Genomic DNA, 57,671 nt, shown 5'->3' on the forward strand with positions numbered 1-57,671 from the left:
GGTGACTGTCGTAGAGCCGGCAGATCGCCGAGAGCCCCTCGGGTGCGCTGCCGTCGGTCCTGATCAGCGCGTCCAGGCTCGTCAGCCCGAGGTGCACCTCGCCGGCCAGCAGCATCCGGATGTTGTCGGTGGACGCCCCGCTCGGCACGGTGGTCACCGTGACCCCGGGCACCTGCTCGGCGATGTGGTCGGCCAGCGCACCACCGATGCGCCGGTAGACCGCCCCCGCCGGCCCGGTGGCCAGTCGCAGGTGGACCTCGTCGACGTCGGGCCGCCGGGAGCACCCGGCGAGCAGCCCTCCGGCGGCCACCAGCACCACCCGCCGGCTGAACCGGACCTCCAGGTTCAGCGCCATGCCGAGATGATACGGACGGGGGTCGATCGAGGCCGCCGCGCGCCTCAGGCGGCGTAGCGGGCAGCCAGGTCCACCGTCCGCCGGGCGGCGGCCACCATCGCGCGGTCGGCGAACCGGCCGTCCGGCAGCACCACCGTTCCCGAGTCCCGGGTCTGCGCCTCGGCCACGGCGGCCAGCAGTTCCTCGGCCCGGGCCACGTCCCGCTCGGCGGGGCGGAACGCCTCGGCGATCACCGGCAGTTGGCGGGGATGGATGGCGGCCCGGCCCAGGAGGCCGAGGCGCCGGCCGACCGCGCAGGAGGCGGCCAGTCCGTCGGTGTCCGCCACGTTCGCGTACACCGACATGGCCGGCGGGGCGAGGGCGGCCGCGCGGGCGGCGACCACCACCCGCGAGCGCGCCCAGGCCAACCCGGCCTCGTCGTCGACACGCAGGTCCGACCGGAGGTCGGCCTCACCGAGCCCGACCGAGGCGACCGCCGGGTGGGCGGTGGCGATGGCGTACGCCGCCTCCAGGCCGAGCGCCGACTCGATCAGCGGGTGCAGCGGGGTGTTCACCCGGGCGGCCAGCGCGGCCACGCTCGCCGGTGACTCGACCTTCGGCAGCCGCAACCCGGCCAGCCCGGGGCGGCCGGCGACCGCGGCCAGGTCGGCGTCGAGCTCCGGGCCGGTCAGTTCGTTGACCCGTACCTGCACCGGCAGCGGGTGCGGCTCGGCGAGGAACTCGGCGACCGCGTCCCGGGCGTACGACTTGCGGCCGGCGGCCACCGCGTCCTCCAGGTCGAGGATGACCGCGTCGGCGCCGGCGGCGACCGCCTTGGCGAACCGGTCCGGCCGGTCGCCGGGAACGTAGAGCCAGGTGAGCAGCACTCAGATCACCCCCTGGTCACGCAACGCGGCCAGCTCGGCGTCGTCGAGGCCGAGGGCCCGGAACACGGCGTCGGTGTCCCGGCCGTGCCGGCGCCCGGCGTGCCGGATCGCTCCGGGGGTGTCGGCGAGCCGGAACGGCACGTTCTGCATCCGCACCTCGCCCAGCTCCTCGTCCGGCACGGTGCGGACGGTGCCGAGCGCGGCGTACTGCGGGTCGGCGAGGACGTCCCGCACGTCGTAGACCGGCGCGACCGCCGCCTCGGCGGCCTCGAACGCGGCCACCACCTCGTCCCGGCCGCGCCGGGCGACCCAGGCGCTCACCGCGGCGTCCAGTTCGTCGGCGTGCGCGGCGCGACCGCTGCCGGTGGCGAACCACGGCTCGTCGACCAGTTCGGGGCGGCCGACCAGCCGCATCACCCGCTCGGCGATGCTCTGCGCGCTGGTCGACACGGCCACCCACCGCCCGTCCGCGCACCGGTAGGTGTTGCGCGGGGCGTTGTTGTTGGACCGGTTGCCCAGCCGTGGCTGGAGGTAGCCGAGCTGGTCGTACCAGGTGATCTGCGGACCGAGCATCGCCATGATCGGCTCGATGATGGCGAGGTCCACCACCTGCCCGGCACCGGTGAGGTCGCGGGCCCGCAGCGCCAGCATGGCCGCGTACGCGGCGGCCAGCGCGGTCACCGAATCGGCCAGCCCGAACGGGGGCAGGGTCGGCGGGCCGTCGGGTTCCCCGGTGGCGGCGGCGAAACCGCTCATCGCCTCGGCCAGGGTGCCGAAGCCGGGCCGCCGGGCGTACGGGCCGACCTGCCCGAAACCGCTGATCCGGACGATCACCAGCCGGGGGTTGACCGCGTGCAGCTCGGCCGGGCCGAGCCCCCACCGCTCCAGCGTGCCGGGGCGGAAGTTCTCCACCAGCACGTCGGCCTCGGCGAGCAGCCGGCGCAGCAGGTCGGCACCGGCCGGGTCGGACAGGTTGCAGGTGACGGTGCGCTTGTTGCGCCCGAGCACCTTCCACCAGAGGCCGACGCCGTCCTTGGCCGGTCCGTGCCCGCGCGACGGATCCGGCTTGGCCGGGTGCTCCACCTTGACCACGTCGGCGCCGAAGTCGCCGAGGAACGCCGCGGCGAGCGGCCCGGCGAACAGGGTGGCCAGGTCGACCACCGTCACCCCGTCCAGCGGCGCGGTCACCGGGTCGCCTCCGTCGCGTCCCCGCCGCCCGGCACCGCAGCAACCAGGTCGGCCGCGCAGCGGAAGCCGACCTGGTCGGAGCGGGTCATCCCGGCGCCGAGCAGCAGCAGCTTCACCGAGACGTCCGGCGGCTGGGGGCCGCCGTCGACGTACCAGTCGGACCCCTCGGCCCGGTACGCGGCACCGCCCTTCACGATGGCGAACCGGGTCCGGCCGTCGGAGTGCTCGCTCTCGGTGAGGTTCCACACCAGCGGCTCCCCACGAACCAGCAGTCCCGCCTCGGCGGCCACCTGCCACTCGTCCTCGGTCGGCAGCCGCAGCCCGGCCCACGCCGCGTACGCGCGGGCGTCGGCCAGTTCCACGCCGGTGACCGGGGCGTCGCCCGGCCCCTGACCGGCGGTGAACCGCTCCGGGCGCACCGGCCGGTAGCCGGTGGCGCGCAGGAACTCGGCGTACTGACCGTGGGTCACCTCGTGGGTGGCGATGGCGAACCGGCCGAGGTGGACGCTGCGACGCAGCGTCCCGGTGTGGTGCAGCCGGGGCGGCAGCGGCTTCCACTCGTCCAGGTAGGGGGTCTCGCCGTAGAGCCCGGTCTCCCGGACCCGGTGGCGGACCACCAGCTCGCGCCGGCCGCCGTCGACGGCGACCATGCCCGTCGGCACCCCGGTGCGCGGCGCCCACGGGGTCCGGACCCGCACCGCGGCGCGGGCCGGGAACGACGGGTCACCGACCGGGGCGGCGTGCGCCGGACCGGCGTCGTCGGCGGTGGCGACCACGGCGGCGATCGCCCCGGCCGGCAGCGGCCCGCCCACCGCCACCCGACCGTCGGCGGTCGGGGTGGCGGCCAGCTCCACGCCGGTGACCAGGTCGACGTAGCGTCGGCCGGGGCGCGGCTCGGTGACCAGCCAGGGGCCGTCGTGGTCGCCGCCGGTGTTCGCCACCGTCCACAGCGGCTCGCCGTCGTGCGTCCAGCGGGACGCGTACACCCGACCGGTGCCGGGGTGGTCGGCGAGCGGGACCCAGTCCTCGGCGCGCAACCACGCGGCGTGGCTGGCCTGCACGCGGCGCATCGCCCGCAGCACCGCCCGGTCCCGGTCGTTCCAGCCGACCCAGACCCCGAAGACGCTCTCCCAGACCAGCACCCCGACACCGTTGAGCCAGGCCGAGTGCAGCTCGTCGAGGTGGCTGCGGTGCCAGCGGCGGGTGTGGTGCAGCACGTGCCGGCGTTCGAACCACTTGGCCCGCAGCACGCCCGGCACCTCGGAGTCGGCGAACCACTGCGCCCAGCTCATCGCGTGGTCGGCGACGCGGGCCAGCGGCACCCGGCTCTCCCCCTCCAGCACCAGGCCGGGGCGGACGGCGTCCAGCTCGCGACGCAGCTCGCCGGCGCCCTCCTTGAGGGTGTCCAGGAAGACGCCGTCCACGCCGAGCGTGCCGGCCAGCGCGGCGACCTCCCGGGCGTCGGTGCCGGCCTCGCGTCGGGTGCCGGTGTCCCACGGGTTGTAGTCGACGAACACCCGCACCCCGCGCCGCTGGAAGGCGCGCACCACCTCGGGCAGCTCCGGCACGTCCCGGTAGAAGTCGAACTGGTTGCGGTCGTCCAGGCCGATCACCGGGTACGCGTGCCAGAGCACCACCCCGTCGAAGCCGCCGAAGTCGCGCTCGGCGGTGTCGAGGAACTCGTCGACGGTGAAGACACCGCGCTCGTGGTCGTAGAGCGTCTCGTCCCACAGCCAGGCGAGGCAGACGCTGAAGCAGTCGCCGGGGATCTCGGCGTAGTGGGAGCCGGTGTACCCGATCCGCGCCCGGGCGTCGGCCCGCCAGCGGGTGAGCTGCTCCCGCCAGGCCGGCCAGTCCGCCGGGTCGGCCGGGGCGGCGAAGATCTTCGCCTCGTCCAGCGTGCTGAGGTCGGCGTCCGCGCCGAGCGGCACCTCCGTGGGCCGGTCGATCGGGCGGGGCACGTACGGGTTGAAGCTCACTCGGTACCTCGGTAGGTCGCGGTGTACAGGGCGTCGATGGCGGCCCGCTCGGGCAGCGCGGTCGACGCGCCGGGGCGCTGCGCGCAGGCGGCGCCGGCGGCGCACGCCCAGCGCACGACGTCGGTGACGGCGTCGGCGTCCGGCGCGCCGCCGCGCTCGGCCCAGCCGACCGCGAGCGCGCCGGTGAACGCGTCACCGGCGGCGGTGGTGTCCACGGCGTCGATCAGCGGGGCCGGGACGGTGCGGCGCGCCCCGTGGCGGTCGGCGTAGGCGGCACCGCGCGCGCCGAGGGTGAGCACCACCCGGGGCACCAGCGTCAGCAGCGCGTCGAGCAGCACCGCCGGGTCGTCGGAGAACACCCCGGCGACGACGGCCGCCTCGTGCTCGTTGACCACCAGCACGTCGACCAGGTCGAGCAGCTCCGCCGGCAGCGGGACGGCCGGGGCGGCGTTGACCACCACGACGGTGCCCGCGGCGCGGGCGAGGTCGGCGGCGCGGACGACGGTGGGCAGCGGCACCTCCAACTGGAGCAGCAGCACGTCGGCCGCGCCGATCACCGCCGCGTCGTCGGCGTCGAGTTCGGTCAGCGCGGCGTTGGCGCCGGGGGCGACCACGATGAAGTTCTCCGCCGCCTGGTCGACGGCGATCAGCGCGACCCCGGACGGGCCGGGCACGGTCCGCAGGCCGCGCAGGCCGACCCCGGCGCCGGCGAGACTGTCGCGTAGCTGCCGGCCGAACGCGTCGTCGCCGACCGCGCCGACGAACTCGCAGCCGGCGCCCGCGCGGGCGGCGGCGACCGCCTGGTTGGCGCCCTTGCCGCCGGGAACGGTGCGGAAGTCGCCGCCGAGCACCGTCTCACCGGGGCGGGGCAGCTGCGGCGTGCTGACCACCAGGTCCAGGTTGGCGCTGCCGACCACGACCACCCGCGCGCTCATCGCGTGCCCGCCGGGGTGCTTGCGGCCGGCGCGCCGGTCCCGGCCAGAGCGGCGGTACGGGCCGCCAACTCGTCGAAGCCGATCCCGTCGAAGCCGGCGATGCTGCTGGCCAGCCGGTTGTGCAGCGGCGCGACCCAGCGGTCCGGCAGCCCGGAGGCGCCGGTCAGGGCCCCGGTGACCGCCCCGACGGTGGCGCCGGTGGAGTCGGTGTCCCATCCCCCGCTGACCACCGCGCAGATCGACCGTTCCAGGTCGCCCCGCCCGTACGCGAGCGCGGCGGCGATCAACGCGGCGTTGTTGCGCACGTGCACCCAGTGCAGGTGGCCGTGCCGGGCGTACAGCTCGTCCACGACGGCCTCCCAGTCGTCGGTGCCGGACCCGAGGGCGCGCGCCTCGCGGACGGTGGCGGCGAACCGGCTGCGCGGCGGCAGCACCGCCTCGCCCGCGTCGAGCACCTCGTCCACGTCGCCGGCGACGGTGGCGGCCGCGGCCATCGCCGCCACCCAGATCGCCCCGTACGCCCCCGCGCGGACGTGGCTCACGCTGGCGTCCCGCCAGGCCAGCTCGGCGGCCCGGTCCGGGCGGCCCGGGTTGACCCAGCCGTGGACATCGGTGCGGATCTGGGCGCCGATCCACTCCCGGAACGGGTTGTGCCGCCGCGCGGTGGCCGGCGGGGCCAGCCCGAGCAGCAGGTTGCGGTAGGCCACCCGCTCGGCGGTGAAGACCCGCCCGCCGGGCAGCCAGTCCAGCCACGCCTGGGCCACGTCGGCGCTGGTGAAGCCCGGCCCGTGCGTCTCCAGCACGCGCAGCGCCAGGAGCGCGAAGTTGAGGTCGTCGTCCTCGGGCATCCCGGCGATGTTCTCGGCCAGGCTGGTCGGGGCGCTGCGCCGGTTCCACGGCCAGCGGGCCGCCACGTCGGCGGGCAGCCCGCGCGCGGTGAACCAGTCCCGCAGCGGCCAGCGACCGGTCGCGACGAGAATCTCCCGGATGCCCTGCCGGGGGATCTTCTCCACCGGCTTGCCGAGCAGGCAGCCGACCGCCCGGCCGAGCCAGGCCCCGTGCAGCCGGTCGTCCACCGCCGGGCCGGCCGGCAGCGACCAGGTCGCCGGCCAGGTGGCCCGGACGGCGTCCAGGTCCTCCGGTTCGTCGGCGGACGCGGCGGCCGGCAGCGCGTCGGCCGCGTCGAGCAGCTCGGTGGCGAGGGACCGCAGCTCCGGCGTGGCCGCGCTCACCGAGGCCCCGCTGACCGGCGGGGTCAGCTCCCCACCGGCGGCGGCCCACCGCCGGGCGATCGCCTCCACGTCGCGACCCTCGTCCCGGCTGGCCGCGATCTCGTGCGGCAGCAGGTCCTCCGGCTGCACCCAGGTGATCCTCACGCCGACTCCCCCACCTGCCCGTCGCCGAGGCCGGCGAAGCGCTCGGCGCGGCGGGCGAAGCGGGCCCGGTCGCGGTCGAAGACCTCGGTGGCCACCGCGGCGAGGGTGCGGGCCGGCTCCACCAGGTCGGTACGCGAGGCGGTGGCGACCGCCTCGGACCACTCGGCGGGCACCGCCGACGCGCCGCCCAGCGCCCCGGCGATCGCCCCGGCCATGGTGGCGGTGGAGTCGGCGTCCCGGCCGTAGTTGACCGCGCCGAGCACCGCCGCGCGGTAGTCGCCCCGGGCTACGACGAGCATGCCGATGGCGACCGGCAGTTCCTCGATGGCGTGCAGCCGGCTGGGTCGCCGGGCCCCGAGGCCGGGGTTGCGGTACTCCTCGCCCACCGTGTCGTAGCGGGACACCGCGGCGCGCAGCGGCGCGATGGCGGCCCGCCAGTCGTCGTACGCCCGAGCCTCCTTGACCACCGCGTCGATGGCCGCCCGGGTGCCGTCGCGGGCCAGGTCCAGGGTGGCGGCGACGACGTCCTCGACGCCCGCGCCGGGGGCCGCGGCGGCGGCGACCGCGGCGGCGAAGACCGCCGCGGCCTCCCGCCCGTAGCTGTGCTGGTGCGCCCCGGCGACCTCCACCGCCTCGGCGTACGCCCCGGCCGGGTCGCCAGCGTTGACGATGCCGACCGGGGCCATGTACATGGCCGCGCCACAGTTGACGATGTTGCCCACGCCCGCCTCGCGGGGGTCGACGTGCGCGTGGTGCAGGCGGGTGACCAGCCACCGCTCGGCGGCCGCGAGCCGGTGGAAGGTCACCCCCTCGCGCTCCAGGTCCGGGATGTACACCACCCGCTCGATCAGGTCGGGGACCAGCAGCTCCACCACGTCGTACGCGTCCAGGTGGTCACGCTTGGCCGCGTACGCCCGCACCAGCGCGTGGGTCATCAACGTGTCGTCGGTGATGTGCCCGTCGCCCTTGTGGTACGGCGCGAGTGGCCGCGCGGTGGCCCACTCGGCGTGGAACGGGGGCACGATGCCCTCCACCCAGCCGCCGAAGCGGTGCCGGATCTGCTCCGGGAGTGCCGTCTCCGTGGCCCCGCCGAGGGCATCGCCCACGGCGGCGCCGACGAGACATCCGACCGACTTGTCGAGCAAGAGTGACATCGTTACCTCAGAACCTGCTTGCCACCGTCGACCAGCTGCGTGCCGAGCTGGTCCAGGGTGATCTTGTTGGCGAAGTACTGCTGCAGGGCCGGAGTGGCGTACTTGGTCTTCCACTCCGGGTACCCGTCGGCGAGCTGGAACGGCGCGACGGTCAGGTCGGCCGCGCTGTCCGCGGCGACGTCCCAGCCCTGCTTGCCGCCGGTCAGCTTGACCAGTTCCTCGTTGGCCTGCTTGCCGGTGGGCACCAGCCAGTCACCCTTGGCGAGCGCGGCCATGTTGGCCGGGTTGAGGAAGTACTCCAGGAACTGCGCGGCCTGCTTCTTGCTCTTGGAGTCCTCGGCGATGGACAGCGTCTGCGGGTTCGCCGCCTGCTTGCTGGACAGCCCCTTGACCGGGGGCAGCGTCACCCACTCGAAGCCGGCCGGCGCCTGCTCGACCATCTGCTGGCGCAGCGACACCGAGCCGGGCAGCATGGCGTACTTGCCGCCGAAGAAGCCGGGCAGGGTGTCCGCGCCGCTCATCCCGAGCGCCTCCGGGGACGCCGACTTCGTCGTGTAGATCATGTCGTGGATGCGCCGCGGGACCTCCTTCTCCGGGTCGCCGACCTTCACCTCGGTCCGGCCACCGTCGGTGTAGAAGAACTTTCCGTCGAAGTTGAGCGCCAGGTTGAGCACCCGGTTGGTCGGCGACTTCAGCGCCCAGGCCACGCCGTACTGGCCGGGCTTGGTGAGCTTCTGCGCGTTGGCCTGGAACTCGTCCCAGGTCCAGCCGCCGTCGGCCGGCGGCACCGCGACGCCGGCGGCGTCGAGCAGCTTCTTGTTGGCGATGACGACCTGCGACTCCAGGAGGAACGGCACGCCGGTGACCTTGCCGTCGTAGGTGACCGTGTCCCAGACGCCCTGGTCGATCTGGCCCTTCAGGTCGCCGGGCACCAGGCCGGACAGGTCGGCCAGGTAACCCTGCTTGCTGAACTCCCCGATCGCGGACGCCTCGTAGTGGACGATGTCCGGTGCGTCGCCGCCCTCGAACGAGGTGACCAACTGGTCGTGGATCGAGTTCCAGTCACCCTGGACGTACTCGACCCGGATGTCCGGGTGCTCGGCGTTCCACTTGGTGACCAGGTCCTTGTTGGCCTGGAGCGACTCCTTCTGCCAGGCCAGGCTGAGGAAGCGCAGCTTCACCGGGCCGGACGTGGACTCGTCGTCGCCGCCGTCGCCGCACGCGGTGAGCGCGCCGAGGCCGACGACCGCTACCGCGGCGGCCGCGGCGAGTCGACGGAATCTTCTGCGGAGCATGGGGGGAACCTCCTCGGTGGTGGGGTGTGCGATCAGCCCTTGACCGCGCCGGCGAGCGACCCGGACGAGAGCCGGCGTTGCATGAACGCGAAGAAGATCAGGCTGGGCAGGGTGGCCAGCAGCGAACCGGCCGCGAGCGGGCCCAGGCGGGCGGTGCCCTCGATGCCGACGAACCGCGCCAACGCCACCGGCAGGGTGGCCAGTTCGGGCGTCTTGACCAGCACCAGGGCGAAGAAGAACTCGTTCCAGGCCGAGATGAACGAGAACAGCGCGGTGGCGACGACGCCGGGCGCGAGCAGCGGGAAGACCACCCGGCGTAGCACCTGCAGCCGGCTGGCGCCGTCCACGCTGGCGGCCTCCTCCAACTCGCGCGGGATGTTGCGGACGAAGCCCTGCAGCATCCACAGCGCGAACGGCAGCGCCCAGACCACGTAGATCACCACCAGCCCGGCGTGGGTGTTGGCCAGGCCGACCTGCCTCAGCACCAGGAAGATCGGGATGATCAGCAGCACGAACGGGAAGAGCTGCGAGAGCAGCACCCAGCCCAGGGCCACGGTGCCGAGCTTGGAGCGGAACCGGGCCAGCGCGTACGACGCGGGCAGCGCCACCAGCACGGTGAGCACGGCCGAGGCGAGCGAGACCTGGAGGCTGTTCAGCGCGGCCCGGCCCAGCTCCTGCTCGGTGAAGGCCTGCACGAAGTTCTGCACCGTCGGGTTGGACGGCACCAGCGTCGGGTGCAGCTGCACCAGCTCCCGGGGCGGCTTGAACGCCGTCGAGACCAGCCAGACCAGCGGGAACCCGAGGAAGATCAGGTAACCGGCCAGCGCCACGTACTGCAACGTCCGCCCGGTACGGCTCGGCCTTCCGATCACGTCAGTTCGCCTCCCTCAGCCGGCGACGCAGGTAGACGGCGAGCAGCGCCACGATGATCACGACCATCACGTTGCCGAGCGCGGCGGCGTAGCCGTAGTTGCCGTAGCGGAACGCCTCCTCGTACGCGAACAGCATCGGCAGCATCGTCTTGCCGCCCGGACCGCCGGCGGTGAGCACGTAGACCAGCCCGAACGAGTTGAAGTTCCAGATGAAGTCCAGTGCGGTGATCGCGACGATCACCGGCGCGATCGCGGGGAGCGTGACGTGCCGGAAGCGGTGCCAGGTGCTGGCCCCGTCCACCGCGGCCGCCTCGTGCAACTCCCGCGCCACGCCCTGCAGGCCGGCCAGGAGGACGACCGTGGTCTGCGGCATGCCCGCCCAGACCCCGACGATGATCACCGCCGGCAGGGCGGTGCTGAAGTCGCCGAGCCAGTTGGTCCGCAGCCCGTCGGCCCCGACGCGGTGGAAGAACTCGTTCAGCAGACCGGCGTCCGGGTGGTAGACGAGTTTCCAGAGGATGCCGATCACCACCGGGGGCATCGCCCAGGGCACCACGGCCAGCACCCGCGCCACACCCCGGAAGCGCAACTGCTGGTTCAGCAGCAGCGCCAGGCCGAGGGCGAGCAGGAACTGCAGGACGGTCACCCCGAAGGCCCAGAGCAGACCGATCTTGAACGAGTTCCAGAACAGGTCGTCACCGAGCAGCTCGCGGTAGTTCTCCAGGCCGGTGAAGCTCACGTCGACGTTGCGGCCGGCGCGGGCGTCGGTGAAGCCCAGGTACATGCCGCGCAGGAGCGGGAAGACCGACAGCAACAGGATGGGCACCAGCGACGGAAGCAGCAGCAGGTAGATGGCGGTCCGGTCGGAGCGGGACCGGGCGGAGCCGCGCGGCTTCCCGCGCCGCGCGACATCCGGCCGCTCGGCCACGGCGGTCATGAGGGCAGCTCCTCGGTGGACGGGCGGGGCCCCGGCACGGCGACCCGGCTGGAGGCGCGTACGGCGAGGCTGGGCGGCACCTGCTCCCGACGGGGTGGCAGGCTCGGGTCGGCGATCCGGGTGAGCAGCAGCTCGGCGGCGCGCCGCCCGCGCTCGGCCGAGCCCAGGGAGACGCTGGACAGCTGCGGGAACATCATCTGGGCCAGCTCGGTGTCGTCCATGCCGACCACGGCCACGTCCTCGGGCACCCGGTGCCCGGCGGCGAGCAGCGCGTGCAGCGCCCCGACCGCGATCAGGTCGTTGGCGCAGACCAGCGCGTCCGGCCGGGCCCGGGCCAGCAACCGCTCGGCGGCGGCGCGGCCGGCCGCGTACTGGAAGTCGCCGACCTCGACCAGGTCCTCGTCGAGCCCGATGCCGTGCCGGTCGAGGGCGGCACGGAAGCCCGCGTCGCGGGCGGCGCCGGGAACGGTGTCGAGCGGGCCGTTGACGAACCCGATCCGTCGCCGTCCGGTGCCGACGAGGTGGTCCACGGCCAGGGCGACGCCGTGCCGCGAGTCGGTGCGTACGTTGTCGACCGGCGCGTCGGCACCGAGCTGGCCGACCACGACCACCGGGACCGGGCTCTGCACCAGCGCGGCCAGGTGGTCGTCGGTGACCCGGATCGGGGACAGGATCATGCCGTCGACGTAGCGGTTCGCCAGCCGGCGCAGCAGGCTGGTCTCGTTCGCGATCTGCCCGCCGGTCGCGTGCACCAGCAGCTGGCGTCCGGAGGCGGCCACCACCGCCTCGATCGCCCGCATCATCGACACGTAGACCGGGTTGCCGATGTCCTCGACGGCGAGCGCGACCAGTCCGGTGCGCTGGGACTGCAGCGAGCGGGCGATGGCGTTGGGCACGTACCCGACCTCGGCCGCGGCCGCGCGGACCTTGCGGATGGTCTCCTCGCTGCCGCCGACGCCGTTGAGGACGCGGGAGGCGGAGGCGATGGAGACGCCGGCGCGGGCGGCCACGGTGTGCACGGTGGGCCGACCGTCGGCGGAGTCCTGTAAACGTTTACGAACCACGACCCGGCACCTCCGTCTCATCCTGTAAACGTTTCCGGGAGTGTCCGCCGCGTCCACCAGGCAGGTCAAGAGCTCGTTACGAAAACGTTTCCAACAGCCGACGTGCCTGGTAGGCCGAGCCTTGATCTGGTCCACGACCGCAGGGGCCCGGGGCTGGCCCCGCGTTCGTCGTGCGGCTACCCGCGAGCGCCCGTCGGCCCGCAGCCGCGTTCGGTCCCGACCCGTCCCCGTTGCCCCGGCGCCGCCATCACCGGCCTGCACCCCTGGCCCTCTGAGCAGAATGGGGAGTTGGAGTGGGAGGTGGGATAGCGATTCCGCTTCGGTGACCAGATCACCTGTCGACGGGAGCGCCGTCCTGAGCGATGTCGCCGGCCGACGGGCGATCGAGCCCCGGGAACGCCGCCCGGCACGCGGTGGCCACGGTGCGGAAGGCCGGGCCGTGCGCGTACATGGCGGCGGCCAGCGCGTCGACGGCGGCAGCCAACGGATCGCCGTTGGTGGCCTGGGTGACGGTGGGAAACGCCAGGTCACCAGCCCGGATGGCGACCCGGGCCAGGCTGTACCGGGCTTTCACCCGCCCGCCGGGTCACCGGCCGCCCGGGCCCGCTCGATCTCGGCCTCGCTCATCCGCACCACGGCGTCGGTGTCACCGCGCCGGAAGGCCGAGCGTACGTTCTCACTGAAGTTCACTGTCACTTCCGACGTGTGGGTCATCAGGCGGTGTGCGTACGCACCCAGTCGAGGACGGGCTGGGCGACCTCGCGCCAACCGCTGTCGAAGACCAGGGAGTGGCCGCGATCGTCGAACGTGCGGTACTCGGTGTTGCCGCCCGGGCGGTAGAGCTCGTCGGCCTGCCGCGCCACCACCTCGGGGATGGTGTGGTCCCGGCCACCGCCGATGATCAGTAGCGGTCCCCGGTTGCGGTCGTCGAGGTCCACCGCGACGGGCGACGGCGTTGCCGAAGCGGTACCGGAACTGGCGGCGGCTCAGCATCACCGCCCGGTCGCGGTTGGCCTTGCGACGCAGCACCGGCAGCGCCGACCAGACCTGCGCGAACGGAAGTGCTCGGACGCCCTTGATCGGGGCCGGGTCGATCGCCACGGCGGCCCGGGCGACGCCCGCGGCGAGCAGCTTCTGGGCGATGAGCCCGCCGAACGAGTGCCCGATCACGATCGGCGGTTCGCCGAGCCGCGCGATCCGCGTGAAGTGGTCGGCCAGCCCGGTGCCTCCGCCTCGAACCCGGCCGAGCGGAAGAGGTCGAGCCATGGATCCCAGGCGCGGGCGTGGATCCAGAGGCCGTGCACGAAGAGAACGCGAGTCGCCACGGAATACTCCTATGAACGGGCCGAAAGAAAGAACGGTCGTTCTTCTACGACAACGGCATCAACGGCGTCGGGGTCGACCGCGTCCTCAAGGAGGCCGGCGAGTTCCCCGACCCCGAGAGCCCGGTGCGCCGGGTGATCGACAAGCACCGCGCCTGGTTCCACGCCGAGTTGCGACGCCTGCTCACCGAGGCCGGCCGCGACGACGTCGACGCCAAGGCCGAGACCCTCGCCATGCTGCGCGACGCCCTCATGATCGGCTGCTTCCTCGACGACCCCGACGTCACCCGCCGCACGTTCGTCCGCAATGCGCGCTGGGTGGCGGGCCTGCGCTGAGCGGAACCCGACCGGTGCACGGCCGGCGGGGTTCACCTCCACGGAAAGCGCCGGCCACCCGGAAACGGCCCCCCGGACGGGTGCTTCTCGGGTGATCGCACCCGTCCACGGCCCTCCCACGCTGCTAGCGTTCGGCGGTGTCCGCAGGCCCCGAGGAGGTCCAGCCGAAAGGTCCCGCTCACCAGCCGGCCGACGTCGGTCGGCTCGCGGCGTTCAGCGACGGTGTCTTCGCCATCGTCATCACCCTGCTGGTGCTCGAATTGCGGGTACCCGAATACCACCAGGGTGAGCTGCTCGCGTCGCTCGGCAAAGAGGCCCCGTCCCTCCTGGCGTTCGTGGTGTCGTTCATCTACATCGGCGTCCTCTGGCTCAACCACCACGCACTGCTGCGGCTGGTCCGCGGCACGACCCTCGCGCTCAGTTGGATCAATCTCGCCATCCTCTTCGGCGCGGTCATCATCCCGTTCCCGACCGCGGTTCTCGCGTCGGCGCTCGTCGACGGCGACACCGACGACCTGCGGGTGGCGGTCGTCATGTACGCGCTGGCCGCGGCGCTGATGTCGGCGCCCTGGTTGGCCTTCTTCGCCTACCTGCACCGCCATCCGACGCTGCGCGCGGAGAACGTCGGTCCGGACCAGGTCCGCGCGCAGGAGGCGCGCCCCATCACCGGTCTCGTTCTCTACGGACTGGCCGGGCTGGTCGGCTGGGTCGTGAGCCCGCTACTGGGGCTCCTCGGCATCATCGTGATGATCATCTACCACGGCGTCACCAGTGAAGGCCTCCGCACCGGACCGCTCCAGTGGGTTCGCCGCCGAGGTTGACCCGCGGCGTAGGTGCCCTCCATGGAGCACTGGGACCGCGCGACCAAAGTGATCCTTCAGGTCACTGAACCGGACGCAGGTGGGTGTGCCGGCGCTTGCGCCCCGCCTCGTACGCGGCCCGGGCGGCCCGCCCCTGCTCGGTGGTGGAGACCTCGGCGACCGGAACGTCCCACCAGGCGCCGGCGTCCGGACCCGCCTGGAACCGGTCCGTCCGCACGTGCACCACGCTGGTCCGGGTCGCCGCCGTCGCCGTCGCCAGAGCCGCCCGGAGCTGCCCCATGGTCGACACCCGGATCAGGTCGGCGCCGAGGCTCGCCGCGTTGGCGCCGAGGTCGATCGGCAGCGGCGCACCGGCCCGGTCGACGTAGGCGGTGCCGAGCCGGTGCGCGCCGACGCTCTCCGACAGCCGGCCGATCGAGGCGAAACCCGAGTTGTCGACCAGCACCACGACCAGCTTGACGCCCAAGGCGACAGCGGTGGCCAGCTCGCTCGGCAGCATCAGGTAGGACCCGTCGCCGACCAGCACGAACACCTCGCGCTCCGGCGCGGCGAGCTTCACCCCGATGCCGCCGGCGATCTCGTAGCCCATGCAGGAGTAGCCGTACTCGACGTGGTAGCTCTTCGGGTCCCGGCTGCGCCACAGCCGATGCAGGTCGCCGGGCATCGACCCGGCCGCGCACACCACCACGCCGCCTGCGCCGGCAGCGTCGTTGACCGCCCCGATCAGCGCGGTCTGGGTCGGCCGCGCGTCGGGTGCGGCCTGCCGGGCGCTGTCCGCCACGGCCGACCAGCGCTCGCGCAACCGCGCCACCGACGCGCGGTACGCCGGCCCGGTGGCCCAGCCGGCGCAGGTCTCGTCGAGGGTGGCGAGGCTCTCCCGGGCGTCGCCGACGACCTGGGTGCCGGACAGTTTCGCCGCGTCGAAGCTCGTGACGTTCAGGTTGACGAACCGGACGTCGTCGCCGAAGAGGGTGCCGGAGGCGGTGGTGAAGTCGCTGTACCGGGTGCCCACCCCGATCACCACGTCCGCGCCGGCCGCGACCTCGTTGGCCGCGGTGGTCCCGGTGACGCCGACCGCGCCGAGGGCGAGCGGGTGGTCGTACGGCATCGCGCCGGTGCCGGCCTGGGTCTCCGCCACCGGCACCCCGTGCTCCTCGGCGAACCGGCGCAGCACCTCGGTCGCCCCGCTGTAGATCACCCCACCGCCGGCAACCACCAGCGGCCGGCGGGCCGCTCGCACGACCCCGGTCGCCCGGTCGATCGCCGCCTCGTCGGCGCGGGGGCGCGGCACGTGCCAGACCCGTTCGGCGAACAGATCGTCCGGCCAGTCGTACGCTTCGGCCTGGACGTCCTGCGGCAGGGCGAGGGTGACCGCGCCGGTCTCCGCCGGGTCGGTCAGCACCCGCATGGCGGCCAGCAGCGCGGCCGGCAGCTGTTCCGGCCGGTTGATCCGGTCCCAGTAGCGGGAGACCGGCCGCAGCGCGTCGGTGACGCTGACGTCGTAGGAGCGCGGGTCCTCCAGTTCCTGGAGCACCGGGTTGGCCACCCTCGTCGCGAAGATGTCGCCCGGTAGCAGCAGCACCGGCAGCCGGTTGACGGTCGCGCCGGCGGCGCCGGTGACCAGGTTGGTCGCGCCGGGGCCGATCGACGTGGTGCAGGCCAGGGTGCTGAGCCGGTCGGTCATCCGGGCGTACGCCGCGGCGGTGTGCACCATGCCCTGCTCGGTGCGGCACAGGTGATAGGGCAGGTCCGAGCCGGCGGTGGCCAGGGCTTCACCGATGCCGGCGACGTTGCCGTGGCCGAAGATGCCGAAGCACGCCGGGACCAGCCGTTGCCGTCGCCCGTCGCGTTCGGACCACTGCCGGGCCAGGAACCTCACCACCGCCTGCGCCACCGTCAACCGGCCCATCACGTCTCCTTCGTTCCGGGCCGGGTCAGCGGCAGCCGCGGGTCGACCGGCTGGCCGGCCCAGCTGCCCCGGATCCAGCCGTGCCGCGGATCGTCCACACAGGCCATGGTGCGCTCCGCGCCGGGCCCGGCCAGCACGTTGAGGTAGTACAGGTCGTAGCCGGGCGCGGCCATCGACGGCCCGTGGTAGCCGTACGGGACGAGCACCACGTCACCGGTACGCACCTCGGCCAGCACGTCGATCGGCCGGCCGGCCGTGCCGTAGACCCGCTGGTAGCCCACCGGACCCGCGCCGGGCGTGCCACCGGCCACCTCGAAGTAGTAGACCTCTTCGAGCGCCGCCTCCACCCGTCCGTCGTCGTGGGTCCGGTCCTCCTCGTGCTTGTGCGGCGGGTACGACGACCAGTTCCCGCCGGGGGTGAGCACCTCCACGGCGACCAGCCGGTCGCAGTCGAAGGCGTCCGGCGCGCAGAAGTTGTTGACCTGCCGGCTGGCCGGCCCGGCGCCGCGCAGTTCCACCGGCACGTCCCGGGCGGCACCGTAGCGGGGCGAGAGCCGGCGGGTGGCCCGGGCCGACGGCAGCGCGAGACGGCCCTCGCCGCGGATCGTCGCGACGGCGTCCCGGGGCAGGTAGGCGAAGTCGGTGACCGCGGCGAACACCGACTCGCGCCCGGTCAGGTCGAGCCGCAGCCCGTCACAGCGCACGGTGGCGGCGCCGGCCAGCGGCAGGACGAGCATCTCCTCGTCGCCGGTGGCGAAGCTGACCTCGCCGCCCGCCGGCAGAGTGAGTACCCGTAGGCCCGCGTACCGCCATCCGGCCCGCTCCGGAGTGACCTCCAGCGCCCATGGCGAGCGGGCCGTGCCGCCCCACGGCAGGTACGCCTCGCCGGTCCTCACGCGTCCTGCCCCGTGGGCAGCAGCGACCCGGCGAGGTCCACCGCGGCGGCCACGTCGTCGTCGGGCGGGTAGAGCAGCGCCCGGCCGACCACCAGGCCGCGCACGCCGGGCAGCCGCAGCGCCCGCTGCCACCGCGCGTACACCACGTCCGGCGCCTCCACCGGGTCTCCGCCGAGCAGCAGGACCGGCAGGGTCGTGGCGGCCACCACCCGCTCCATCTCGTCGATGGCCGGCAGCTTCAACCAGGTGTACGCGCTGGTCGCCCCGAGCGCCTGCCCGACGCTGACGCCCTTGATGACCGATTCCGGGCGCAGGTCGGCGTCGACCCGGGCACCGTTGCGGACCACCCACAGCGGTTCGACCAGGGCCACGGTGCGGTGGGCCGCGAGCGCGGTGACCGCCCGGGCACAGGCCTGGAGGGTCGAGGCGGTGCCGGGGTCGTCCGGGTCGATCCGGCAGAGCATCTTTCCGCCGTCGTAGCGCATCGTCGCGATGCTGTCGGCGTCGTAGGCGGTGAACCGGTCGTCGAGTTCGAAGGTGGCGCCGGAGAGGCCGCCGCGGTTCATCGAGCCGATGGCCAGGCGGTTCTCCAGCGCGCCGAGCAGCAGCAGGTCCTCCAGGATGTCCGGGGTGCCGAGCACGCCGTCCACGCCGGGCCGGGACAGCGCCAGACGCAGCCGGTCCAGCAGGTCGGCGCGGCCGGCCATGGCCATCGGTCGGTCCCGTACACCGAGGGCGCCGCGGGCCGGATGGTCGGCGGCGATGACGAACAGCGGCCGGCCAGGGTCGGGCCAGGGCCGGCGGGTACGGCGGGCGGCGGCTTCGGCGATCGCCTGTGGCCGGTGGGCGCGGGTGCGGGTCAGCGCGTCGTACTCGGTGCTCACCGGTCTTCTCCTCCCGGGGCGGCGGTCGACGGTGCCGGTCGCGGCACGGCGGACCGGGCCAGCGCGGCGGTCTCGGCGTAGTCGGGCATAGCAGCGGAGCAGGCCAACCGGGACGCGACGATCGCGCCGGCGGCGTTGGCGAAGCGCAGGGTGTGCTCCAGCGGCCAGTCGCGCAGCAGCCCGAGGCAGAGCGCGCCGCCGAAGGCGTCGCCCGCGCCGAGCCCGTTGACCACCTCGACCGGCACCGGCGGCACCCGTACGGTCTGCGCGTCGGTGCGGGCGAGGACCCCCGCCGGGCCGAGCTTCACCACCGCGAGGCGCGGCCCCCGGTCGAGCAGGAGCCGGGCGGCGTGTTCGGCGTCCCGGGTGCCGACCGCGATCTCCACCTCGTCGAGGTTGCCGACGGCGACGGTGACCTGTGGCAGTGCCTCCGCGATCGCCGCCGTGGCCGCCGCCGGGTCCGACCAGAACGTCGGACGGTAGTCCAGGTCGAGCACGGTGTGTGGGCGCCGGTCGCGGGCGGCCAGCGCGGCGGCGTGGGCGTCGCGGCTCGGCTGCTGGCACAGGCCGGTGCCGGTGAGCCAGAAGACCCGCGCGGAGGCGACCGCGTCGAGGTCGAGTTCCTCGGGCCGGATCTGAAGGTCGGGCGCGGTGGGGGTGCGGTAGAACCAGAGCGGGAAGTCGTCCGGCGGGAAGATCTCACAGAAGGTGATCGGGGTGGGCAGGCCGTCCACCGGGCGGACGTGGCTGTCGTCCACGCCGAACTCGCGAAGTGCCTTGTGCACGTACCCGCCGAAGGCGTCCGCCCCGGTACGGGTGATCACGCCGGCGCGCAGCCCCTGGCGGCTGGCCGCGACGGCCACGTTGGTGGGACTGCCGCCGAGGAACCTGCCGAAGGTCTCGACCTCGGCCAGCGGCGTGGCGACCTGCAGCGGATAGATGTCCACCCCGACCCGGCCGATGGTGAGCACATCGAGCATGCGGCGCCCTTCGTCCCGGCCGGCGACGGCGCGCCCGCCAGCCCGCTTTCGTCCCTGACAGGTAACAGTGCTCCGCGAGTTGTGTCAATGTGTTGTCATGACATCCGTCCTCTGCGCGCAGTGACCGCTTCGGTACAGTGACGCCCGTCCCCCGAGATCCCCGCGCGTCGCACAGCGAGGAGGTGCCGTGAGCGGCCCCGAGATCGCGGTCGACCGGAGCAGCCCGGTCCCGCTCTACTTCCAGGTGGCGGAGCAGTTCGCCGCGGCGATCCAACGCGGCGACCTGGCGCCCGGTGACCGCCTGGACAGCGAGTTGCAGCTGGCGGACCGGCTCGGGTTGTCCCGCCCGACCGTCCGCCAGGCCATCCAGCACCTGGTCGACAAGGGACTGATCGTGCGCCGTCGCGGGGTCGGCACCCAGGTGGTGCGGGGCGAGGTGCGACGGTCGGTCGAGCTGACCAGCCTGCACGACGACCTGCTGCGCGCCGGCCAGCGACCGTCCACATCGGTGCTGGAGTTGGCGACCGTGCCGTGCCCGGCGGAGGTCGCGGCCGCTCTCGGGGTCCCGCCCGGCAGCGAGGTGCAGCACCTGCGCCGGCTTCGGTTCGCCGACGGTGAACCCCTCGCCGTGATGGAGAACTGGCTCCCGCTCGACCGGGTGCGGCTCACCATCGACGCACTGCAGGGCAACGGCCTGTACGGGATCCTGCGCGCCGGTGGCATCCGCATCCGCGGCGCCCAGCAGCGCATCGGCGCCCGGGCGGCGACCGGGGCCGAGGCGCAGATGCTCGGCGAGCGACGCGGCGCGCCGCTGCTCACCATGACCCGTACCGCGTACGACGACCAGGGGCACTACGTCGAGCACGGCGCACACATCTACCGGGCCAGCCGCTACTCCCTCGAGGTCACCGTCGCCGAGCGGTGACGGTGGATGTTTCTGGTTCATTTCAGTGACAGGTATTTACGTCGTCAAGCTGTCATGACATTGTGGCCGCAAGCACCGCCGGCGGCGGACGTGCGGCCGGCGGGCGACCCCGCGAGTCTCTTCGAAGTCTCTCCTTGCGAAGGGAAACAGCCCATGTCAGCCAAGCCGAGACACGCAGCGGGCGTGCTCGCCGCGTTCACCGCCGTCGCCCTCGCCGTCACCGCCTGCGGCGACTCGTCCGAGCCCGCCGGCAAGGACGCCAAGAACATCACCCTCACCATCTCCGCCAACGCGATCGCCGGAGGCAAGAACGCCGCCGGTGCGGAGTGGATCGAGAAGTGGGTCATTCCCCGGTTCGTCGAGGCGCAGCAGGCCAAGGGCGTCACCGCCAAGGTGACGTTCGTGCCGAGCGGCGTCGACGACGAGCAGTACAAGACCAAGCTGGCCCTGGACCTGCGCTCCAAGGGCGGCGCCGACGTGATCGCCGTGGACGGCATCTGGGTGGGCGAGTTCGTCCAGGCCGGATACCTGAAGCCGCTGTCGGAGGTGGCCGGCGACCAGGTCGACTCCTGGGAGGGCTGGTCGCAGATCCCGGAGAGCGTGCAGGGCCTCGGCAGCTTCGAGGACAAGCGCTACGGCATCCCGCTCGGCACCGACGGCCGGGTCCTCTACTACAACAAGAAGCTGTTCGCCCAGGCCGGCCTGCCCGCCGACTGGCAGCCGAAGAGCTGGCAGGAGATCCTCGACGCCGGCGCCAAGCTGAAGGCGCTGCCCGGGGTGACCCCGATCCAGATCAACGCCGGCACCGCGATGGGCGAGGCCACCTCGATGCAGGGCGCGCTGCCGCTGCTGGTCGGCGCCGGCGGCGAGATCTACGCCGACGGCAAGTGGGCCGGCGCCAGCCAGCCGGTCAAGGACGTGCTCGACTTCTACACCAAGGTCTACGGTGGCGGCCTGGGCGACCCGAAGCTCCAGCAGGAGGCGAAGGGACGGGACAAGTCGTTCACGGAATTCGCCGCCGGCAAGATCGGCATCCTGGCCGAGGGCGACTACTTCTGGCGCAGCGTGGTGAACCCCAGGGACGGCATCGCCAAGATGGCCGACCGGGACACCACCGTCGGCTACGCGATGATCCCCGCCAAGCAGCCCGGCGCGGGCATCCGCGGCCAGGACTTCGTCAGCATGTCCGGCGGCGGCGTGCGGGTGCTCAACCCCAACTCGAAGTTCCCGTCGCAGGCGTGGGAGCTGCTGTCGTTCATGCACTCGGCGGAGGCGGTCAAGGCCGAACTGGCCGGCGCCACCCGGATCACCGCCCGCACCGACGTGAACAAGGAGGTGCTCGCGGCCGACCCGATGCTCAACTTCGTCGCCGAGAAGGTGCTGCCGATCACCGCGTACCGGCCGCCGCTGGCGGTCTACCCGCAGGTCTCGGTGGCGTTGCAGGAGGCCACCGCCGACGCGACGGCGGGCAGGAGCGTGGACGAAGCGGCCAGCGCGTACCAGAAGAAGGTCGAAGGGATCGTCGGTGGCGCAGGCAACGTCACCTCCTGACGAGATGGTCGAGGGAGCGCGCCCGGTCACGGGCGCCTCCCCCGCCCCCGACGCCGCCGGGCTCGGGCGGGCCCGGGCCACCGGGTTCCTCGTCCCCGCCATGGTGCTGATCCTGGTCTTCCTGGTGGTGCCGGCCGTCTGGACGATCTACCTGGGCGTCACCAACTACCGGCTGACCGGCCTCGCCGCGGCCAACCCGGAGATCGTCGGCCTCGACAACTACACCGAGGCGCTGGGCGACGATCGGTTCCGCACCTCGCTGCTGCTGACCCTGCAGTTCGTCCTCGGCTCGGCCGTCATCGGCCAGGCCGGGCTCGGCTTCGCCATCGCCTTCGCGCTGCGCGACCGCCGCGGCCCGCTGCGCCGCGTGGTCGAGGGTTTCGTCCTGCTCTCCTGGATCCTGCCCAGCTCGGTGGTCGCCTTCCTGTGGATCGCGCTGCTCGACCGGGACGCCGGCACGCTCAACGCGCTGCTCGGCATCCCCGGAATGGCCTGGCTGCTCGACTACCCCATGCTGTCGATCATCATCTTCAACACCTGGCGCGGCACCGCGTTCTCGATGATGCTCTACGCCGCCGCGCTGGAGAACGTCCCCCGCTCGCACCTGGAGACCGCCCGGCTGGCCGGCGCGTCGACCTGGCAGCAGCTGCGCGACGTGGTGTTCCCCCGCATCCGCGGGCACGTGCTGACCAACCTGCTGCTGATCAGCCTCTGGACGTTCAACGACTTCGCGCCGTTCCTGATCACCGCCGGCGGCCCCGAACAACGTTCGGAGATCCTGCCGGTCTACGTCTACAAGGTGGCGCTCTCCGGCGGCGAACTCGGCTTCGGCGCCGCGATCTCGTTCATCATGCTGCTGATCAACCTGGTCATCGCCCTGGTCTACCTGCGGCTGCTGGGCCGGCGGAAGGAGTCGGCGTGACCGTCACCACCGCGAGGCCCACGCCCGCCACCGATCCGACCGGCGAGCGGCCCACCGTCGCGGTTCGCCACGTGCTCGCCCGGATCGGCCGCTACACGTTCCTCTGCGCCGTCCTCGGCTTCTTCGCACTGCCGCTGCTCTGGCTGGCCACCGCCCCGTTCGACGACACCCCGACCGTCACCGCCTCGCTCCCGCAGTTCACCCTGGACAACTTCCGCACCCTGCTGGACAACCCGTACGCGCTCAGCTCGCTGCTCAACTCCGTCTACCTGGCCGGCGGCACCGCCGCGCTGGTGGTGACGTTCGCCGCGCTCGCGGCGTACGCGCTGAGCCGGGTCCGGGTGCCCGGCCGCGACGCGCTGCTCTACGGGCTGCTGCTGCTGTCGTCGATCGTCACCGGCACCGCGACCATGGTGCCGCTGTTCGAGCTGGCCTTCCGGCTCAACCTGATCGACTCCCGGCTCGGCGTGATCCTGATCCTCAGCGGCGGGCTGCTACCCGCGGCCATCTTCATCCTCAAGGACTTCATGGACTCCACCCCGACGTCCTACGAGGAGTCCGCCCGGGTCTTCGGCGCCAGCCCGTTGCAGATCATGCGGCACATCGTGGTGCCGGTCGTCCGCCCCGGCCTGGCCACCGTCGGGGTGTGGGCGGTCGCCAACGTCTGGGGCAACTTCCTGGTGCCGTTCCTGCTGCTGCGCGGCCCGGACAAGGCCCCCGCCGCGGTGATCATGTACACCCTCTACACCGAGGGCGGCCAGGCCGACCTGCGGCTGCTCTCCACCTTCTCGCTGCTCTACTCGCTGCCGGTGGCGCTCATGTTCGTCTTCGTCAGCAGCCGGTACGGCTTCCGCTTCCACGGAGGGATCAAGCGCTGATGTCCGCCATCACCATGCGCGAGCTGACCAAGGTCTACCCCGGCGGGGTACGCGCCCTGGACGCCCTCGACCTGGAGATCGCCGACGGCGAGTTCTTCGCCCTGCTCGGCCCCTCCGGCTGCGGCAAGACCACGCTGCTGCGTACCATCGCCGGGCTGGAGGTCGCCTCCGGCGGCAGCGTGCGCATCGGCGACCGCAACGTCACCAACCTGCCGCCGGGAAAGCGGGACGTGGCCATGGTCTTCCAGGACTACGCGCTCTTCCCGCACATGACCGTCCAGGACAACATCGCCTACCCGCTGCGGATCAAGAAGGTCGACCGGCGTGAGCGCGCCGGCAAGGCCGCCGAGACCGCCGCCGAACTCGGCCTGTCCACGCTGTTGCAACGCCGCCCGGGGCAGCTCTCCGGCGGCCAGCAGCAACGCGTGGCGCTCGCCCGGGCGATGGCCTGCCACCCGCAGGTGTTCCTGCTCGACGAGCCGCTGTCCAACCTCGACGCCCGGCTCCGGTTGGAGGCGCGGACCTTCCTCAAGCGGCTGCAACGGGAACTCGGCGTCACCACCGTCTTCGTCACCCACGACCAGGCCGAGGCGCTCGCCCTGGCCGACCGGATCGCGGTCATGGAGGGCGGCCGGATCCGCCAGGTGGGCACCCCGACCGAGGTGTTCCGCCGTCCCGCCAACACCTTCGTCGCGGGGTTCATCGGCTCCACCCCGATGAACCTCCTCGACGCCCGGGTCCAGGGCGACGAACTGGCCCTGGGCCCGGCCCGGCTGCCGCTGCCCGACGACGCCCACGGCCAGGTCACCGATGGGGAACGGCTGGTCTACGGGGTCCGCCCGGAATACCTCGACTACTCCCCCACCCCGGTCCCCGGCGCGCTCACCGGGCGGGTGGTGGTCGTCGAGAACCTGGGCAGCGTCTCCCTGGTCTCCCTGGACGTACCCAGCGACGACACCGCCGGCGACGACGGCGGCCCGGCCGACGCGGACGACGCCGCGAGCGGCACCGGCAGCGCCGGCGCCAGCGTGCAGGTCGTCGTCGCGGAGGGCCGCGAACCCGAACCGGGCGACACCGGCTGGGTGGTGCCCCGACCCGGCCGGTCCCTGCTCTACCGCGACGGCAACCTGGTCACCGACGCCGAACCGGCGAGCGTGCCGGCGCCCCGGGCCGGCGCTACCGTGCAGGGCTGACCATGGTCGCGCACCGGGGCAGGTGGACCCTGCAGGACCGCGCCGACGGCGTGATGCGGGCCCTGCCGGTCACCGTCGCGCTCGGCACCGCCGCGCTCACCGTCCGGCTGGACTACCCGCGTGCGGCCGGGGTGCTCGATCTCGGCTGCGTCGGCCCGGGCGGCTTCCGCGGCTGGTCGGGTGGCGCCCGGGACGGCTACACCATCGCCGCCGACTGGGCCACCCCCGGCTACCTGCCCGGTGAACTGGAACCCGGCGAGTGGCAGGTGCTGCTGCGGCTGCACCGCATCCCGCCCGACGGGTTGGACTACGAGGTCGTCGCCGACACCAGCGGCACACCGCCGCCGGCACCCGAGCCGCCGGCCGCGCCGCCGCGCCCCGACCGGCCGCCGCGCCGGGACCTGCCCGGCGTCGACGGCCGCCGCTGGCTGGCCGGTGACCTCCACGCGCACACGGTGCACAGCGACGGGGTGCACTCCGTCGACGAGCTCGCCGCGCTCGCCGCCTCCCGCGGCCTGGACTTCCTCGCCGTCACCGACCACAACACCGTCAGCCACCACCCGTGGCTGCCGGCCGCCTCGGCGCGCTACGGCCTCACCCTGCTGCCCGGCCAGGAGGTGACCACCGACCGGGGGCACGCCAACGTCTTCGGCCCGGTGAGCTGGGTCGACTTCCGCCGACCGCCCGACGAGTGGCTCGCCGCCGCCCGCCGCGACGGCGGGCTCATGTCGGTCAACCACCCGCTCGGCGGCGACTGCGCCTGGCGCCAGCCGCTGGCCGACCGCACCCCGCTGGTCGAGGTGTGGCACTCCGGCTGGTGGGACCGCACCTGGGGGGCCCCGCTGGCCTGGGCGCGGGCGTGGGCGGCGGACGTCGTACCCGTCGGGGGCAGCGACTTCCACCGGCCCGGCGCCGACGCGTTGCCCGGCTCCCCGACCACCTGGCTGCTCGCCGATCGCGACCTCCCACCCGGGGACGCGGTGCTCGACGCCCTGCGCGGCGGCCGTACCGCCATCTCCGCCGACCCCGACGGGCCGCTGCTGCTGCGGCTCGGCGACGAGCTGCTGGCGCTCGGCGCCGACGGCGCGCTGCTGGCCTACCCGGACGGCCGACACCGGCTGGTCCGCGGCGACCGGTGCCTGCTACCGGCCGGCGACGGGCTGCACGTCCTGGAGTCCCACCGCATGGAGGTGATCGCACTGTGCCGCTGACCGGACGCACACGGGTGGCCGGCGCCCCCGTCAACTACGGCATCTACCAGCCCACCGGCGCACCCGTCGGCCCCGACGACCTGCTCGCGGCGCTGGCCGACGACGGATACACCGGGGTGGACTCCGGCCCGATCGGCTACCTCGGCACCGGCGAGACCCTCACCCGCCGGCTGGATACGGCCGGCATCGGGCTGGCCGGCGGCTGGGTGGACCTGCGCTTCGCCGACGCGGCCGGCTTCGCCGAGGACCTGGCCCAGCTCGACGCCGCGCTCGACGTGTTCGCCGCCGCGCCGGCCGGCGACCCGCGTTTCGTACCCCGGCCGACGCTGGCCTGCCCCGGCAACCCGGCCCGGATGGCCCGCCCCGGCACCCCGACCGACCTGGCGTCGGCGCTGCCCGCCGCGGCCTGGCCGGACTTCGCCGCCCGGGTGCGGCAGGCCGCCGGCCGGTGCCGCGACCGCGGCCTGGAACCGGTGTTCCACTACCACCTCGGCACCGACGTGGAGACCGAGGCGGAGGCCGACCGGTTGCTCGAACTCACCGACATCGCCATCTGCCTGGACACCGGGCACCTGGCGCTGGCCGGTGGCGACCCGGTCGCCGCGGTACGCCGCTGGGCCGGGCGGATCGGCCAGGTGCACCTGAAGGACGCCGACCTCACCGTCCACGCCCGGGTCCGGGCGGCCGGCGGCGGCCTGCCGGACGTGGTCGCCGCCGGCGGCTTCTGCGCCCTGGGCCGCGGCGACGTCGACCTCGCCGGGGTGCTCGCCGGCCTCGACGACGTCGGCTACACCGGCTGGCTGGTGATCGAGCAGGACAGCCCCGAGGAGGGCCGGGACCTGGACCGGATCCGCGCCGACCAGCACGCCAACCTCCGGTGGCTGGAGGGGGCGCTGCGATGACCGAGCCGGGCAAGCGGATCCGGATCGCGGTGGCCGGGCTGGGCATCATCGCCCGGACCGTGCACCTGCCGCTGCTGCAACGCCGTGACGACCTGTTCGAGATCGTGGCGCTGGCCGACCTGTCCCCGTCGCGGGTGACCGAGCTGGGCCAGCGGTACGGCGTCGAGCCGGCCCGCCGCCACACCGACGCGGCCCGGATGGTGACCGACGGCGGCTGCGACGCGGTGCTGCTGGCCACCTCCGGCTCGCACGGCGAGCTGGCGGCGCTGGCGCTGCGCGCCGGGCTGCCCGTGCTCTGCGAGAAGCCGCTGGCCTACACGATCGCCGAGACGGCCCGGCTGGCCGAGCTGGCCGCCGGAACCCCGGCGCTGATGGTCGGCTACATGAAGCAGTACGACCCGGCGGTGGCCGAGGCCGCGCGGCTGCTCGCGCACCTCGGCGGCGCGGAGCGGGTGCACGCGGTCGAGGTGACCGTGCTGCACGCCGGCGGCGACCGGCAGCTGCGCTTCGCGAACCTGCCCCCGGCCGCCGGCGACGTGCCGGCCGAGGAGGCGGCCCGGCTCTCCGCCGCCGACCGGGAACTGCTCGCCGCCGCCGTCGGCGCCGACCCGGGCGCCCGCACCCTCTACCAGATCCTGATCAACAGCATCTCGCACGACCTGTCCCTGCTGCGGCTGTTCACCGGCGCACCGGCCACCGTCGAGCACGTGGCCACCTGGCCGCTCACCTCCGACGGCCCGGCCGAGCCGTCGGTGGAGATCAGCGGGCGGCTGCCCGGCGGCGCCCGCTACGGCGTCCGGTGGCTCAACCTGCCGGACTACCCCGCCTACCGGGAGACGGTCACCGTGCACCACGCCCGCGGCTCGCTGGAGCTCGTGTTCCCGTCGCCGTACCTGCTCAACGCGCCGACCACGCTGACGGTCGTCGACGACCACGGCGACGGCGAGCGACGGGCCGCGTTCCGGTCGGTGACCGAGGCGTTCGAGCAGGAACTGGTCGCGTTCCACGCGATGGTCACCGCGGCCGCCGCGCCGCTGACCGGCATCGCCGAGGGCGCGGCCGACGTACGGACCAGCCAACAGGTGGTACGCCGCTACGGTGAGCTGACCGGGGCGGCGATCGGCGGAGAGGCGGCGAGCCGATGACGCGACCGACCGAGATCATCGTGGTGCCACACACCCACTGGGACCGGGAGTGGTACGAGCCGTTCCAGCGGTTCCGGCTGCGGCTGGTGGCGCTGCTCGACGAGGTGTTCGACCGGATGGAGCGGGACCCGCGGCAGCGGTTCACCCTGGACGGGCAACTCGCCGCGGTCGACGACTACCTGGAGGTCCGCCCGGAACGGCGGGAGCAGGTGATCTCCCTGGTGCGCGCCGGGCGACTGGCGGTGGGCCCGTGGCAGATCCTGCTCGACGAGTTCCTCTGCTCGGGCGAGAACATCGTCCGGAACCTGGAACGCGGGCTGAGCCGCAGCGCGGAGCTGGGCGGAGCCATGCCGGTCGGCTACCTGCCCGACATGTTCGGCCACATCGCCCAGATGCCGCAGATCCTGGTCGGTGCCGGGCTGGCCCACGCCTGCGTGTTCCGCGGCGTACCGGAGCGGATGCGCCGTCACGCCTTCGCCTGGCAGGCACCCGACGGCACCACCCTCCGGACGGAGTATCTGCCCGGCGGCTACGGCAACGCCGCCGGCCTGATGGACGACACCGCGCAGGTCACCCGCCGGGCCGACGACCTCGCGACGAAGCTGGCCGGGTGGCGGTTCGAGGGTGCGGACACCCCCGCGCTGGCCATGTACGGCACCGACCACGCGGCACCGGCACCGGACGCCCCCGACCTGCTCGCCGCCGCCGATCTCGCCGACACGCGGCTGCGGCTGGGCACCCTCACCGAGTACTTCGCCACCCAGCCGGCCACCGTCGACGGCCTGCCGGTCGTCCGCGGCGAGCTGCGCTCGCACGCCCGGGCCAACATCCTGCCCGGCGTGATCTCCGTCCGCGGCCACCTCAAGCAGGCGATGAACCGCGCCGAGCGGCGCGTCGAACGGTACGCCGAACCGCTCGCCGCGCTGACCCACGACGCGTCCGTGCAGCGCTTCCTCGACATGGCCTGGACCCGGCTGATCGACGCGAGCTGCCACGACTCGGTGACCGGCTGCGGCTGCGACGAGACCGCCGAACAGGTCGCCGCCCGCCTCGCCGAGGCCGACCAGCTCGGCCGGGCGGTCTGCGACCTGGTCGGCGCGCGGCTGGCCGCGGCCGTGCCCCGGGACGGTCACCTGGTGTTCAACCCCAGCCCGACGGCCCGCACCGCGCTGGTGCACCTGAACGTGGCGGCACCGGCCGACAGCACGGTGGCCCTGGCCGACGCGGCCGGCCGCAGCGTCGCGGCCCAGGTCCTCGACCGGAGCCGTACGCTGCTCGCCGACGACGTGGTGCCGGCGGCCGACCTGCCGGCCGTGCTCACCCGGGTGCACGGCCGGGAACTCTACGGCCAGGAGGTCGCCGCCTGGTCCGTGTCGCCCGAGGACGCCACCCTCACCTTCCACGTGGCCCGGCACGGCGACCCCGCCTTCGACGTGGAGGACGTCCGCTCGGCGCTCACCGCCGCCGGGCCGCGCGACAGGTGGCGGGTGCGGATCCTCGCCCAACCTCGGGCCACCGTCGCCGCTCTCGTCGAGGTGCCGCCGTTGGGCCGCGCCGCGGTCCGGCCGGTGCCCCTGCCCGCCACCGGGGAGCCGGCGGCGGCCCCGGTGACGGTGGCCGGGCGCGCCCTCGACAACGGCCTGCTCCGCGTCGATGTCGCCGAGGACGGCACCCTGACGCTGACCACCCCGGACGGCGTCACGGTGGACGGAGTGGGCCGGATCGTGGACGGCGGTGACGTGGGCGACAGCTACAACTACGCCCCGCCGGCCGCCGACGAACTCGTCGACAAGCCACGGGCGGTGCGCACCTCCGTGCGCCACGACGGGCCGCTGGTGGCCGTCGTGGACGTGGTGCGGGAGTACCGGTGGCCGGTGGCCGCGGACGTCGACGCCGGCTCCCGCGCCGTGGACCGCGAGCCGATCACCGTCACCACCCGGGTCGAGCTGCGCTGCGGCGAGCGGTTCGTCCGGCTGCGCGTCGAGTTCGACAACCGCTGCGACGACCACCGGGTCCGGCTGCACCTGCCGCTGCCGTCGCCGGCCGACAGCTCCTACGCCGAGGGCCAGTTCGCGGTGGTCGAGCGGGGCCTGACCGCGGAGGGCGGCGGTGGTGAGGTGCCGCTGCCCACCTTCCCCGCCAGCGGGTTCGTCGCCGCCGGCGCACCGGACGGGGCGCTGGCGGTGCTGCTGACCCAGCCCACCGAGTACGAGCTGACCGACTCCGGCCACGAACTGGCGGTCACGTTGCTGCGCGCGATCGGGATGCTGTCCCGCAACCGGCACGCCCTGCGCGACGAGCCGGCCGGTCCGCAGCTGCCCACCCCCGAGGCGCAGTGCCGCGGCGCCCGCACCGTCGAGCTGGCGGTGCTGCCGTACCGGGGTGCCTGGCACGGGGCCGGGGTGCTGGCGGCGGCCGAGGCGTACCGGCACGAGCTGCTGGCCTTCGCCGGCGCGGCCGACCCGGGCACCGCCCTGCCGGCAGCGACGAGCGGGTTGTCCGTCGACGGTCCCGGCGTCGCGCTGACCAGCGTGCGGGACCGCGCCGGCCGCACCGAGGTGCGGCTGGTGGCCCAGACTCCGGTGGACACCACCGCCGTGCTCGGCGGCGCGACCATCCGCGCGGCGTGGCGGGCGGACCTGCTCGGCCGGGCCGGCGAACCGGTTACCGTGGACGGTGACGGCCTGGTCCGGCTGCCGCTGCGGGCCTGGGAGATCGCCACGGTGCAACTCGACCTGACCTGACGGCTCGAATTGGGCGGTTCATGTTTGACGTGATCATTGCCGGGGGCGGACCGACCGGCCTCATGCTCGCCACCGAGCTGCGGCTGCACGGCGTGCCCGCGCTCGTGCTGGAGAAGGACGCGGAGCCGACCAGGGTGGTGCGGGCGCTCGGCCTGCACGCACGCAGCATCGAGGTGATGGCCCAACGCGGTCTGCTGGACCGGTTCCTCGCGCACGGTCAGCAGTACCCGGTCGGTGGCTTCTTCGCCGGCATCAACAAGCCGCAGCCGGACCGGCTGGACACCGCGCATCCGTACGTCCTGGCCATCCCGCAGACCATCACCGATCGCCTGCTGGCCGAGCGGGCCACCGAGCTCGGCGTCGAGATCCGCCGCGGCTGCGAACTGGTCGGGCTGAGCCAGGACGAACACGGGGTGACCGTCGAGCTGGCCGACGGCACCCGGTTGCGCTCGCGCTACCTCGTCGGCTGCGACGGCGGCCGCAGCACGGTGCGCAAGCTGCTCGGCGTCGCCTTCCCCGGCGAGCCCGCCCGGGTCGAGACGCTGCTGGGTGAGATGGCGGTGGCCGCGGCGCCGGAGACGGTGGCCGCCGTGGTGGCCGAGGTCCGCAGGACCCAGCTGCGGTTCGGCGCCATACCTCTCGGGGAAGGGATGTACCGCGTCGTCGTGCCCGCCTCGGGGGTGGCCGAGGACCGCACGGTCCCGCCGACTCTGGACGAGTTCAAGCAGCAGCTGCGGGCCACCGCCGGCACCGACTTCGGCGTGCACTCGCCGCGCTGGCTGTCCCGGTTCGGTGATGCCACCCGGCTGGCCGAGCGCTACCGGGTCGGCCGGGTGCTGCTGGCCGGCGACGCGGCGCACATCCACCCGCCGGCCGGCGGACAGGGCCTCAACCTCGGCCTGCAGGACTCGTTCAACCTCGGTTGGAAACTGGCCGCCGAGGTCAACGGCTGGGCCCCGGAGGGGCTGCTGGACAGCTACCACACCGAACGGCGCCCGGTGGCGGCCGACGTCCTCGACAACACCCGCGCGCAGATGCACCTGATGTCCACCGAGCCGGGTCCCCAGGCGGTGCGCCGGCTGGTGTCGGAGCTGATGGACTTCGAGGAGGTGCACCGGCACCTGATCGAGAAGATCATCGCAATCGGGGTCCGCTACGACTTCGGTGCGGGACATGACCTCCTCGGCCGGCGGCTGCGCGACGTGCGCCTGCAGCGGGGCCACCTCTACGCGCTGATGCACACCGGTCGCGGCCTGCTGCTCGACCAGACCGGCCGGCTCTCGGTGGACGGCTGGGCAGACCGGGTCGACCACGTCGTCGACGTCAGTGCGGACCTGGACGTGCCCGCGGTGCTGCTGCGGCCGGACGGCCACGTGGCGTGGGTCGGCGCCGATCAGCCGGACCTGCTCGGCCAGTTGCCTCGGTGGTTCGGCGGTGCCGGCTGAGCAGGGCTACCGGTCGTGCTCGGTCGGACGGGCCATGGTGGACAGGGCGTCCTGGGGCGCCGCCGCGCGGAGGTAGTCGCGGCGCATCGTGCGCCGTTCGCGGCGGCACCGTCGGCACGCCCACGGCAGTGGCCACCACCGGCCGCAAATCCAACATTTCACGTCGATCCCCCCTGGGGACACCGTACGCGGATCGGTGGCCTCATCGGTTGCGTCCACGTTTCGGCCACCGCCCGACCTGCCGGCCCCGACGCCGCGCCCCGGCGGGACGGCCTGGACGGAACGGGCCGCCACAGCGCCGTGGCGGCCCGTACCCGATCGCTCCGCCGGCCGACGACCGACGGTCGTGGTCAGGACGTCGGAATGGCGTCGGCCGGTGGTGTGACCGGCGGCTCGGGGAACTCCCTGACCTGCTCCTCGCCGTCGTCGGTGAGGTAGGTCGGACCGAAGTAGGCCTGCACTCCGTTCTGCACCCTGGTCAGCCGGACGCCGCTGTAGCCGGCGTGGACGAACCTGGTGTACCGGAAGGGGGTCACGCCGGGCCCCCGGAACCCGCCCTTCTGCACCGCCTCGACCAGCTTCTCGCGCGTGAGGTCCGGGCCGGCGGTGAGCAGCGCCTGCACGAAGGTGTACGCCATCGAGTAGCCGTAGATCGCGTTGCCGTCGAGCGGGTTGGCGGCGTTGTAGTGCTCGTGGATCTTCCGGAACGCCCGGATCCAGGGATCGTTCGCGTCGCCGGCCATCGGCAGGTAGTTGTCGGCGATCATGCCCTCCAGGATCGCCTTCTTGTCGCCGAGCTGCGTCGAGAGCGTGGTGTAGTCGGCGCCCACGTTGGACACGATCCACTGGGCCTTGAAGCCCTGGGCGGCGGCCTGACCCATGGCGAGCGCGGTGAAGCCGGGAATGGTAGCGGCGACGACCACCTCGCAGCCGGCTGCCTTCAGGGCGCCGATCGCCGGCCCGACCTGCTGGTTCGTGGTGGTGTAGGTCTGCTTGGCCGCCACCGGGCCGAGGATCTTCTCGACACCGGCGAGGGAGTCGCGCCCGAAGTCGTCGTTCTGCCCGAAGTGGCACACCTTCCGGCTTGGGAACTCCTTCTTCACGAACGTGGCGAGGATCTTGCCCTCCACCGTGTAGTCCGGCTGCCAGCCGAAGGTGGTCGGGTACCTGTCGGGCTGGTTCCAGGTGCGGCTGCCGGAGGAGACGAAGAGGTCCGGCACCTTCTGGGCCTTCACGAACTCCAGCACGTTGGTGTGGGTGGGGGTGCCCAGGCCGCCGAGGAGCGCGAAGACCTTGTCGTCGAGGACGAGCTTTCGGACGACGTTCTCGGTGTTGGCGGGGTTGTAGCCGTCGTCCATCACCTTGTAGACGATCTTCCGGCCGTTCACCCCGCCCTTGCTGTTGACGTGCTCGAAGTACGCCTTGGTGGCGGCGGAGATTCGGGAGTACCCGGGAGCGGCCGGGCCGGTGAGGGGTTGGTGGGTGCCGATCAGGATCTCGGTGTCGGTGACGCCCGGGACGTTGTCGGCCGCCCGTTGGGCGTCGTCGGCGCAGGCCGAGGCGCCGGCCAGCAGCGCGAGGCCGGTGGCGGCCGCGAGGCAGCGACGTGCGATGGGATACATCGTTCTCCTGTCCTGTGCGAGGTGGTGGGGTGGGTACGACCGGTGGCTCAGCGGCTCGGGACGCGTCGCCGGAGCCGCGCGACCAGCGAGCGGGCGGCGCCCTGCAGGCCGGCCGGGGCGACGATCATGACGACGATGAGGATCAGCCCGAACACGGCGAGGGCGAGGTTGCCCTCCAATCGCTGGGCGAGGCCCGCGGGCAGGGCGAAGGTCTCGGTGATCCGGCTCGGCAGGTCCTGCAGCGCCACCAGCAGGATCGCGCCCCAGACCGCGCCGGTGAGGCTGCCGAGGCCGCCGATCACGATGGCCATCAGCAGGAACAGCGAGAGGTCCAGCGCGAACTTGCCCGGGGCGACGGTCGCGGTGAGCACGGCGTACACGCCGCCGCCGAGGCCGGCGCAGGCGGCGCTCACCACGAAGGCGAGCACCTGGGTACGGGCGACGTGGACGCCGGCGAGCCGGGCGGCCACCTCGTCGTCGCGGACGGCCCGTAGCGAGCGACCGAAGCGGCTGGCCACCAGGTTCGCCATGAGCAGCATCGTCAGTAACGCGGCGACCAGCGCGATCCAGGCCAGCCAGCGCTCGGGCTGGAAGTACGCGCCGAGGAACGCCGGCGGCGTCTCGGTCGGGAAGCGCAACCCCTGTTCCCCGTTGAAGACCTCGGTGAAGATCGTCGTGACGGCCGGGACCAGCGTCGCGACGGCGAGCGTGACACCGGCCAGGTACGGCCCGCGCAGCCGGGCGGCGGCCAGCCCGATGACGAGTCCCACCACCGCGGTCACCGCGACGGCGAGCAGCAGCGACAGCGGCAGGACCCACCGGCCCTGCACCGCCCGTTCGTCGAAGGCCTGCCGGGTCAGGGCCACGGTGTACGCGCCGGTCGCCATCAGCGCCCCGTGTCCGAGGGAGAGCTGGCCGTTGAGCCCGACCAGCACGGTGTAGCCGGCGGTCACGCAGAGGAACGCGCAGACCCGGGCCACCTGGAGGTTCTGGTACGGCTCGAGCTGGTTGGTCACGAGCACGACGGCGGTGCCGGCGAGCACGGCCAGGGTCAGGTGCCGCAGCAGGGTGGAGCCGCCCGTGACGGGGTTGCCCGGCGGGCCGGGCAGCAACCGGCGCAGCGGCGACGGCCGGGCGGGCCGCGGGTCTGCTGTGGACACGTCGGTCCGGGTGGCGGTCACACGTGTCTCGCTTTCACGCTGGAGAAGAGGCCACCGGGGCGGACCAGGAGGACCGCCAGCAGCAGGACGAGGACGGCCAGCGGTGTGGTGTCGGGGCCGAGGTAGCCGGTGACGTAGGACAGGATCAGGCCGACCAGCAGCCCGCCGACCACGGCTCCGGCGGGACTGTCCAGGCCGCCGACCACGGCGGCGGTGAACGCGACGACGAAGACCAGGTCCATCGCGTGCGGGTGGAGTCCCAGCCCGGTGGGGATGACCAGCATCCCGGCGAGGGCGCCGACCGCGGCGGCCAGGGCCCAGCCCACCGTGAGCATGCGACCGACGTCGACGCCGAGCAGTCGGGACACCTCGGGCGCGAAGGCGGACGCCCGCATCCGCAGGCCGATCGACGTCCGGGTGAACAGCAGCGCGAGCAGCACCACGACCACCATGACCGCGCCGAACACCCACAGGTCGTACGGGGAGACGGCGGCGATCCCGCCGATCGACAGGGCGTCGGTGTCGAACGGTACGGTCGCCGGCCGGTACTCGTTGCCGAAGACCATCCCGAGCACCGCCTGGATCAGCAGCACCAGGCCGAGGGCGACGATGACGTCGCCCAGCGGGTTGGCGTGCCCGACGAAGCGCATCAGCACCCGTTCCACGAGCGCGCCCAGGGCCAGGCCGGCCAGCACGGCCACGCCCAGGCCCAGCCAGTAGGAGCCGGTCGCGGAGGCGACGGCGTAGCCGACGTAGGCCGTCGCGACCGCCATCGCGCCCTGCGCGAAGTTGACCAGGCGTGCCGCCCGCCAGATGAGCACCAGGGCGAGGGCGAACGCCGCGTAGACGGCGCCGGTGGACAGGCCGTCGAAGGTGAGGAACAAGAACCGGTCCAACCGCGGGATCCTTCCTGAGGAGGGGCTTGTCAGAACCCGAGGTACGCGTGGCGGAGCTGCTCGTCGTCCCGCAACTGCGCCGCCCCGGTGGCCATGACCACCCGGCCCAGGGACATGACGACCCCCTGGTCGGCGACGGAGAGGGCGCTGCGCACGTTCTGCTCGACGAGCAGGACGGTCAGCCCGTTGCTGTCGCAGAGCCGGCGCAGCAGCGCCATGATCTGCGCGGTGACCCGGGGGGCGAGCCCGAGCGACGGCTCGTCGAGCAGCAGCAGCTTCGGGCGCCCGACCAGCGCCCGCCCGAGGGCGAGCAGCTGCCGCTCCCCGCCGGAGAGCTGGTGCCCGGCGTGCCGGCGCCGCCGGGCCAGCGGCTCGAACAGCTCGTACACCTCGTCCTGCGCCCGCCGGGCGTCGGCGCGGTCCCGCCGCCACAGCCCACCGAGGCGCAGGTTCTCGTCGACGGTCAGTTCCGCGACGATGCCGCGCCCCTCGGGCACGTGTGCCAGGCCACGCCGCACGAGGCCCTCGACGCGGACGCCGCGCAGGTCGGCGCCGTCGAAGAGGACCCGGCCGCCGGTGGGCCGGAGCAGGCCGGAGAGCGTACGCAGCAGGGTGGTCTTGCCGGCGCCGTTGGCCCCGAGCACGGCGGTGACCGTCCCGGCCGGCACGCTGAGCGTGACCTCCCGCAGTACCGGCACCGGGCCGTAGCCGGCGCTGAGCCCGTCGACCTGGAGGATGGGGTCGGCGCTCACGACCCGGCCCCCCGGCCCGGCGCGGCCCCGGTCACCTCGGTCGGGACGTCGGCGCCGAGGTAGGCCTCGGTCACCGTCGGGTCGTCGCGTACCTGTTCGGGTGGCCCGGCGGCGATGACCCTGCCGAAGTCGAGCACCACGATCTCGTCGCAGACGGACATGACCAGGTCCATGTGGTGCTCGACGAGCATGATCGAGCACGCGCCGGCCACCCGGCCGGGCAGCGCGGTGATGAGCTCACCGAGTTCGGCGATGTCGTCGGCGCCCAGCCCACCGGCCGGTTCGTCGAGCAGGAGCAGGCGGGGTCCGGCGATCAGGGCACGGGCCAGGGCGACGCGTTTGCGCACGGCGTACGGCAGGGTGGCGGGGGCCGCGGCGGCGTGCCGCGCGACGCCCAGCTCGGTCAGCAGGTCCAGGGCCCGTTCCCGCAGCCGCCGTTCGTCGCGGTCACTTCTCGGAAGGCCGAACAGGGCCGCGGCGAAACCGGCGCGGGCGGCGTGGCTCGCGCCGGCCATCACGTTCTCCAGGACGGTGAGGCCCGGGAACAGGCCGACGCCCTGGAGCGTGCGGGCGATGCCGAGACGGGTCAACCCGTGCGGGCGCGGCCGGAACGGTCGGCCGTCGAGGGTGAGCGATCCGCTGGTCGGCGCGACGAAGCCGCAGACCACGTTGAACAACGTCGTCTTTCCGGCTCCGTTGGGTCCGATGACGCCGACGATCCGGCCGGCGGGTATCCGCAGAGAGACGTCGTCGAGTGCGACGACCCCGCCGAAGCGGACGCCGACGCGGTGCAGCGCCAGGTCGATGCCAGCGGGGGTGCCGGATGGTGGGTGGCTCATCGTCACCTCGGGCTTTCCACGTTCGCTCGGTCACGTTCGCCGGACGCCGTACCGACCAGTCGGTATGTTCTGCGTCCGGCGACGGTAGCGAGCCGCCGGCATGTGCGTCAATGGGTAGACAGGTGGGACCTCGAACGGACGCCCGAGGTGTGGAGTACCTGCATCCACCGGGGCTCCCGCGACAGCGCGGCGGACGACGCCGACGCCGTACGCCTGGCCCGGCTGGTGCTGGGCTACGCGGACGGGCGACCGGCGCACGGGAGCCACGAGGACCAGCGCCGGCCGCGCCGCGCCATGCCGGAGAACCGGCGCCGGGCCTACGACGTACGCGACGTCATGCGGCTGCTGTTCGACGTGGATTCGGTTCTCGAACTCCGGGAGCGGCACGGCCGGTCCCTGGTGACCGCGTCCGCCCGCCTCGGCGGGCGTCCGGTCGGCGCGATCGCCAACAACCCGCTGCACCGTGCCGGCGCGATCGACGCCACCGCCGCCGGCAAGGCGTCCCGCTTCCTGCGGAGGGGGCGGTCCGGCTCGCGCACCGCCGGGAACTGGCGGCCATCACCGACGACGCCGAGCGCCGGCGCCGCTACGACGAACTGGTGGCGCTCGCCTACGCCCGCGGCAAGGCGCTCTCCGCCGCCGCGAGCCCTCGAACTCGACGACGTGGTCGACCCCGCGGACACCCGGTCGAGGCTCCTCGCCGCGCTCTTCTGACCGGCGGTGACGCCGCCGGCTGTCACCTGGCGACCACGGTCAGCGGGCTGCCTCGGGCCGCAGTGAGGCCAGGAGCAGATCGGCGAAGTGGTCGCCGACCTGCTCCGCGGTGAGCCGGCCGCCGCTGCGGAACCACGCGCCGAGATGGTGCACCGCGCCGAAGAAGTAGTCGACCACCAGGTCGGCCGGCACGTCGGCACGGAAGGTTCCGGCGCGCTGCCCCTCCTCGACCAGCGAGCGGAAGCGCTCGTGGTACTCGCGGCGGGCCGCCCGCACCGCGCGCCGGCGGTCGGCGGACAGCAGGTGCATCGACTGCAGGAAGATGGTGGCGTCGTCGAGGTTGGCGATCGCGGTGACGACCACGTCGGCGGCGGCGGCGTGCAGGCGCTCCGCCACCGGCTGCGGGCCGGCCATGATGGTCTCCAGGCGCTCGCGCTGCATACGCAGCAGCCGCTGGTAGATCTCCTGGAGCAGGTCGTCCTTGGCGGCGAAGTAGTGGTACATCGCGCCCTTGGTGACTCCGGCCGCCTCGACGATCTCCTGCACCGAGGTCTTCTCGAAGCCTTTCTCCGCGAACAGCCGGGTCGCGACCGCCAGCAGCCGCTGGGGCAGTGCCTCGCCGCCGACCGTACGCCCCACGTCGCCTTCCCTTCCGGGCCGCCGGCCCCCCGGTGGGCCAGCGTACGCGGCTCAGGCGGGCTCGACACGCACCGGGATGCCGTTGAGCACGACGTTGCCCGACAGCGGATCGACGGCCGCCTCGTCGGTGAGTACGTTGCTGTTGACGCCGGCGTGGGCGCGGGCCACCGACTGGCGCGTGCCCGGGAGGTCGTGTCCCCAGCCGTGCGGCATGCTGACCACGCCGGGCATCGTGTCGGCGGTCAGCTCGACGGGCACGACGACCGACCCGACCCGGGAGGAGACCCGCGCGGCGTCCCCGGCGTCGAGCCCGAGTCGGGTCGCGTCCTCCGGGTGCACCTGCAGCGTGCAGCGGTCGCGCCCCTTCACCAGCGCGGGCACGTTGTGCATCCAGCTGTTGTTCGACCGCAGGTGCCGGCGCCCGACGAGGACGAATCCGTCCGGTGGCGCGTCGCGCGCCGCACGGAGCCGGGCCACGTCGGCGGCGATCGGCGACGGGCAGAGCTCGACGGTCCCACTCGCCGTGCGCAGCACCTCCGGCAACCGCGGTCGCAGCGGCCCGAGGTCGACGCCGTGCGGGTGGTCGAGGAGCCGGGCCAGGGACAGGCCGTCCGGTCGCGCTCCGAACTGGTCGCCGTAGGCGCCGAGCCGCAGCCGCGCGTCGAGCAGGCGCTCGGCCGGCCGGTCCCCGGTGACCAGGGCACGCAGCTGGGCCGCCGGCCGGCCCGACGTCTCGGCCGCGTCGGCGAGCGTCTGGCCGAGCAGGTGCTCGTGCAGCTCCGCCGGGTCGGCGTCGGCGCCCCGGCCGGCGGCGATCAGGGTGAGCCGGGCGAGGATGTCGCACTCGTCGAGGCTGTCCGCTTCCGGCGGCAGGGCGGGGGGCGAGTAGCTGGCGACGTTGCGGACGGCCAGGGTGAGGAACGCGAAGTCGTAGTGGCCGGTGCGGGCGGCATCGGGCGGCGGCAGGACCACGTCGGCGTGCCGGGTGGTCTCGTTCAGGTACGGGTCGACGCTGACCATGAAGTCGAGCGAGGCGAGGGCGCGGTCCAGCCTCCGGCTGTTGGCGGTGGAGAGAACGGGGTTACCGGCGATGGTGATGAGCGCCCGGACCTGGCCTTCCCCCGGTGTCTCGATCTCGTCGGCGAGCGTGGCGACGGGGAGTTCGCCCTTGACCTCCGGCAGGCGGCGTACCCGGCTGGTCCAGCGTCCGGTGCGGAAGCCCCGGCCGGGCCCGGCGGCGCGGGGGCGCTGGTGGGCGGCGAGGGGGAACATCGCCCCGCCCGGCCGGTCCAGGTTGCCGGTGAGCACGTTGACCACGTCGACCAGCCAGCTGGTCAACGTGCCGAACGCGACGGTGCAGGTGCCGATGCGGCCGTAGACGGCCGCCGCGGGAGCGGCGGCGAGCTCGCGGGCGAGCTGGCGGATGCGCGGCGCGGGCACCGCGCACCGGTCGGCCACCCGTTCGGCCGCGAACGCCCCGGCCAGGTCCCGGACGGCGTCGACGCCGGTCACGTGCTCCGCCAGCCGCCCCAACCGTACGAGGTCCTCGTCGAAGAGGGTGTGCACGACGGCGAAGAGCAGCAGCGCGTCCGTGCCGGGCCGGATGGGCAGGTGCTCGTCGGCGGCGGCGGCCGTGCGGGTGCGCCGGGGGTCGACGACGAGGAACCGGCCGCCGCGGGCCTGCAGCGCCCTGAGCCGGCCGGGGAAGTCGGGGGCGGTGCAGAGGCTGCCGTTGGACTCGAAGGGATTGGCGCCGAGCAGCACGAGCAGGTCGGTGCGGTCGAGGTCGGGCACCGGGATGGCGTTCGGGTCGCCGTAGAGATAGCCCGAGGAGACGTGCTTGGGCATCTGGTCGACGGTGCTGGCGGAGTAGACGTTGCGGGTGCCGAGGGCCCGTACGAGGGGACCGACATGCAGCCCGCCGGCCATGGTGTGCACGTTGGGGTTGCCGAGGTAGACGGCGACGGCGTCCCGGCCGCCCGACCGGGCGGCGGCGAGTCCGGCCGCGACGGCGGCGAACGCCTGCTCCCAGCCGACCTCGCGCAGCGTGCCGTCGACGCGCAGCAGCGGCCGGCGCAGGCGGTCCGGGTCGGCGAGGAGCTGCGGGAACGCGGCTCCCTTCGGGCAGACGAAGCCGTGGCTGAACACGTGGTCGTGGTCGCCCCGCGCGTGGGTGACCCGATCGCCGGTGATGGTAAGGGCCAGGCCGCAGGTGGCCTCGCAGAGCGGACAGGTGCGGTACGCGGTGCGCGTCGCGGTCGTCTCCGCCATCGCGGGCCCCTTCCGGTCGGTCGGTTCGACGGCTGGCATCCCCTACTCCTCCGCGACCTGGAGCACCAGCTTGCCGAGGTTCTCACCGCGGAACAGCCGGAGCAACGTCTCGGGAAACGCGGTCACCCCACCGGAAACAACGTCCTCCATCGAGCGCAGTTGGCCGGCCGCCAACCACTCGGCCAGCTTCGCGACGGCCTCGGAGTACCGGTCGGCGTAGTCGAAGACGACCATTCCCGTCATGGAGGCGCGGTTCACGAGCAGCGACAGGTAGTTGCTCGGTCCCTTGACCGGCTCGGTGTTGTTGTACTGGGAGATGGCGCCGCAGATGACGATGCGGGCACCTCGAGCCAGCCGGGTCAGCACCGCGTCGAGGATGTCGCCGCCGACGTTGTCGAAGAACACGTCCACCCCGTCCGGGGCGTGCTTGCGTAGCGCCTTCTGCACATCCTCGGACCGGTAGTCGATCGCCGCGTCGAACCCGAACTCGTCGACCACCAGTCGGCACTTCTGCTCGCCGCCGGCGATGCCGATGACCCGGCAGCCCAGGAGCTTGGCGATCTGGCCGACCACACTGCCGACCGCGCCGGCCGCCGCGGAGACCACGACGGTCTGCCCGGGCTGCGGGCGGCCGACGTCGAGCAGGCCGAAGTAGGCCGTGATACCGGTCATGCCGAGGGTGCCGAGATAGACCGGAAGCGGTGCGAGCGCGGGGTCCACGATGGTGACGTCGCGCCCGTCCGACACGCAGTACTCCTGGACGCCGAAGGCGCCGGACACGTGGTCGCCGACCGCGAAGCCGGGGTGCCGCGAGGAGACGACCCGGCCCACCGCGCCGGCGCGCATCACCTCGCCGATCTCGACCGGCCGGATGTACGACCTGGCCGCGTTCATCCAGCCCCGCATCGCCGGATCGAGCGAGAGGTACCGCACCTGCACGAGGAACTCACCCTCGCCCGGCTCCCCGACCGGCACCTCGGTCAGCTTCCAGTCGGTCGGCCGGGGCAGCCCGACGGGACGCGCAGCCAGGAGCAGTTGACGGTTGATGCGCTTCATCTCGGCGGTCCCTCGATTCTCGCGGCTGACGGATGGCTGAACGTGCACGGCGACAGGCTCGGGCCGCAGCTCGACACGGCCACCACCGGCTGGGCGTACCGACCGGTCGGTTTGTAGTCAAGCTACGTTCACGCCGCAACGGAAGCAACTGCGTGACACATCGTGAAATGTTGATTACAAGGGGTGTCGCCTGCCGAGGGCGGGTGGCTACGGTGGCCGCGGCATCGGTTCATGCGCCTAGATCAATCGATCAGGAGTGACGATGACGACGACCCCCGCAGTGGATCTTCCGTTCCTCGACATCACCGCGCCGGGCTTCCGGTTCGACTCCCCCGCGGTCGCCGCGGCACGTCAGGCCAGCTGGTGTGCTACGACGCCGATGGGACTCATCGTGCTGCGCCACGCCGAGATGCATCAACTGCTCCGCGACCCGCGGCTGGCGCAGAGCGGCGAGCGCTACCTGGAGCTGATGGGCATCTCCGACGGACCACTGCACGACTGGTTCGTACCGATGATCCTGCACCAGCGCGGCGCCGACCATCTACGCCTGCGGCGCCTGGTCAGCAAGGCGTTCTCGCCCCGGATGATCGACGGCCTGCGGCCGTTCATGCGGGACACCGCCACGAGGCTGACCGCGGCGATCGCCGAGCGGGGCGAGTGCGAGTTCATGGCCGACTTCGCCGACCCGATGCCGGTGCGGGTGATGTGCGCGCTGCTCGGTGTCCCAGCAACCGACTACGGGTTGTTCCGCCGCTGGTCGACAGAGGTCGGACTGGTCTACAGCTTCACCCTGCCGCAGCTGCGTACGCGGGTGGAGGAGGCCGTCGTGGGGCTGCGGGCGTACGTCGACTCACTGATCGAACAGCGCCGCGCGGAGCCGCGGGACGACCTCCTGTCGGCGCTCATCGCCGCCGAGGAGAGCGGGGACCGGCTCAGCACCGAAGAACTGCGCAACCTCGCCCTGACCCTCGTGTTCGCCGCGCACGACACGACCCGCAACCAACTCGGTCAGGCGCTGGCGACGTTCAGCGAGTATCCCGACCAGTGGCGGCTGCTCGCGAAGCGTCCGGAGTTCGCGCCACAGGCCGTGGAGGAGGTGATGCGGTGGGCGCCGGCGGTACCGACGATCTTCCGGTTCCCCGTCGAGGACCTCGACCTGCACGGTGTCCACGTCCCGGCGGGCACCTTCCTGCTGCTCGGCACGCACGCCGCCAGCCGCGACCCGCGCGTTGTCGGCGACAGCGACCGTTTCGACATCACGATCCACCGGCCGGTACCCCACCTGACCTTCGGCGGTGGACCGCACTACTGCATCGGCGCGCCGGCCGCCCGCGTCGAACTGGCCGAGTCGCTGATCGCCCTCAGCAGCCACCTGCCGCCGCCGTCGATTGCCGGCCCCGTGACCTGGCGACCGCCCACCGCGATCCACGGACCGGAGAGCCTGCCGCTCCGGTTCGGGCGGCGTTGAGCGTGCGCCGCGCCCGGATCCCCGGCGGCACGGCCGTCGCGCTGCTCGGCGCCGCGACCATCGCGGCGGCGCGGGCGGCGGTCGCCAGGATCGAACGCAACCCCGACCCCTTCCCGTACGACCGGCTCGCCCGGGAGCCGCAGGGCGAGGAGGTGCTCGTTCCGCGTCCGGACGGAACGGTGCTGCGCGCGATCGTCGCCGGAGACGGCCCGCCGGTCGTGCTCGCGCACGGATACGGGGTCTCGCTGCTGGAGTGGAACGTGGTGTGGGACAGCCTGCTCGCCCGCGGTCACCGGGTCATCGCCTTCGACCAGCGCGGCCACGAACGTTCGACGCTCGGCTCCGACGGTGTCGGCTCGGAACCCATGGCGGCCGACTACGCCGCCGTCCTGGATCGCTTCGACGTGCGTGACGGCGTACTGGTCGGCCACTCCATGGGCGGGTTCGTCGCCATCCGTGCCGTGCTCGACCACCCCGAACTGGCCGCGCGGCTGCGCGGCCTGGTGCTCTTCGCCACCTGGGCGGGCCGCATCCTCGACCGGGCACCACAGAACCGGCTGCAGATCCCGCTGCTGGAGACCGGTGTCCTGCAGCGGATCGCGCGTACCCGTACCGGGGGTGTGCTGTTCGGAGCCGCGCAGTGCGGCACCCGGCCGTCACCGGCCATGATCTCCGTGTTCCGCGAGGTCTTCGTCCGGCAGAACCACCAGCCGCTCATCCCGATCGTGCGGGCCTTCAGCCGGGAGGACCACTATCCCCGGCTGGGCGAGATCACCGTACCGACCGTCGTCGTGGTGGGCTCGGCGGACCGATCGACGCCCCCGAGCCACTCGCACCGGCTCGCCGCCGGGGTGCCCGGAGCGCGGCTGGTGACCGTGCCCGACGCCGGACACATGCTGAACTGGGAGGCACCGGACGTTCTCGTGGAGACCATCGCGTCACTTCAGCCGTGACACCCGCACGGCCGAGCGGTCGACGACCGAGGGTGCCGGGACGGTCAGAAGTCGTCCGGCGTGCGCATCCGCTCGCGCACCCAACTGCCGGCCGGCTTGAGCCGGCCCGTACCGCTGAACTGCCCGCTACCGCACGTGCCGCCGGTGAAGACCGCGCCGGAGCGGAAGTCGTCGGAGTAGTTCCAGTTCACCCAACTGATCTTCCTGCTCGCCAGCAGGTCGAGGTAGCGCTGGGTCGTCGTGAAGTTGTTCGGACCGTCGCCGGAGGCCTCCTGGCTGCCGAACTCGGTCACGAAGATCGGGAGCCGGTCCGCCGCGCGCGCCAACGTGTCGTAGTACCGGTCGCCGTGCGAGGCGGCGTAGAAGTGGAAGACGTACATGATGTTGGTCGCGGCCACCGGGTTGGCGGCGATGGTGTCGACGCCACCACCGGTCCCGGAGACACCGAGCGACGACCAGTCGGGGGTTCCGACGAGCACCACGGCCTCCGGATCCCGCTGGCGGATGACGGGGACGACCTGGTCGGCGTAGCTCTTGACGGCGCTCCAGCTGACGCCGTTCGGCTCGTTGGCGATCTCGTAGAGGACGTTCGTCTTGTCGCGGTGGCGGTCGGCGATCTCGGCGAAGAAGGTACGGGCCCGGGACAGGTTGTGGTTCGGGTCCCCCGGGGTGAGCATGTGCCAGTCGACGATCGCGTAGAGGCCGCGGGCGGTGGCCAGCTCGATGTAGTGATGGACCAGGTCGGTGAAGCGGCGCGGATCGGTCTCGTAGCCGCCCTCCTGGACGTACATCGAGATCCGCAGGACGTCCGCCCGCCACTCCTGCGCGAGGACGTCGAGGGAGGCGGGGGTGACGCAGTTGGCGTACCACTGGAGGCCGTGGGTGCTCATCCCCCGCAGTTGGATCGGCTTGCCGGTCCGGTTGCACAGATGCCGTCCGCAGACCTGGAGCTGTCCGTTCGCCGCCACCGGCGTGCCGGCGGGAGGCGCGGTGGTCGGTGGAGGCGGTGGTGGGCTGGTCGTCGGCGGTGGGGTCGCGTCACACGGCTGACCGTTGAGCCGGCAACCGGTGGGGCTGCCGGACCCGTTGCCGAGAAGGCCGAACGTCACCGAGGTGCCGGGAGTGAGCGTGCCGTTCCAGGACCGGTTGGTGAAGCTGTAGTGCTGCCCGTCCCGGGTCATCAACGCGTCCCAGTACGAGCCCACGCTGGTACCCGCCGGCAGGTCGAACTCGACGCGCCAGGAGTCGAGGGTGCTGCCGCCCCGGTTGGTGATGGTGTACCGGCCCTCCCAACCAGATCCCCAGTCGGAGGTCTTGACGAAGGTCGCGGTCGGTGTGGCCGCCGCGGCCGCGGTGGCGCCGACGGCCACGGGGACCGCCGCCATGACCGCGACGACGCCCGCCAGGACGAGATTCCTGACGTTCAGCTTCACAGGTCCTCCGGTGGAGACGTCGCCCGAACAGCTCGCGCGGTCGACGCCGGGACGGCGCCTCGGCCTACCGCAATCGAACTATAAACATACTTAAATGTTCTGGCAACGGGCGGTTGAGGTCGCCCTCGTCCACCGGCGGTCCGTGATGGCGGGCGAGCGCCAGCAGGGCCACGCGCAACTGCGGTAAGGAACGCGGAGAGCCGCTCCCCCCACCGTGTCACCGGCCGGTGTCCCGGGGGAGCAACCACGAGCCGCGATGTCCCGGGCGGCCGTAGCGTCAGTTCCCGGCTCGGCCGGAAGCGTCGACGGTCGACACGGGGGTGCCGAGTTCGACGGTACGGGAGACGGTGCAGAGCCGGTCGTGCGACTGCTGCAGCGACCGGGGCAGCGCCGCACGCGCCTTGTCGCCGTCTTCGTCCATCGGGAATTCCACGGTGAACTCGACCGTGAGGTTCCGCATCCGGTTCCCTCCGGTCTCGTCCCGGACCTTGTCGCCGCTGACCTTGACGGTGAACCGGGTCGGCTCGGCGCGGCGGCTGGTGATGTGGTCCACGTCGATCGCGGTGCAACCGCCGATGGCCGCCAGAAGCAGCTCCACCGGTGTGAAGCTGGCGTCCTCACCCGCGCCCATCGGCAGCGATCCGCCGCGGACGTTCCGCGCGACGTACCGCCCGACGCTGGTGCGCTCGATCTCGACGGAGCGGAAGGTGTCCTCACTCATGACCGGGACGCTACCCAACCGGGCCGGTGGCCGCCGGGAGAGGTGGATGATCGGGTGAGACGAAGCTGACACGCCGACGCGACATCTAGTGTTGCTTGCTCGACGGTGTCGGCATATATGGTGTTCCCCGCAGCTGGTTCGGCCGTTCCCGCAGGGGCGGTCGAGGCAAGAGGGAACCCGGTGCGAGTCCGGGGCTGCCCCGCAGCGGTGAGTGGGAACGACCGCCGTCATCGAGCACTGGGCCTGATCGGGCCTGGGAAGCGACGGCCAGTAGGCGACCGGCGACCCCGGTCAGGCCCGCGAGTCCGAAGACCTGCCAGCGCGCCGTGCGCCTGTGCGCGCGGCGGTCGGAGGTCGCGCGGGACGACCGACGCCAGCAGCCGGGCCTGCCGTCCGTCGGGTCCGTTGGCGTTCTCCCGCGTCCGAGGGCCATCGGAGACAGCGCGAGGAGAGGTCATGACGGTCGTACAGGAGAGGCTCGCGTCCGGCGCGGGCGCACCGGAGCCGCGCCGGCAGGTGATGCAGGTCCGCAAACGCAACGGCGACGCCGAGCCGGTGGACGTCAACAAGATCGTCAAGGCGGTCGAGCGGTGGGTGGCCGACCTGGACGAGGTGGACCCGTTGCGGGTCGCCACGAAGACGATCAGTGGTCTCTACGACGGGGCGACGACCGCGGAGCTGGACAAGTTGTCGATCCAGACGGCGGCGGAGCTGATCGGCGAGGAGCCGCAGTACTCGAAACTGGCGGCGCGATTGCTGGCCGCGTACGTGGACAAGGAGGTCCGCGGGCAGGGTGTGGCGAGCTTCAGCCAGTCCATCCGGTACGCCCACGGGCTGGGCCTGATCGGTGACGACACCGCCGCGTTCGTGGCCCGCAACGCCCGCAAGCTCGACGACGCCGTGGACCCTGTCGGTGACCTGCGGTTCGAGTACTTCGGGCTGCGCACGGTCGCCGACCGCTACCTGCTGCGCCACCCCGAGTCGCGGCTGGTGGTGGAGACGCCGCAGTACTGGCTGCTACGGGTGGCCTGCGGGCTGTCCGGGACGCCGGGCGAGGCGATCCGCTTCTACCGGCTGATGTCGTCGCTGGCGTACCTGCCGAGTTCACCCACGTTGTTCAACTCGGGCACCCGGCACACGCAGATGTCGTCCTGCTTCCTGGTCGACTCGCCACGGGACGAGCTGGACTCGATCTACGAGCGGTACCACCAGGTGGCGAAGCTGTCGAAGTTCTCCGGCGGCATCGGCATCGCCTGGTCGCGGGTACGCGGCCGGGGCGCGCTGATCCGCGGCACGAACGGCAGGTCGAACGGCATCGTGCCGTTCCTCAAGACCCTCGACGCCGGCGTCGCGGCGGTCAACCAGGGCGGCCGTCGCAAGGGGGCGGCCTGCGTCTACCTGGAGCCGTGGCACCCGGACATCGAGGAGTTCCTGGAGCTGCGGGACAACACCGGGGAGGAGTCCCGGCGTACGCACAACCTGAACCTCGCCAACTGGATCCCGGACGAGTTCATGCGCCGGGTGGAGGCGGACGGCGACTGGTCGCTGATCGACCCCTCCGACGCGCCGGAGCTGCCCGACCTGTACGGCGAGGAGTTCGACGCCGCCTACCGGATCGCCGAGAAGAAGGCGGTCCGGACGGTCAAGGCCCGGGACCTGTACGGGCGGATGATGCGGACGCTGGCGCAGACCGGCAACGGGTGGATGACGTTCAAGGACCCGTCGAACCGGCTGTCCAACCAGACCGGCGTGCCGGGCAACACGATCCACCTGTCCAACCTGTGCACCGAGATCCTCGAGGTGAACAGCGACACCGAGACCGCGGTGTGCAACCTCGGCTCGGTCAACCTCGGCGCGCACGTCACCGGGGACGGGGTCGACTGGGAGAAGCTGCGCTCGACCGTACGCACCGCGGTGGTCTTCCTCGACCGGGTGATCGACATCAACTACTACCCGGCCGACCAGGCCGCGGCATCGAACCCGCGCTGGCGGCCGGTCGGGCTCGGCCTGATGGGCCTGCAGGACGCGTTGTTCACCCTGCGCCTGCCGTTCGACTCGGCCGAGGCGAAGGAGCTGTCCACCCGGGTACAGGAGGAGATCTTCCTGACCGCCCTGGAGACGTCGGCCGGCCTGGCGGAGCGGTTCGGCCCGCATCCCGCGTACGCCGAGACCCGCGCCGCCCGCGGTGAGCTGCACCCTGACCTGTGGGGTGTCGAACCCGCCCAGACCGAGCGGTGGGCGGCGCTGCGTTCGGCGATCGCCGCGCACGGCCTGCGCAACTCGCTGCTGGTCGCGATCGCGCCGACCGCCACGATCGCCTCGATCGCCGGCTGCTACGAGTGCATCGAGCCGCAGGTGTCCAACCTGTTCAAACGCGAGACCATGTCCGGCGAGTTCCTCCAGGTCAACACGTACCTGGTCCGCGAGCTGAAGGCACGGGGACGGTGGACGCCGGAGATCCGCGACCAGATCAAGCGCGCCGAGGGATCGGTGCAGGGGATCACCGACCTGCCCACCGACGTGCGGAAACTGTTCCGCACCGCCTGGGAACTCCCCCAGCGGGCACTCATCGACCTCGCCGCCGCCCGCGCACCGTACGTCGACCAGTCGCAGTCGCTGAACCTGTTCATGGGGGCGCCGACCATCGGCAAGCTGTCGTCGATGTACCTGTACGCCTGGAAGTCCGGGCTGAAGACCACCTACTACCTGCGTTCGCGTCCCGCGACGCGGATCCAGCAGGCCACCGTCGCCGTCGCGCCCACGGCGGTCGCGCCTCCGGTCGTCGCCGCCGACGCCGAGGCGCTGGCCTGCTCCCTGGAGAACCCCGAGAGCTGCGAGGCCTGCCAGTGACCACGACGTCCGAACCCCGTACCGGCACCCGGCACATGCTGCTCGACCCCGGCATGGATCTGACCCTGCGCCCGATGCGCTACCCGCACTTCTTCGACCGGTTCAAGGACGCGATCAGGAACACCTGGACCGTCGAGGAGGTCGACCTGCACTCCGACCTCGCCGATCTGGCCCGGCTCTCCCCCGCCGAGCAGCACCTGGTGTCCCGCCTGGTCGCGTTCTTCGCCACCGGCGACACGATCGTCGCCAACAATCTCGTGCTCAACCTCTACCAGCACGTCAACTCCCCCGAGGGCCGGCTCTACCTGTCCCGGCAGCTGTTCGAGGAAGCCGTGCACGTCCAGTTCTACCTGAACCTGCTCGACACGTACGTCCCCGACGAGAAGGAACGCTTCGCGGCGTTCGCCGCGATCGAGAACATCCCGTCCATCCGACGCAAGGCCGAGTTCTGCTTCCGCTGGATCGACTCCGTCTTCGAGCTGCGCGAGCTGAAGCGCCGCGAGGACCGCAGGGCGTTCCTGCTCAACCTGATCTGCTTCGCCGCGTGCATCGAGGGCCTCTTCTTCTACGGCGCCTTCGCGTACGTCTACTACCTGCGCTCCCGGGGCCTGCTCAACGGCCTCGCCTCCGGCACCAACTGGGTGTTCCGCGACGAGTCGATGCACATGGCGTTCGCCTTCGACGTGGTGGACACCGTACGGCGTGAGGAGCCGGACCTGTTCGACGACGAGTTGGTCCAGCGGGTCCGGGAGATGCTGGCCGAGGCGGTCGAGTGCGAGGTCCAGTTCGCCGAGGACCTGCTCGAACAGGGCGTCTCCGGGCTCTCCCTGGGCGACATGCGGCTGTACCTGCAGCACGTCGCCGACCGCCGGCTCGCCCAGCTCGGCATCGCACCGCTCTACGGCTCGACGAACCCCTTCGCGTTCATGGAACTGCAGGACGTACAGGAACTGTCGAACTTCTTCGAGCGGCGCGTGTCGGCGTACCAGGTGGGCGTCACCGGAAGCGTCAGCTTCGACGACGACTTCTGAGCAACGGCCGGGGGATGAACGGCTGCACCGCGAACCTGACTGAGGCCGTGCTCACCTCGACGGTAGCTGATCCGGATCTCCGTTGATCTTGCGTATCTGATCCGTCACCGCTGCCAGCAGGGTGGTCAGTGCGGGAGCCGGCGGGGTGTCTCGGGTGACGACGACCAGGCGGCGCCGGAGGGTGGCTTCGGCAACGTCACGGATCGCCAGAGCGGGATCGCCGGTCGGTAGGGTCAACGCCGGCATCAACGCGACGGCTGCCGCGACGCGGACGAGTTCGAGTTGCACGTCGGCGTCGCTGGCGCGGTGCCGCAGGTCGGGCTCGTATCCGCCGAGGGACCGGCAGGTCCCGACCACCATGGCGTGGTGGCCGGTCCCCTCGGCGGAGGCGGCCCAGACGTCGGATCGCAGCGCGGCGACCGACACGGGTCCTCCCGTTGTGGCGAGTGGATGCGCTGCCGGTAACACGACCTTCAGCGGTTCCTCGTGCAGGAGCGCGAAGCGTAGCCCTGCCGGCCGGGGCCGGGGGTGGCCGTCGTACTCGTCGCCGATCACCAGGTCGACCGCGCCCAGCCGCAGGCCGGGTAGCGCCTGTTCGAGTTCGAGTTCGAAGATCTCCGCGCGCACCTGCGGGTGGTCGGCCGTCAGGCGGGCCACAGCGGGCACCAGCAGACGGCGAGCCGCCGATTGCAGGCCGCCGGCTCGCACGGTGCCCCGGATGTCGCCGCCCAGGGCCGCCAGGTCCGCCTCCGCCGCCTCCGCCGCCGACAGCAGCACGCGCGCATGCTGGGCCAGCAGTCGCCCGGCGTCGGTGAGCCGGACGCCGCGCCCGGCCTTCTCGAACAGCCGGGCACCGGTCTCCCTCTCCAGGAGGGTCAGTTGCTGGGAGACCGTCGACGGGCTGTAGCCCAGAGCGGCGGCGACGGCCCCGAGGGTGCCCCGCTCCTCGAACTCCCGGAGGAAGCGGAGGCGGCGAAGATCCAACGCGACCATGTAGGAATCCTAATGAGTTGGCTCCATCAATCATCGCTAGACCTGACGGTTTCGGTGGTTGATGCTCGACGCATGGGTCCCGCACTGTGTCTTGTCTCCGCGGCCTGCTTCGGCGCCATGGCGATCTTCGGCAAGTTCGCCTATGACGCCGGCGTCTCACCGGGGGCTCTGCTGCTGGTGCGCTTCAGCCTGGCGGCCGCGCTGCTGGGGGTTCTCCTGCTCCTGCGGCCGGGTCTACGACGAGCGGAACCGGGTGCACACGGTGGCCTACCGGCCGGTCGGGCACCGGCAGGGCACGGCCGGGTGCTGGCTACCGCCATCGGGTTGGGCGCGATCGGGTACGCGACCCAGGCGGGCCTGTTCTTCTCGGCCCTGCAGCTGATGGATGCCTCGCTGTTGTCTCTGATTCTCTACACCTACCCGGTCCTGGTCACCGTGGCCGCGGTCCTGCTCGGCCGGGACCGGCTGACCCCCGGACGGTCCGCCGCGCTGGTGGCCGCGTCGGGCGGAGCGTTGCTGGTCCTGCTCGGCGCCGGCGGGGTGAGTTTCCACCCGCTCGGCGCGCTGCTGGCCTTCGGTTCGGCGATCACCTACACCATCTACATCCTCGTCGCGGACACCGTCGTGCACCGGCTGCCGCCCGTGGTGCTGTCCGCGCTGGTGATGGCCGGGGCTGCCGGCACCCTCGGCGCCCGCGCCGGGTTCACCGGCGGGGTCGACCTCGGCTTCGGGTTGCCGGGATGGTTCTGGCTGGCCTGTATCGCCGGCGTCTCCACCGTGTTGGCGATGCTCACCTTCTTCGCCGGCCTGAAGCGGACCGGTCCGTCGACCGCCGCCATCCTGTCCACCTTCGAACCCGTGGTCACCACCGCACTGGCGGCGCTCACCCTCGGCGAATCCCTGACCCCGGTTCAGCTCGCCGGCGGTGCCCTGGTGCTGTCGTCCGTCGCTGTTCTCCAGGTCCGCCCGACCCGGGGCCGGAAGCAGGATCAGGCCTCACGCCCGGCGGCCGACCAACCCGACCGCACCTGCCACGGGGCGCTGGCGGCCGCGCAGAACAGATCCGGCGAACCGCAGGCGGTGGCGCCATCGGCTGAGCCGGCCGCCCGGTGCGGCTCATCGCAGCGCCCGCGTGCCTGTTGCTAATTCGCTTTCGGCATGGCGCCACCACGGTGTCTGATCAGACCGTGTCGATCGTGTTGAGCGAGCCAGCAGTCGATGGGTTGAGCGAGGCCGTGCGCGTGCTGCGGGAGTGGCAGTACGACGGGGCGCCCATGCAGCTGCACCCAGGGGACCTGGGCTGGCACTGGCGGTTCGGTGCCGAGGCGACGGCCGCGGCGGTCCGGACCTGGAGCCGTGACGGACAGATTCTCGCAATCGGGCTGTTGGACAGCCCCGGCCTGTTACGACTGGCGATCGCGCCGGACGCCCAGGACGACGAGGAGCTTGCCCGACAGATGGTCACCGACGTGACCCGGCCGGAGCGCGGCGTCCTGCCGCAGGGGAACGTCTACATCGAAGCACGATGTGGCGCATTGTTCCAAGGGCTGCTGTTCGATGACGGGTGGGACGCCGACGAGCCGTGGACACCGCTGCGGCGCGACCTCGCGGAGCCGGTGGAGGGCTGCGGCGTGCGGATCGAGGTGATCGGCCCGGCGCGGGCGCACGTGCGGTCCGCCGTCCAGCGAGCGTCGTTCGACAGGTCGACCTTCACGGACGAGCGCTGGCACGCGATGGCCGCCGGAGCACCGTACGCCGACGCCCGGTGCCTGGTCGCGTACGACGACCAGGGCACCGCGGTGGCGACCGCGACGGTGTGGTCCGCCGGTCCGGGGAAGCCCGGGTTGCTGGAACCGGTGGGTGTGCACCGCGACCATCGCGGACACGGCTACGGCAAGGCGGTCGCCGTCGCCGCGGCGGCCGCCCTCCGGGCACTGGGCTCGTCGAGCGCGATCGTGTGCGCCGAGAGCTCCAACGTCGGCGCCGTTGCCACCTACCGGTCGGCCGGCTTCGCACAGCTCCCTGAGGTGCGGGACCTGCACCGGAGCGCCTAGGAAACCGTCCAGACCTTTCCGGGGTGCCGCAGACCGTCATTATATCGATAGACTTACATCTATCGTTCTAGTGCTGGTTCCTGGGAGGAGCGACAATGAGACAGGTCCTGCGTCGCCTACGGACGGCGGCGGTCACGTTCAGTGCGTGCACACTCGGGCTGAGCCTGGTGTCGGTGCCCGCCGCCGAGGCGTACTCGGCTCAACCGCTCGCACCGCGTTCCGAGCGGGCATCGGAATCGGATCAGTTCTCGGCGGAGGGCGTGACCACGGTCGGTGAACTTCGCACCGTGGACGGCTCACTGTCCTACGCCCGCGACGGCCGGCGACAGATCATCCGGCACCCCGGCGCGGCGTACGTCAAGGTGCACTTCAGCTCACTGCGACTGGCTCACGGCGACTACGTCACCGTGTCGAGCCCCGACGGCCGGGAGAGCTACCGGTACGACCGCTACCTGAACCGGGCGACCAGCTCGGACTACACCACCGACGGACAGCCGGGCTTCTGGGCGATGTCGGTGGAGGGCGACACCGCCGTGGTGACGCTGCACAGCAGCCGCCCCGCGCAAGGCAGGGCCGCGACCATCGACCGGTTCTGGCGCGGCTACGACCGGACGGAGATCACGCAGTACAACCTCTCCACGCTCTCCGTCTGCAGCACCGACGCCCGCCGCGACGTGGTCTGCTACCAGAACAGCCACCCCAGCGAGTACGCCCGCAGCAACGCAGTGGCGCGGCTGCTGATCAGCGGCGGTGGGTTGTGCACCACCTGGCGGGTCGGCAACACCAACCGCATGCTGACCAACAAGCACTGCATGTCGACGCAGTCGACTGTCAGCGGCAGCGAGATGCAGTTCAACTACCAGTGCGCCACCTGCGGCGGCGCCAACCCTGGCCCCGGCACCAAGGTGAGCGGCGCCACCCTCTACCGGGTGAGCAGCGGCGGCTCCAGCCAACTCGACTACACCCTGTACTCGGTGAACAACTTCACCAGCATCCAGGGCTTCGGCACGCTGTACCTGGCGACCACCGCCACCAGCACCGGCGCGCAGATGTACATCCCCGGACACGGCGACGGCAGCCCGAAGCGGCTGTCGATCTACGAGAACGCCCAGGGTGGCACGAGGTGCACCGTGCGGAACGCGAACTACAACACCTGGAACATCAGCTACAGCTGTGACACCTCTGGCGGCAACTCGGGCTCGCCGGTGCTGAACGCCAGCCACCGGGTGATCGCCCTGCACCACCTCGGCGGCTGCCCGTCGAACCAGGGCGCCAAGGCACACGTGATCTACAACGAGATCGCCAGCCTGATCGACAACGGCTGACGACGGTGGGCCGTTGCGGCGCTACCGGCGCCCCAACGGCCCCTTCGGGTCCCGGTGGGGCGAGGCGGGCGCGGTCGGCGCCGCCTCGTGGTCAGGCACGGTGGACGGGCCGGGGTCGGTGGCTGTCGGGCGGGCGCGCAGCAGCGCCGCGACCTGCTCGCACCACTCGCGGTTCTCCTGCTCGAACCGACGGCCGCGCAGACACGTCAGGTACGGCCCGATGCGGTCGCCCTCGCGCAGGAACGTCTCCTCGTCCCGCTGGCCACGCAGCCGCCGTAGCATCCGATCGAAGAGGTCGACCTTCGCCGCCGCCATGGCCGCGCGCTCCTCGAGCTGGGCGATGACCGGGGCCGGGTCCAGCCGGTCGACGGCCTGGACCATGACGAGCAGATCCTCCCGGATGGACGACGGCTTCGACGGCGTGGCGGCGAAGGCGGCCAGCTCCGCGAGGCCGGCGTCGGTGACCGTGAACAGTCGCTTGTTGGGCCGGTCCCGCTGGATGACCTGCCGGCCGACGATCAGCCCCTCGCGCTCCAGCTTGGCCAGCTCGGCGTAGAGCTGCTGGGGCACCGCGTACCAGAAGTTCGACAGCGACACGTCGAAGGCTTTGGCCAGTTGGTACCCGCTGTACTCGCCGTCGAGCAGTGCCGCCAGCACGGCGTGACGCAACGCCATCGGTCACACCTCCCACTTCCCTCGTCGCCTAGTCAGTGATATGACTAATCCTATCGTTGACTATAGGGGAGGTCGCGCCGTGACGACCGTCGAGCGGTTCCGTGCCGCAGTCGAGGCCGGGGACCCGGCCGCCTTCGAGGGGCTGTTCAGCCCGGACGTCCGCTTCTTCAGTCCGGTGAAGTTCACCCCGTTCGAGGGGGCGCCGGCCGTCCACGGGCTCCTCGGCGTGCTCCTACGCACGTTCGAGGATTTCCGGTACGTCGGGCAATTGGCCGGCGAGGCCGAGATCGGCACGGCGGGCCGGCCGGTCGAGTCGCACATCCTCATCTTCCGCGCGACCGTGCGCGGCAAGCAGATCCACGGCCTCGACCTGCTCCAGCTCGGCGACGACGGGCTGATCGAGGAGTTCACGGTCATGGTCCGCCCGCTGTCCGCCGTCACCACGTTGAGCGAGGCGGTCGTCGCCGGTCTCGCCGCCGACGGCATCGCCCCGTGACACGGAAGGTCGCGCGATGAAACTCGGGTACACCACCGGCTACTGGTCCTCCGGCCCCCCGGCCGGCGTCACGGAGGCCATCGCGGAGGCCGACCGCCTCGGCTTCGACTCGGTCTGGGCCGCCGAGGCGTACGGATCGGACTGCCTGACCCCGCTCGCCTGGTGGGGCGCCAGCACCTCCCGCGTGCGGCTGGGCACCAACATCATGCAGATGTCGGCCCGCACGCCGACGGCGGCCGCGATGGCGGCGCTCACCCTCGACCACCTGTCCGGTGGCCGGTTCGTCCTCGGGCTCGGCGCCTCCGGCCCGCAGGTCGTTGAGGGCTGGTACGGCCAGCCGTACCCCCGGCCGCTGGCCCGCACCCGGGAGTACATCGAGATCATCCGCGCCGTCCTCGCCCGCACCGGCCCGGTCGAGCACGACGGCGAGTTCTACCAGCTGCCGCACCGCGGCGGCACCGGCCTGGGCAAGCCGCTGAAGTCCACCGTCCACCCGCTGCGCGCCGACATCCCGATCTTCCTCGCCGCCGAAGGGCCGAAGAACGTGGCGCTGGCCGCCGAGATCGCCGACGGCTGGCTGCCGTTGTTCTTCTCCCCCAAGGCGGACGGCTTCTACCGCTCCGCGCTGGCCGAGGGCTTCGCCCGACCGGGCGCCCGGCGCCGCCCGGACACGTTCGAGATCGCCGCGACCGTGCCGATCGTCGTCGACGACGACGTGGAGCGGGCGGCCGATCGCATCCGGCCGTTCGTCGCACTGTACGTCGGTGGCATGGGCGCCAAGTCGGCCAACTTCCACCGGGACGTCATCACCCGCCTCGGATACGAGCGGGAGTGCGACGTCATCACCGGGGCGTACCTGGCTGGCAACAAGCAGGAGGCGATCGCCGCCGTACCGACCGCGCTGGTGGAGGACATCGCGCTGATCGGGCCGACCGCGAAGATCAAGGACGAGCTGCAGCGGTGGCGCGAGACGGTGATCACCACCCTGCTGGTCCAGGGCGGCCCACGGCAGCTGCGCCAGTTCGCCGAGTTGGTCGACTGAGGAGGTCACTGCCGCTACGGCCGGTTCCTCGACCGGCCGTAGCGGCAGTGCCATCGGTGCGGGCCGACCGGTGGCACCTCTCGCCGCCACCTCCAGGCCGGCCTGCTCCAGTCTGACGGCGTCGCCTCGACTCCGACATCCATCGATGGACGACTATTGACGGTGGACTGTTAACAAACTTTACTGAGAGCGACGTCCATCGCTGCGGGCGCCGGTCCCGCCAGGTCAGAAGGAGCGCGCCATGCATCTACCGCGCCGCGCCACCGTCGCGGCCCTCGCTCTGCTGCTCTTGCCCACCGCCGTCATCACAGCCACGCCAGCGGCAGCCGCCGCCGGCCTGACCGCCACCTTCTCCAGCGCCGACCACGGCTCCTGGTGGCAGTCCAGGTACGTCGTCGCGAACCCGACCAGCGCCGCCATCACCGGCTGGACGCTGGAGTTCGACCTACCGTCCGGCGTCACCATGAGCGGCTCCTACAACGGCAAGGCCACCGTGTCCGGCAGTCACGTGACCGTCGTCAACGAGTACTACAACCGATCGGTCCAGCCCGGTGGCAGCACCGAGCCGTACAGCTTCTGGTTCATCGCCTCGGGAC

Annotated in this window: 51 protein-coding genes, 1 pseudogene and 1 riboswitch (2 of these 53 only partly in view); of the genes and pseudogenes, 23 read left to right on the forward strand and 29 right to left on the reverse strand. The window is 72.6% G+C overall.

Going from position 1 to position 57,671, the window contains the following annotated elements:
- The 13 genes from AB0873_RS11780 to AB0873_RS11840 all read right to left on the reverse strand — a co-directional run.
- Positions 1 to 355 carry the 5' end (the start) of a TAXI family TRAP transporter solute-binding subunit gene (locus AB0873_RS11780; RefSeq protein WP_366599642.1) on the reverse strand. The gene continues 605 nt to the left of window position 1, outside the view, so only the first 355 of its 960 coding nucleotides appear in the window; its start codon is at positions 353 to 355; its stop codon lies beyond the left edge, outside the window.
- A 44-nt stretch (positions 356 to 399) separates the two neighbouring features.
- Entirely contained in the window at positions 400 to 1,221 is an 822-nt protein-coding gene (locus tag AB0873_RS11785; protein ID WP_366599643.1) for an aldolase/citrate lyase family protein, read from the reverse strand.
- Positions 1,222 to 2,409, reverse strand: a complete 1,188-nt coding sequence (locus tag AB0873_RS11790; RefSeq protein WP_366599644.1) for a CoA transferase — start codon at positions 2,407 to 2,409, stop codon at positions 1,222 to 1,224. It lies immediately after the preceding gene.
- Entirely contained in the window at positions 2,406 to 4,388 is a 1,983-nt protein-coding gene (locus AB0873_RS11795; protein ID WP_366599645.1) for an SUMF1/EgtB/PvdO family nonheme iron enzyme, read from the reverse strand. Before AB0873_RS11795 ends, AB0873_RS11790 begins: the two co-directional genes overlap by 4 nt.
- Entirely contained in the window at positions 4,385 to 5,323 is a 939-nt protein-coding gene (locus AB0873_RS11800) for a ribokinase (protein WP_155331576.1), read from the reverse strand. The genes AB0873_RS11795 and AB0873_RS11800 overlap by 4 nt, the downstream gene beginning before the upstream one ends.
- On the reverse strand, positions 5,320 to 6,699 hold the full coding sequence (locus AB0873_RS11805) for an ADP-ribosylglycohydrolase family protein (RefSeq protein WP_366599646.1): 1,380 nt from the start codon (positions 6,697 to 6,699) through the stop codon (positions 5,320 to 5,322). The genes AB0873_RS11800 and AB0873_RS11805 overlap by 4 nt, the downstream gene beginning before the upstream one ends.
- On the reverse strand, positions 6,696 to 7,853 hold the full coding sequence (locus tag AB0873_RS11810) for an ADP-ribosylglycohydrolase family protein (RefSeq protein WP_366599648.1): 1,158 nt from the start codon (positions 7,851 to 7,853) through the stop codon (positions 6,696 to 6,698). The genes AB0873_RS11805 and AB0873_RS11810 overlap by 4 nt, the downstream gene beginning before the upstream one ends.
- Before the next feature lie 2 nt (positions 7,854 to 7,855).
- Positions 7,856 to 9,148: a sugar ABC transporter substrate-binding protein gene (locus AB0873_RS11815; protein WP_366599649.1), complete on the reverse strand. Its 1,293-nt coding sequence runs from the start codon at positions 9,146 to 9,148 to the stop codon at positions 7,856 to 7,858.
- Between the two features lie 32 nt (positions 9,149 to 9,180).
- A complete protein-coding gene (locus AB0873_RS11820; RefSeq protein WP_366599650.1) occupies positions 9,181 to 10,020 on the reverse strand; it encodes a carbohydrate ABC transporter permease in 840 nt (279 codons plus the stop codon).
- A 1-nt stretch (position 10,021) separates the two neighbouring features.
- Positions 10,022 to 10,957 (reverse strand): sugar ABC transporter permease, encoded by a 936-nt coding sequence (locus AB0873_RS11825; protein WP_155331572.1) that lies wholly within the window; start codon positions 10,955 to 10,957, stop codon positions 10,022 to 10,024.
- Entirely contained in the window at positions 10,954 to 12,021 is a 1,068-nt protein-coding gene (locus AB0873_RS11830; protein WP_230688637.1) for a LacI family DNA-binding transcriptional regulator, read from the reverse strand. Before AB0873_RS11830 ends, AB0873_RS11825 begins: the two co-directional genes overlap by 4 nt.
- A gap of 331 nt (positions 12,022 to 12,352) precedes the next feature.
- Positions 12,353 to 12,595, reverse strand: coding sequence for a hypothetical protein (locus AB0873_RS11835; protein WP_366599651.1), 243 nt, complete (start codon positions 12,593 to 12,595; stop codon positions 12,353 to 12,355).
- Between the two features lie 139 nt (positions 12,596 to 12,734).
- Positions 12,735 to 12,959, reverse strand: a complete 225-nt coding sequence (locus AB0873_RS11840; RefSeq protein WP_366599652.1) for a hypothetical protein — start codon at positions 12,957 to 12,959, stop codon at positions 12,735 to 12,737.
- A gap of 519 nt (positions 12,960 to 13,478) precedes the next feature.
- On the opposite strand from AB0873_RS11840, the gene AB0873_RS11845 reads away from it, so the two are divergent.
- On the forward strand, positions 13,479 to 13,679 hold the full coding sequence (locus AB0873_RS11845) for a hypothetical protein (RefSeq protein WP_366599653.1): 201 nt from the start codon (positions 13,479 to 13,481) through the stop codon (positions 13,677 to 13,679).
- 137 nt (positions 13,680 to 13,816) lie between these two features.
- Complete coding sequence (locus AB0873_RS11850; protein ID WP_366599654.1) at positions 13,817 to 14,500, forward strand: TMEM175 family protein; 684 nt, start codon at positions 13,817 to 13,819, stop codon at positions 14,498 to 14,500.
- A 61-nt stretch (positions 14,501 to 14,561) separates the two neighbouring features.
- Here the strand turns inward: AB0873_RS11850 and iolD are convergent, their stop codons facing one another.
- The 4 genes from iolD to iolC are packed head-to-tail and all read right to left on the reverse strand — an operon-like array spanning position 14,562 to position 19,169.
- On the reverse strand, positions 14,562 to 16,409 hold the full coding sequence (iolD, locus tag AB0873_RS11855; protein WP_366599655.1) for a 3D-(3,5/4)-trihydroxycyclohexane-1,2-dione acylhydrolase (decyclizing): 1,848 nt from the start codon (positions 16,407 to 16,409) through the stop codon (positions 14,562 to 14,564).
- Positions 16,409 to 17,305, reverse strand: a complete 897-nt coding sequence (gene iolB / locus AB0873_RS11860; protein WP_366599656.1) for a 5-deoxy-glucuronate isomerase — start codon at positions 17,303 to 17,305, stop codon at positions 16,409 to 16,411. Before iolB ends, iolD begins: the two co-directional genes overlap by 1 nt.
- Positions 17,302 to 18,189, reverse strand: coding sequence for an aldolase (locus AB0873_RS11865; protein WP_366599657.1), 888 nt, complete (start codon positions 18,187 to 18,189; stop codon positions 17,302 to 17,304). The genes iolB and AB0873_RS11865 overlap by 4 nt, the downstream gene beginning before the upstream one ends.
- On the reverse strand, positions 18,186 to 19,169 hold the full coding sequence (iolC, locus tag AB0873_RS11870) for a 5-dehydro-2-deoxygluconokinase (protein ID WP_366599658.1): 984 nt from the start codon (positions 19,167 to 19,169) through the stop codon (positions 18,186 to 18,188). The genes AB0873_RS11865 and iolC overlap by 4 nt, the downstream gene beginning before the upstream one ends.
- A gap of 187 nt (positions 19,170 to 19,356) precedes the next feature.
- On the opposite strand from iolC, the gene AB0873_RS11875 reads away from it, so the two are divergent.
- From AB0873_RS11875 to rox, 10 genes are all read left to right on the forward strand, one after another.
- Entirely contained in the window at positions 19,357 to 20,094 is a 738-nt protein-coding gene (locus AB0873_RS11875; protein ID WP_155331563.1) for a GntR family transcriptional regulator, read from the forward strand.
- A 153-nt stretch (positions 20,095 to 20,247) separates the two neighbouring features.
- Entirely contained in the window at positions 20,248 to 21,645 is a 1,398-nt protein-coding gene (locus tag AB0873_RS11880) for an extracellular solute-binding protein (protein ID WP_366599659.1), read from the forward strand.
- A complete protein-coding gene (locus AB0873_RS11885; protein WP_366599660.1) occupies positions 21,620 to 22,567 on the forward strand; it encodes a sugar ABC transporter permease in 948 nt (315 codons plus the stop codon). Before AB0873_RS11880 ends, AB0873_RS11885 begins: the two co-directional genes overlap by 26 nt.
- Positions 22,564 to 23,445, forward strand: a complete 882-nt coding sequence (locus AB0873_RS11890) for a carbohydrate ABC transporter permease (protein ID WP_230688635.1) — start codon at positions 22,564 to 22,566, stop codon at positions 23,443 to 23,445. Before AB0873_RS11885 ends, AB0873_RS11890 begins: the two co-directional genes overlap by 4 nt.
- Entirely contained in the window at positions 23,445 to 24,638 is a 1,194-nt protein-coding gene (locus tag AB0873_RS11895) for an ABC transporter ATP-binding protein (RefSeq protein WP_366599661.1), read from the forward strand. Before AB0873_RS11890 ends, AB0873_RS11895 begins: the two co-directional genes overlap by 1 nt.
- A 2-nt stretch (positions 24,639 to 24,640) precedes the next feature.
- A complete protein-coding gene (locus tag AB0873_RS11900) occupies positions 24,641 to 25,849 on the forward strand; it encodes a CehA/McbA family metallohydrolase (protein WP_366599662.1) in 1,209 nt (402 codons plus the stop codon).
- Positions 25,840 to 26,751, forward strand: a complete 912-nt coding sequence (locus AB0873_RS11905) for a sugar phosphate isomerase/epimerase (protein ID WP_366599663.1) — start codon at positions 25,840 to 25,842, stop codon at positions 26,749 to 26,751. The genes AB0873_RS11900 and AB0873_RS11905 overlap by 10 nt, the downstream gene beginning before the upstream one ends.
- Positions 26,748 to 27,896 (forward strand): Gfo/Idh/MocA family oxidoreductase, encoded by a 1,149-nt coding sequence (locus AB0873_RS11910; RefSeq protein WP_366599665.1) that lies wholly within the window; start codon positions 26,748 to 26,750, stop codon positions 27,894 to 27,896. Before AB0873_RS11905 ends, AB0873_RS11910 begins: the two co-directional genes overlap by 4 nt.
- Positions 27,893 to 30,640 (forward strand): glycoside hydrolase family 38 C-terminal domain-containing protein, encoded by a 2,748-nt coding sequence (locus AB0873_RS11915; RefSeq protein WP_366599666.1) that lies wholly within the window; start codon positions 27,893 to 27,895, stop codon positions 30,638 to 30,640. Before AB0873_RS11910 ends, AB0873_RS11915 begins: the two co-directional genes overlap by 4 nt.
- A 20-nt stretch (positions 30,641 to 30,660) precedes the next feature.
- Positions 30,661 to 32,085, forward strand: a complete 1,425-nt coding sequence (rox, locus tag AB0873_RS11920) for a rifampin monooxygenase (protein ID WP_366599667.1) — start codon at positions 30,661 to 30,663, stop codon at positions 32,083 to 32,085.
- A gap of 350 nt (positions 32,086 to 32,435) precedes the next feature.
- Here rox and AB0873_RS11925 read toward each other — a convergent pair whose 3' ends face one another.
- Genes AB0873_RS11925 through AB0873_RS11945 form a run of 5 tightly spaced genes read right to left on the reverse strand, consistent with a single transcriptional unit; the run spans position 32,436 to position 37,354 of the window.
- Positions 32,436 to 33,707 (reverse strand): ABC transporter substrate-binding protein, encoded by a 1,272-nt coding sequence (locus tag AB0873_RS11925; RefSeq protein ID WP_366599668.1) that lies wholly within the window; start codon positions 33,705 to 33,707, stop codon positions 32,436 to 32,438.
- A 47-nt stretch (positions 33,708 to 33,754) separates the two neighbouring features.
- Positions 33,755 to 34,888 carry a branched-chain amino acid ABC transporter permease gene (locus AB0873_RS11930; RefSeq protein ID WP_366599669.1) on the reverse strand — a complete coding sequence of 378 codons (1,134 nt, stop codon included), beginning with the start codon at positions 34,886 to 34,888 and terminating at the stop codon, positions 33,755 to 33,757.
- Complete coding sequence (locus AB0873_RS11935) at positions 34,885 to 35,763, reverse strand: branched-chain amino acid ABC transporter permease (RefSeq protein ID WP_366599671.1); 879 nt, start codon at positions 35,761 to 35,763, stop codon at positions 34,885 to 34,887. Before AB0873_RS11935 ends, AB0873_RS11930 begins: the two co-directional genes overlap by 4 nt.
- A 29-nt stretch (positions 35,764 to 35,792) precedes the next feature.
- Positions 35,793 to 36,515 carry an ABC transporter ATP-binding protein gene (locus AB0873_RS11940; RefSeq protein WP_366599672.1) on the reverse strand — a complete coding sequence of 241 codons (723 nt, stop codon included), beginning with the start codon at positions 36,513 to 36,515 and terminating at the stop codon, positions 35,793 to 35,795.
- Entirely contained in the window at positions 36,512 to 37,354 is an 843-nt protein-coding gene (locus AB0873_RS11945; RefSeq protein ID WP_366599673.1) for an ABC transporter ATP-binding protein, read from the reverse strand. The genes AB0873_RS11940 and AB0873_RS11945 overlap by 4 nt, the downstream gene beginning before the upstream one ends.
- 147 nt (positions 37,355 to 37,501) lie before the next feature.
- Here AB0873_RS11945 and AB0873_RS11950 point away from each other — a divergent pair, with 147 nt between their 5' ends.
- On the forward strand, positions 37,502 to 38,068 hold the full coding sequence (locus tag AB0873_RS11950) for a carboxyl transferase domain-containing protein (RefSeq protein ID WP_366599674.1): 567 nt from the start codon (positions 37,502 to 37,504) through the stop codon (positions 38,066 to 38,068).
- A 39-nt stretch (positions 38,069 to 38,107) separates the two neighbouring features.
- On the opposite strand, the gene AB0873_RS11955 is transcribed toward AB0873_RS11950, so the two are convergent.
- From AB0873_RS11955 to AB0873_RS11965, 3 genes are read right to left on the reverse strand one after another with little or no spacing between them, the layout of a single operon-like run.
- Positions 38,108 to 38,707, reverse strand: a complete 600-nt coding sequence (locus AB0873_RS11955; RefSeq protein WP_366599675.1) for a TetR/AcrR family transcriptional regulator — start codon at positions 38,705 to 38,707, stop codon at positions 38,108 to 38,110.
- Between the two features lie 51 nt (positions 38,708 to 38,758).
- Positions 38,759 to 41,017, reverse strand: a complete 2,259-nt coding sequence (locus tag AB0873_RS11960; RefSeq protein ID WP_366599676.1) for a molybdopterin-dependent oxidoreductase — start codon at positions 41,015 to 41,017, stop codon at positions 38,759 to 38,761.
- Between the two features lie 3 nt (positions 41,018 to 41,020).
- On the reverse strand, positions 41,021 to 42,034 hold the full coding sequence (locus AB0873_RS11965; RefSeq protein ID WP_366599677.1) for an NADP-dependent oxidoreductase: 1,014 nt from the start codon (positions 42,032 to 42,034) through the stop codon (positions 41,021 to 41,023).
- A 262-nt stretch (positions 42,035 to 42,296) separates the two neighbouring features.
- Here AB0873_RS11965 and AB0873_RS11970 point away from each other — a divergent pair, with 262 nt between their 5' ends.
- On the forward strand, positions 42,297 to 43,502 hold the full coding sequence (locus AB0873_RS11970; RefSeq protein WP_366599679.1) for a cytochrome P450: 1,206 nt from the start codon (positions 42,297 to 42,299) through the stop codon (positions 43,500 to 43,502).
- 2 nt (positions 43,503 to 43,504) lie between these two features.
- The gene (locus AB0873_RS11975) at positions 43,505 to 44,455 is read left to right on the forward strand and encodes an alpha/beta fold hydrolase (RefSeq protein WP_366599755.1); all 951 of its coding nucleotides are present in this window, start codon (positions 43,505 to 43,507) and stop codon (positions 44,453 to 44,455) included.
- Between the two features lie 44 nt (positions 44,456 to 44,499).
- On the opposite strand, the gene AB0873_RS11980 is transcribed toward AB0873_RS11975, so the two are convergent.
- Positions 44,500 to 45,888, reverse strand: coding sequence for a cellulase family glycosylhydrolase (locus AB0873_RS11980; RefSeq protein ID WP_366599680.1), 1,389 nt, complete (start codon positions 45,886 to 45,888; stop codon positions 44,500 to 44,502).
- Between the two features lie 277 nt (positions 45,889 to 46,165).
- Positions 46,166 to 46,609, reverse strand: coding sequence for an OsmC family protein (locus AB0873_RS11985; protein ID WP_366599681.1), 444 nt, complete (start codon positions 46,607 to 46,609; stop codon positions 46,166 to 46,168).
- Positions 46,610 to 46,726: 117 nt separating this feature from the next.
- Positions 46,727 to 46,945: riboswitch (cobalamin riboswitch) on the forward strand.
- 120 nt (positions 46,946 to 47,065) lie between these two features.
- On the opposite strand from AB0873_RS11985, the gene AB0873_RS11990 reads away from it, so the two are divergent.
- Together AB0873_RS11990 and AB0873_RS11995 are read left to right on the forward strand one after the other, a co-directional pair.
- On the forward strand, positions 47,066 to 49,459 hold the full coding sequence (locus tag AB0873_RS11990; RefSeq protein ID WP_366599682.1) for a ribonucleoside-diphosphate reductase subunit alpha: 2,394 nt from the start codon (positions 47,066 to 47,068) through the stop codon (positions 49,457 to 49,459).
- Positions 49,460 to 49,494: 35 nt separating this feature from the next.
- Positions 49,495 to 50,490: a ribonucleotide-diphosphate reductase subunit beta gene (locus AB0873_RS11995; protein WP_366599756.1), complete on the forward strand. Its 996-nt coding sequence runs from the start codon at positions 49,495 to 49,497 to the stop codon at positions 50,488 to 50,490.
- Between the two features lie 51 nt (positions 50,491 to 50,541).
- On the opposite strand, the gene AB0873_RS12000 is transcribed toward AB0873_RS11995, so the two are convergent.
- Positions 50,542 to 51,483, reverse strand: a complete 942-nt coding sequence (locus AB0873_RS12000; protein ID WP_366599683.1) for a LysR family transcriptional regulator — start codon at positions 51,481 to 51,483, stop codon at positions 50,542 to 50,544.
- A gap of 72 nt (positions 51,484 to 51,555) precedes the next feature.
- Here AB0873_RS12000 and AB0873_RS12005 point away from each other — a divergent pair, with 72 nt between their 5' ends.
- The 3 genes from AB0873_RS12005 (at position 51,556) to AB0873_RS12015 (ending at position 54,862) form a co-directional block, all read left to right on the forward strand.
- Positions 51,556 to 52,629 (forward strand): DMT family transporter, encoded by a 1,074-nt coding sequence (locus tag AB0873_RS12005; protein ID WP_366599684.1) that lies wholly within the window; start codon positions 51,556 to 51,558, stop codon positions 52,627 to 52,629.
- Positions 52,630 to 52,670: 41 nt separating this feature from the next.
- The gene (locus tag AB0873_RS12010; protein ID WP_366599685.1) at positions 52,671 to 53,537 is read left to right on the forward strand and encodes a GNAT family N-acetyltransferase; all 867 of its coding nucleotides are present in this window, start codon (positions 52,671 to 52,673) and stop codon (positions 53,535 to 53,537) included.
- Between the two features lie 95 nt (positions 53,538 to 53,632).
- Positions 53,633 to 54,862: a serine protease gene (locus tag AB0873_RS12015; protein WP_366599686.1), complete on the forward strand. Its 1,230-nt coding sequence runs from the start codon at positions 53,633 to 53,635 to the stop codon at positions 54,860 to 54,862.
- 129 nt (positions 54,863 to 54,991) lie between these two features.
- Here the strand turns inward: AB0873_RS12015 and AB0873_RS12020 are convergent.
- Positions 54,992 to 55,537 (reverse strand): annotated as a pseudogene (locus AB0873_RS12020) (PadR family transcriptional regulator); the annotation flags it as partial.
- 79 nt (positions 55,538 to 55,616) lie between these two features.
- Here AB0873_RS12020 and AB0873_RS12025 point away from each other — a divergent pair.
- The 3 genes from AB0873_RS12025 to AB0873_RS12035 all read left to right on the forward strand — a co-directional run.
- Complete coding sequence (locus AB0873_RS12025) at positions 55,617 to 56,033, forward strand: nuclear transport factor 2 family protein (protein WP_155331541.1); 417 nt, start codon at positions 55,617 to 55,619, stop codon at positions 56,031 to 56,033.
- Between the two features lie 16 nt (positions 56,034 to 56,049).
- Positions 56,050 to 57,075: an LLM class F420-dependent oxidoreductase gene (locus tag AB0873_RS12030; protein ID WP_366599687.1), complete on the forward strand. Its 1,026-nt coding sequence runs from the start codon at positions 56,050 to 56,052 to the stop codon at positions 57,073 to 57,075.
- 241 nt (positions 57,076 to 57,316) lie between these two features.
- Positions 57,317 to 57,671: the 5' end (the start) of a glycosyl hydrolase family 18 protein gene (locus tag AB0873_RS12035; RefSeq protein WP_366599688.1), read on the forward strand. 1,928 nt of this gene lie beyond the right edge of the window; 355 of the gene's 2,283 nt are visible here — the first part of the coding sequence; it begins with the start codon at positions 57,317 to 57,319; its stop codon lies beyond the right edge, outside the window.

Source organism: Micromonospora sp. NPDC047707, from assembly GCF_040704235.1.
In the GTDB taxonomy this organism is placed as follows: domain Bacteria; phylum Actinomycetota; class Actinomycetes; order Mycobacteriales; family Micromonosporaceae; genus Micromonospora.

Excerpts from the sequence above, each read along its gene's own strand:
- AB0873_RS11800 (WP_155331576.1), bottom strand. The coding sequence starts at position 5,323 with ATGAGCGCGCGGGTGGTCGTGGTCGGCAGCGCCAACCTGGACCTGGTG.
- AB0873_RS11810 (WP_366599648.1), bottom strand. The coding sequence starts at position 7,853 with ATGTCACTCTTGCTCGACAAGTCGGTCGGATGTCTCGTCGGCGCCGCC.
- AB0873_RS11815 (WP_366599649.1), bottom strand. The coding sequence starts at position 9,148 with ATGCTCCGCAGAAGATTCCGTCGACTCGCCGCGGCCGCCGCGGTAGCG.
- AB0873_RS11825 (WP_155331572.1), bottom strand. The coding sequence starts at position 10,957 with ATGACCGCCGTGGCCGAGCGGCCGGATGTCGCGCGGCGCGGGAAGCCG.
- iolD (WP_366599655.1), bottom strand. The coding sequence starts at position 16,409 with ATGGGCCGGTTGACGGTGGCGCAGGCGGTGGTGAGGTTCCTGGCCCGG.
- iolC (WP_366599658.1), bottom strand. The coding sequence starts at position 19,169 with ATGCTCGATGTGCTCACCATCGGCCGGGTCGGGGTGGACATCTATCCG.
- AB0873_RS11880 (WP_366599659.1), top strand. The coding sequence starts at position 20,248 with ATGTCAGCCAAGCCGAGACACGCAGCGGGCGTGCTCGCCGCGTTCACC.
- AB0873_RS11895 (WP_366599661.1), top strand. The coding sequence starts at position 23,445 with ATGTCCGCCATCACCATGCGCGAGCTGACCAAGGTCTACCCCGGCGGG.
- AB0873_RS11900 (WP_366599662.1), top strand. The coding sequence starts at position 24,641 with ATGGTCGCGCACCGGGGCAGGTGGACCCTGCAGGACCGCGCCGACGGC.
- AB0873_RS11910 (WP_366599665.1), top strand. The coding sequence starts at position 26,748 with ATGACCGAGCCGGGCAAGCGGATCCGGATCGCGGTGGCCGGGCTGGGC.
- AB0873_RS11915 (WP_366599666.1), top strand. The coding sequence starts at position 27,893 with ATGACGCGACCGACCGAGATCATCGTGGTGCCACACACCCACTGGGAC.
- rox (WP_366599667.1), top strand. The coding sequence starts at position 30,661 with ATGTTTGACGTGATCATTGCCGGGGGCGGACCGACCGGCCTCATGCTC.
- AB0873_RS11925 (WP_366599668.1), bottom strand. The coding sequence starts at position 33,707 with ATGTATCCCATCGCACGTCGCTGCCTCGCGGCCGCCACCGGCCTCGCG.
- AB0873_RS11945 (WP_366599673.1), bottom strand. The coding sequence starts at position 37,354 with ATGAGCCACCCACCATCCGGCACCCCCGCTGGCATCGACCTGGCGCTG.
- AB0873_RS11960 (WP_366599676.1), bottom strand. The coding sequence starts at position 41,017 with ATGCCAGCCGTCGAACCGACCGACCGGAAGGGGCCCGCGATGGCGGAG.
- AB0873_RS11965 (WP_366599677.1), bottom strand. The coding sequence starts at position 42,034 with ATGAAGCGCATCAACCGTCAACTGCTCCTGGCTGCGCGTCCCGTCGGG.
- AB0873_RS11970 (WP_366599679.1), top strand. The coding sequence starts at position 42,297 with ATGACGACGACCCCCGCAGTGGATCTTCCGTTCCTCGACATCACCGCG.
- AB0873_RS11985 (WP_366599681.1), bottom strand. The coding sequence starts at position 46,609 with ATGAGTGAGGACACCTTCCGCTCCGTCGAGATCGAGCGCACCAGCGTC.
- AB0873_RS11990 (WP_366599682.1), top strand. The coding sequence starts at position 47,066 with ATGACGGTCGTACAGGAGAGGCTCGCGTCCGGCGCGGGCGCACCGGAG.
- AB0873_RS11995 (WP_366599756.1), top strand. The coding sequence starts at position 49,495 with ATGCTGCTCGACCCCGGCATGGATCTGACCCTGCGCCCGATGCGCTAC.
- AB0873_RS12000 (WP_366599683.1), bottom strand. The coding sequence starts at position 51,483 with ATGGTCGCGTTGGATCTTCGCCGCCTCCGCTTCCTCCGGGAGTTCGAG.
- AB0873_RS12005 (WP_366599684.1), top strand. The coding sequence starts at position 51,556 with ATGGGTCCCGCACTGTGTCTTGTCTCCGCGGCCTGCTTCGGCGCCATG.
- AB0873_RS12015 (WP_366599686.1), top strand. The coding sequence starts at position 53,633 with ATGAGACAGGTCCTGCGTCGCCTACGGACGGCGGCGGTCACGTTCAGT.
- AB0873_RS12030 (WP_366599687.1), top strand. The coding sequence starts at position 56,050 with ATGAAACTCGGGTACACCACCGGCTACTGGTCCTCCGGCCCCCCGGCC.